This window comes from Bifidobacterium indicum, from assembly GCF_036987015.1.
In the GTDB taxonomy this organism is placed as follows: Bacteria; Actinomycetota; Actinomycetes; order Actinomycetales; family Bifidobacteriaceae; genus Bombiscardovia; species Bombiscardovia indica.
Window position 1 is genome coordinate 346,029 of the sequence record NZ_BTXM01000001.1, and the last position, 53,873, is coordinate 399,901.

73 protein-coding genes, 1 tRNA gene and 1 pseudogene (2 of these 75 cut by a window edge) are annotated in these 53,873 nt (G+C 60.8%); 62 read left to right on the forward strand and 13 right to left on the reverse strand.

Translation table 11 applies throughout. The features are described 5' to 3' along the window. From AACP59_RS01385 to AACP59_RS01495, 23 genes are all read left to right on the forward strand, one after another. A protein-coding gene (locus tag AACP59_RS01385; RefSeq protein WP_339349501.1) for a hypothetical protein crosses the window boundary here: on the forward strand, positions 1–317 show its 3' portion. 130 nt of this gene lie to the left of the window's left edge; only the last 317 of its 447 coding nucleotides appear in the window; its start codon lies beyond the left edge, outside the window; its stop codon occupies positions 315–317. Positions 318–333: 16 nt separating this feature from the next. Further along, entirely contained in the window at positions 334–513 is a 180-nt protein-coding gene (locus tag AACP59_RS01390) for a hypothetical protein (protein WP_339349503.1), read from the forward strand. Further along, positions 510–845 carry a WDGH domain-containing protein gene (locus tag AACP59_RS01395; protein WP_339349504.1) on the forward strand — a complete coding sequence of 112 codons (336 nt, stop codon included), beginning with the start codon at positions 510–512 and terminating at the stop codon, positions 843–845. Before AACP59_RS01390 ends, AACP59_RS01395 begins: the two co-directional genes overlap by 4 nt. Then, complete coding sequence (locus tag AACP59_RS01400; RefSeq protein ID WP_339349505.1) at positions 842–1,207, forward strand: PepSY domain-containing protein; 366 nt, start codon at positions 842–844, stop codon at positions 1,205–1,207. The genes AACP59_RS01395 and AACP59_RS01400 overlap by 4 nt, the downstream gene beginning before the upstream one ends. Beyond that, complete coding sequence (locus AACP59_RS01405; protein WP_267399488.1) at positions 1,204–1,464, forward strand: hypothetical protein; 261 nt, start codon at positions 1,204–1,206, stop codon at positions 1,462–1,464. Before AACP59_RS01400 ends, AACP59_RS01405 begins: the two co-directional genes overlap by 4 nt. Further along, positions 1,461–1,706 (forward strand): hypothetical protein, encoded by a 246-nt coding sequence (locus tag AACP59_RS01410; protein WP_339349507.1) that lies wholly within the window; start codon positions 1,461–1,463, stop codon positions 1,704–1,706. Before AACP59_RS01405 ends, AACP59_RS01410 begins: the two co-directional genes overlap by 4 nt. Beyond that, a complete protein-coding gene (locus AACP59_RS01415) occupies positions 1,703–1,966 on the forward strand; it encodes a hypothetical protein (RefSeq protein ID WP_339349509.1) in 264 nt (87 codons plus the stop codon). The genes AACP59_RS01410 and AACP59_RS01415 overlap by 4 nt, the downstream gene beginning before the upstream one ends. Next, the gene (locus tag AACP59_RS01420) at positions 1,963–2,139 is read left to right on the forward strand and encodes a hypothetical protein (RefSeq protein ID WP_339349511.1); all 177 of its coding nucleotides are present in this window, start codon (positions 1,963–1,965) and stop codon (positions 2,137–2,139) included. The genes AACP59_RS01415 and AACP59_RS01420 overlap by 4 nt, the downstream gene beginning before the upstream one ends. A 261-nt stretch (positions 2,140–2,400) precedes the next feature. Then, positions 2,401–2,586, forward strand: a complete 186-nt coding sequence (locus tag AACP59_RS01425) for a hypothetical protein (protein ID WP_339349512.1) — start codon at positions 2,401–2,403, stop codon at positions 2,584–2,586. Further along, positions 2,583–2,999: a hypothetical protein gene (locus AACP59_RS01430; protein ID WP_339349514.1), complete on the forward strand. Its 417-nt coding sequence runs from the start codon at positions 2,583–2,585 to the stop codon at positions 2,997–2,999. The genes AACP59_RS01425 and AACP59_RS01430 overlap by 4 nt, the downstream gene beginning before the upstream one ends. Next, on the forward strand, positions 2,996–3,157 hold the full coding sequence (locus AACP59_RS01435; protein WP_339349515.1) for a hypothetical protein: 162 nt from the start codon (positions 2,996–2,998) through the stop codon (positions 3,155–3,157). Before AACP59_RS01430 ends, AACP59_RS01435 begins: the two co-directional genes overlap by 4 nt. Next, the gene (locus AACP59_RS01440; RefSeq protein ID WP_339349516.1) at positions 3,154–3,984 is read left to right on the forward strand and encodes an exonuclease domain-containing protein; all 831 of its coding nucleotides are present in this window, start codon (positions 3,154–3,156) and stop codon (positions 3,982–3,984) included. Before AACP59_RS01435 ends, AACP59_RS01440 begins: the two co-directional genes overlap by 4 nt. Before the next feature lie 50 nt (positions 3,985–4,034). Continuing rightward, a complete protein-coding gene (locus tag AACP59_RS01445; protein ID WP_339349518.1) occupies positions 4,035–4,466 on the forward strand; it encodes a hypothetical protein in 432 nt (143 codons plus the stop codon). Further along, a complete protein-coding gene (locus AACP59_RS01450; protein ID WP_339349519.1) occupies positions 4,459–4,887 on the forward strand; it encodes an SLOG family protein in 429 nt (142 codons plus the stop codon). Before AACP59_RS01445 ends, AACP59_RS01450 begins: the two co-directional genes overlap by 8 nt. Positions 4,888–5,283: 396 nt before the next feature. Further along, the gene (locus AACP59_RS01455) at positions 5,284–5,793 is read left to right on the forward strand and encodes a hypothetical protein (protein WP_339349521.1); all 510 of its coding nucleotides are present in this window, start codon (positions 5,284–5,286) and stop codon (positions 5,791–5,793) included. Continuing rightward, a complete protein-coding gene (locus tag AACP59_RS01460) occupies positions 5,783–6,043 on the forward strand; it encodes a hypothetical protein (RefSeq protein WP_339349523.1) in 261 nt (86 codons plus the stop codon). The genes AACP59_RS01455 and AACP59_RS01460 overlap by 11 nt, the downstream gene beginning before the upstream one ends. 95 nt (positions 6,044–6,138) lie before the next feature. Next, a complete protein-coding gene (locus AACP59_RS01465; RefSeq protein ID WP_339349525.1) occupies positions 6,139–6,639 on the forward strand; it encodes a hypothetical protein in 501 nt (166 codons plus the stop codon). A gap of 12 nt (positions 6,640–6,651) precedes the next feature. Then, positions 6,652–7,224, forward strand: a complete 573-nt coding sequence (locus AACP59_RS01470) for a hypothetical protein (RefSeq protein WP_339351172.1) — start codon at positions 6,652–6,654, stop codon at positions 7,222–7,224. A 192-nt stretch (positions 7,225–7,416) separates the two neighbouring features. After that, on the forward strand, positions 7,417–8,187 hold the full coding sequence (locus AACP59_RS01475; protein WP_339349527.1) for a DNA-methyltransferase: 771 nt from the start codon (positions 7,417–7,419) through the stop codon (positions 8,185–8,187). Further along, positions 8,187–8,426 carry a Thoeris anti-defense Tad2 family protein gene (locus AACP59_RS01480; protein ID WP_339349528.1) on the forward strand — a complete coding sequence of 80 codons (240 nt, stop codon included), beginning with the start codon at positions 8,187–8,189 and terminating at the stop codon, positions 8,424–8,426. Before AACP59_RS01475 ends, AACP59_RS01480 begins: the two co-directional genes overlap by 1 nt. After that, the gene (locus tag AACP59_RS01485) at positions 8,420–8,713 is read left to right on the forward strand and encodes a hypothetical protein (RefSeq protein WP_339349529.1); all 294 of its coding nucleotides are present in this window, start codon (positions 8,420–8,422) and stop codon (positions 8,711–8,713) included. The genes AACP59_RS01480 and AACP59_RS01485 overlap by 7 nt, the downstream gene beginning before the upstream one ends. Before the next feature lie 35 nt (positions 8,714–8,748). Beyond that, positions 8,749–9,510, forward strand: a complete 762-nt coding sequence (locus AACP59_RS01490) for a hypothetical protein (RefSeq protein WP_339349531.1) — start codon at positions 8,749–8,751, stop codon at positions 9,508–9,510. Positions 9,511–9,667: 157 nt separating this feature from the next. Next, positions 9,668–10,042 carry a hypothetical protein gene (locus AACP59_RS01495; protein ID WP_339349533.1) on the forward strand — a complete coding sequence of 125 codons (375 nt, stop codon included), beginning with the start codon at positions 9,668–9,670 and terminating at the stop codon, positions 10,040–10,042. Between the two features lie 151 nt (positions 10,043–10,193). Here the strand turns inward: AACP59_RS01495 and AACP59_RS01500 are convergent, their stop codons facing one another. From AACP59_RS01500 to AACP59_RS01510, 3 genes are all read right to left on the reverse strand, one after another. Next, positions 10,194–10,616, reverse strand: a complete 423-nt coding sequence (locus tag AACP59_RS01500) for a hypothetical protein (RefSeq protein ID WP_339349535.1) — start codon at positions 10,614–10,616, stop codon at positions 10,194–10,196. 88 nt (positions 10,617–10,704) lie between these two features. Beyond that, the gene (locus AACP59_RS01505; RefSeq protein ID WP_339349537.1) at positions 10,705–11,028 is read right to left on the reverse strand and encodes a type II toxin-antitoxin system YafQ family toxin; all 324 of its coding nucleotides are present in this window, start codon (positions 11,026–11,028) and stop codon (positions 10,705–10,707) included. Beyond that, positions 11,009–11,305, reverse strand: coding sequence for a hypothetical protein (locus AACP59_RS01510; RefSeq protein ID WP_339349538.1), 297 nt, complete (start codon positions 11,303–11,305; stop codon positions 11,009–11,011). The genes AACP59_RS01505 and AACP59_RS01510 overlap by 20 nt, the downstream gene beginning before the upstream one ends. A gap of 54 nt (positions 11,306–11,359) precedes the next feature. Here AACP59_RS01510 and AACP59_RS01515 point away from each other — a divergent pair, with 54 nt between their 5' ends. The 5 genes and pseudogenes from AACP59_RS01515 to AACP59_RS09445 form a co-directional block, all read left to right on the forward strand. Then, on the forward strand, positions 11,360–12,199 hold the full coding sequence (locus AACP59_RS01515) for an ATP-binding cassette domain-containing protein (protein ID WP_339349539.1): 840 nt from the start codon (positions 11,360–11,362) through the stop codon (positions 12,197–12,199). A 427-nt stretch (positions 12,200–12,626) separates the two neighbouring features. Further along, on the forward strand, positions 12,627–12,959 hold the full coding sequence (locus AACP59_RS09605) for a class III lanthionine synthetase LanKC N-terminal domain-containing protein (RefSeq protein ID WP_479686261.1): 333 nt from the start codon (positions 12,627–12,629) through the stop codon (positions 12,957–12,959). A 51-nt stretch (positions 12,960–13,010) separates the two neighbouring features. Beyond that, on the forward strand, positions 13,011–13,709 hold the full coding sequence (locus AACP59_RS01520; protein WP_045924347.1) for an ABC transporter ATP-binding protein: 699 nt from the start codon (positions 13,011–13,013) through the stop codon (positions 13,707–13,709). A 47-nt stretch (positions 13,710–13,756) separates the two neighbouring features. Further along, a complete protein-coding gene (locus AACP59_RS01525) occupies positions 13,757–15,202 on the forward strand; it encodes an FtsX-like permease family protein (RefSeq protein ID WP_045924218.1) in 1,446 nt (481 codons plus the stop codon). Between the two features lie 101 nt (positions 15,203–15,303). After that, positions 15,304–16,035 (forward strand): annotated as a pseudogene (locus AACP59_RS09445) (ABC transporter transmembrane domain-containing protein); the annotation flags it as partial. 112 nt (positions 16,036–16,147) lie between these two features. On the opposite strand, the gene AACP59_RS01535 reads toward AACP59_RS09445, so the two are convergent. The 6 genes from AACP59_RS01535 to AACP59_RS01560 all read right to left on the reverse strand — a co-directional run bounded on the left by AACP59_RS01535 (position 16,148) and on the right by AACP59_RS01560 (position 18,493). Then, positions 16,148–16,504: a hypothetical protein gene (locus tag AACP59_RS01535; protein WP_339349542.1), complete on the reverse strand. Its 357-nt coding sequence runs from the start codon at positions 16,502–16,504 to the stop codon at positions 16,148–16,150. A gap of 22 nt (positions 16,505–16,526) precedes the next feature. Continuing rightward, positions 16,527–17,231, reverse strand: a complete 705-nt coding sequence (locus tag AACP59_RS01540; RefSeq protein WP_339349543.1) for a hypothetical protein — start codon at positions 17,229–17,231, stop codon at positions 16,527–16,529. 26 nt (positions 17,232–17,257) lie between these two features. Further along, the gene (locus tag AACP59_RS01545) at positions 17,258–17,575 is read right to left on the reverse strand and encodes a hypothetical protein (RefSeq protein WP_339349544.1); all 318 of its coding nucleotides are present in this window, start codon (positions 17,573–17,575) and stop codon (positions 17,258–17,260) included. A gap of 1 nt (position 17,576) precedes the next feature. Continuing rightward, positions 17,577–17,822, reverse strand: coding sequence for a hypothetical protein (locus tag AACP59_RS01550; protein ID WP_339349546.1), 246 nt, complete (start codon positions 17,820–17,822; stop codon positions 17,577–17,579). Between the two features lie 136 nt (positions 17,823–17,958). Beyond that, positions 17,959–18,180 (reverse strand): hypothetical protein, encoded by a 222-nt coding sequence (locus AACP59_RS01555; protein WP_339349548.1) that lies wholly within the window; start codon positions 18,178–18,180, stop codon positions 17,959–17,961. 118 nt (positions 18,181–18,298) lie between these two features. Further along, a complete protein-coding gene (locus tag AACP59_RS01560) occupies positions 18,299–18,493 on the reverse strand; it encodes a helix-turn-helix domain-containing protein (RefSeq protein WP_339349549.1) in 195 nt (64 codons plus the stop codon). Between the two features lie 731 nt (positions 18,494–19,224). Between AACP59_RS01560 and AACP59_RS01565 the strand changes: the two genes are divergently transcribed. The 22 genes from AACP59_RS01565 to AACP59_RS01670 all read left to right on the forward strand — a co-directional run bounded on the left by AACP59_RS01565 (position 19,225) and on the right by AACP59_RS01670 (position 40,169). Beyond that, complete coding sequence (locus tag AACP59_RS01565; RefSeq protein WP_339349551.1) at positions 19,225–19,545, forward strand: lysozyme family protein; 321 nt, start codon at positions 19,225–19,227, stop codon at positions 19,543–19,545. Further along, positions 19,542–19,886: an HNH endonuclease gene (locus AACP59_RS01570; RefSeq protein WP_339349553.1), complete on the forward strand. Its 345-nt coding sequence runs from the start codon at positions 19,542–19,544 to the stop codon at positions 19,884–19,886. The genes AACP59_RS01565 and AACP59_RS01570 overlap by 4 nt, the downstream gene beginning before the upstream one ends. Beyond that, positions 19,859–20,500, forward strand: coding sequence for a hypothetical protein (locus AACP59_RS01575; RefSeq protein ID WP_339349554.1), 642 nt, complete (start codon positions 19,859–19,861; stop codon positions 20,498–20,500). The genes AACP59_RS01570 and AACP59_RS01575 overlap by 28 nt, the downstream gene beginning before the upstream one ends. Beyond that, the gene (locus AACP59_RS01580; protein ID WP_339349556.1) at positions 20,433–20,870 is read left to right on the forward strand and encodes a phage terminase small subunit; all 438 of its coding nucleotides are present in this window, start codon (positions 20,433–20,435) and stop codon (positions 20,868–20,870) included. The genes AACP59_RS01575 and AACP59_RS01580 overlap by 68 nt, the downstream gene beginning before the upstream one ends. A 3-nt stretch (positions 20,871–20,873) precedes the next feature. Next, a complete protein-coding gene (locus tag AACP59_RS01585; protein ID WP_339349557.1) occupies positions 20,874–22,754 on the forward strand; it encodes a terminase large subunit domain-containing protein in 1,881 nt (626 codons plus the stop codon). Positions 22,755–22,770: 16 nt separating this feature from the next. Beyond that, positions 22,771–24,378: a phage portal protein gene (locus AACP59_RS01590; protein WP_339349558.1), complete on the forward strand. Its 1,608-nt coding sequence runs from the start codon at positions 22,771–22,773 to the stop codon at positions 24,376–24,378. Continuing rightward, positions 24,375–25,427 (forward strand): hypothetical protein, encoded by a 1,053-nt coding sequence (locus tag AACP59_RS01595; RefSeq protein WP_339349559.1) that lies wholly within the window; start codon positions 24,375–24,377, stop codon positions 25,425–25,427. Before AACP59_RS01590 ends, AACP59_RS01595 begins: the two co-directional genes overlap by 4 nt. Positions 25,428–25,457: 30 nt before the next feature. Continuing rightward, positions 25,458–26,084, forward strand: coding sequence for a hypothetical protein (locus AACP59_RS01600; RefSeq protein ID WP_339349560.1), 627 nt, complete (start codon positions 25,458–25,460; stop codon positions 26,082–26,084). Next, positions 26,081–26,542, forward strand: a complete 462-nt coding sequence (locus tag AACP59_RS01605; RefSeq protein WP_339349561.1) for a hypothetical protein — start codon at positions 26,081–26,083, stop codon at positions 26,540–26,542. Before AACP59_RS01600 ends, AACP59_RS01605 begins: the two co-directional genes overlap by 4 nt. Before the next feature lie 68 nt (positions 26,543–26,610). After that, positions 26,611–27,843, forward strand: a complete 1,233-nt coding sequence (locus AACP59_RS01610; protein ID WP_339349562.1) for a major capsid protein — start codon at positions 26,611–26,613, stop codon at positions 27,841–27,843. Further along, a complete protein-coding gene (locus AACP59_RS01615) occupies positions 27,843–28,280 on the forward strand; it encodes a hypothetical protein (protein WP_339349563.1) in 438 nt (145 codons plus the stop codon). Before AACP59_RS01610 ends, AACP59_RS01615 begins: the two co-directional genes overlap by 1 nt. Continuing rightward, a complete protein-coding gene (locus tag AACP59_RS01620; protein WP_339349565.1) occupies positions 28,268–28,759 on the forward strand; it encodes a hypothetical protein in 492 nt (163 codons plus the stop codon). The genes AACP59_RS01615 and AACP59_RS01620 overlap by 13 nt, the downstream gene beginning before the upstream one ends. Continuing rightward, a complete protein-coding gene (locus AACP59_RS01625) occupies positions 28,747–29,067 on the forward strand; it encodes a hypothetical protein (protein WP_339349566.1) in 321 nt (106 codons plus the stop codon). The genes AACP59_RS01620 and AACP59_RS01625 overlap by 13 nt, the downstream gene beginning before the upstream one ends. Before the next feature lie 2 nt (positions 29,068–29,069). Next, on the forward strand, positions 29,070–29,552 hold the full coding sequence (locus AACP59_RS01630) for a hypothetical protein (RefSeq protein WP_339349567.1): 483 nt from the start codon (positions 29,070–29,072) through the stop codon (positions 29,550–29,552). After that, the gene (locus AACP59_RS01635; RefSeq protein ID WP_339349568.1) at positions 29,549–30,253 is read left to right on the forward strand and encodes a phage tail tube protein; all 705 of its coding nucleotides are present in this window, start codon (positions 29,549–29,551) and stop codon (positions 30,251–30,253) included. Before AACP59_RS01630 ends, AACP59_RS01635 begins: the two co-directional genes overlap by 4 nt. A gap of 129 nt (positions 30,254–30,382) precedes the next feature. Continuing rightward, complete coding sequence (locus AACP59_RS01640; protein WP_339349569.1) at positions 30,383–30,922, forward strand: hypothetical protein; 540 nt, start codon at positions 30,383–30,385, stop codon at positions 30,920–30,922. Between the two features lie 26 nt (positions 30,923–30,948). Next, positions 30,949–31,314: a hypothetical protein gene (locus AACP59_RS01645; RefSeq protein WP_339349570.1), complete on the forward strand. Its 366-nt coding sequence runs from the start codon at positions 30,949–30,951 to the stop codon at positions 31,312–31,314. A 51-nt stretch (positions 31,315–31,365) separates the two neighbouring features. Then, positions 31,366–36,735: a hypothetical protein gene (locus tag AACP59_RS01650; protein ID WP_339352918.1), complete on the forward strand. Its 5,370-nt coding sequence runs from the start codon at positions 31,366–31,368 to the stop codon at positions 36,733–36,735. A gap of 15 nt (positions 36,736–36,750) precedes the next feature. Next, positions 36,751–37,596 (forward strand): hypothetical protein, encoded by an 846-nt coding sequence (locus AACP59_RS01655; RefSeq protein WP_339349572.1) that lies wholly within the window; start codon positions 36,751–36,753, stop codon positions 37,594–37,596. After that, a complete protein-coding gene (locus tag AACP59_RS01660) occupies positions 37,584–39,152 on the forward strand; it encodes a Gp37-like protein (RefSeq protein WP_339349574.1) in 1,569 nt (522 codons plus the stop codon). Before AACP59_RS01655 ends, AACP59_RS01660 begins: the two co-directional genes overlap by 13 nt. Then, positions 39,152–39,409: a hypothetical protein gene (locus AACP59_RS01665; protein WP_339349576.1), complete on the forward strand. Its 258-nt coding sequence runs from the start codon at positions 39,152–39,154 to the stop codon at positions 39,407–39,409. Before AACP59_RS01660 ends, AACP59_RS01665 begins: the two co-directional genes overlap by 1 nt. Beyond that, positions 39,399–40,169 carry a hypothetical protein gene (locus tag AACP59_RS01670; RefSeq protein WP_339349578.1) on the forward strand — a complete coding sequence of 257 codons (771 nt, stop codon included), beginning with the start codon at positions 39,399–39,401 and terminating at the stop codon, positions 40,167–40,169. The genes AACP59_RS01665 and AACP59_RS01670 overlap by 11 nt, the downstream gene beginning before the upstream one ends. A gap of 11 nt (positions 40,170–40,180) precedes the next feature. Here the strand turns inward: AACP59_RS01670 and AACP59_RS01675 are convergent, their stop codons facing one another. After that, positions 40,181–40,309 carry a hypothetical protein gene (locus AACP59_RS01675; protein ID WP_339349580.1) on the reverse strand — a complete coding sequence of 43 codons (129 nt, stop codon included), beginning with the start codon at positions 40,307–40,309 and terminating at the stop codon, positions 40,181–40,183. Between the two features lie 543 nt (positions 40,310–40,852). Continuing rightward, positions 40,853–41,731: a tyrosine-type recombinase/integrase gene (locus AACP59_RS01680; protein ID WP_339349582.1), complete on the reverse strand. Its 879-nt coding sequence runs from the start codon at positions 41,729–41,731 to the stop codon at positions 40,853–40,855. An 80-nt stretch (positions 41,732–41,811) separates the two neighbouring features. On the opposite strand from AACP59_RS01680, the gene AACP59_RS01685 reads away from it, so the two are divergent. From AACP59_RS01685 to AACP59_RS01710, 6 genes are all read left to right on the forward strand, one after another. After that, positions 41,812–42,210, forward strand: coding sequence for a hypothetical protein (locus tag AACP59_RS01685; RefSeq protein ID WP_339349584.1), 399 nt, complete (start codon positions 41,812–41,814; stop codon positions 42,208–42,210). Further along, entirely contained in the window at positions 42,207–42,356 is a 150-nt protein-coding gene (locus tag AACP59_RS01690) for a hypothetical protein (protein ID WP_339349586.1), read from the forward strand. The genes AACP59_RS01685 and AACP59_RS01690 overlap by 4 nt, the downstream gene beginning before the upstream one ends. 85 nt (positions 42,357–42,441) lie before the next feature. Then, a complete protein-coding gene (locus tag AACP59_RS01695; RefSeq protein WP_339349588.1) occupies positions 42,442–42,564 on the forward strand; it encodes a hypothetical protein in 123 nt (40 codons plus the stop codon). Continuing rightward, complete coding sequence (locus AACP59_RS01700; RefSeq protein WP_339349590.1) at positions 42,557–43,474, forward strand: endolysin-like domain-containing protein; 918 nt, start codon at positions 42,557–42,559, stop codon at positions 43,472–43,474. The genes AACP59_RS01695 and AACP59_RS01700 overlap by 8 nt, the downstream gene beginning before the upstream one ends. A gap of 10 nt (positions 43,475–43,484) precedes the next feature. Next, positions 43,485–43,724 carry a hypothetical protein gene (locus tag AACP59_RS01705; protein WP_339349592.1) on the forward strand — a complete coding sequence of 80 codons (240 nt, stop codon included), beginning with the start codon at positions 43,485–43,487 and terminating at the stop codon, positions 43,722–43,724. A 115-nt stretch (positions 43,725–43,839) separates the two neighbouring features. After that, positions 43,840–44,178 carry a hypothetical protein gene (locus tag AACP59_RS01710; protein ID WP_339349594.1) on the forward strand — a complete coding sequence of 113 codons (339 nt, stop codon included), beginning with the start codon at positions 43,840–43,842 and terminating at the stop codon, positions 44,176–44,178. A 578-nt stretch (positions 44,179–44,756) separates the two neighbouring features. On the opposite strand, the gene AACP59_RS01715 is transcribed toward AACP59_RS01710, so the two are convergent. Continuing rightward, positions 44,757–46,046, reverse strand: coding sequence for a tyrosine-type recombinase/integrase (locus tag AACP59_RS01715; RefSeq protein WP_339349596.1), 1,290 nt, complete (start codon positions 46,044–46,046; stop codon positions 44,757–44,759). A 149-nt stretch (positions 46,047–46,195) separates the two neighbouring features. Beyond that, positions 46,196–46,268 (reverse strand) — tRNA-Ala (locus tag AACP59_RS01720). A gap of 252 nt (positions 46,269–46,520) precedes the next feature. On the opposite strand from AACP59_RS01720, the gene AACP59_RS01725 reads away from it, so the two are divergent. From AACP59_RS01725 to AACP59_RS01750, 6 genes are all read left to right on the forward strand, one after another. Then, the gene (locus AACP59_RS01725) at positions 46,521–47,522 is read left to right on the forward strand and encodes a D-2-hydroxyacid dehydrogenase (protein ID WP_339349598.1); all 1,002 of its coding nucleotides are present in this window, start codon (positions 46,521–46,523) and stop codon (positions 47,520–47,522) included. Positions 47,523–47,584: 62 nt separating this feature from the next. Beyond that, on the forward strand, positions 47,585–48,349 hold the full coding sequence (locus tag AACP59_RS01730; RefSeq protein WP_339349600.1) for a DUF1287 domain-containing protein: 765 nt from the start codon (positions 47,585–47,587) through the stop codon (positions 48,347–48,349). Positions 48,350–48,546: 197 nt separating this feature from the next. Next, complete coding sequence (locus AACP59_RS01735; RefSeq protein WP_297316457.1) at positions 48,547–49,497, forward strand: magnesium transporter CorA family protein; 951 nt, start codon at positions 48,547–48,549, stop codon at positions 49,495–49,497. An 8-nt stretch (positions 49,498–49,505) separates the two neighbouring features. After that, entirely contained in the window at positions 49,506–50,351 is an 846-nt protein-coding gene (locus AACP59_RS01740) for a glutamate ABC transporter substrate-binding protein (RefSeq protein ID WP_297316458.1), read from the forward strand. A 145-nt stretch (positions 50,352–50,496) separates the two neighbouring features. Beyond that, positions 50,497–53,466 (forward strand): leucine--tRNA ligase, encoded by a 2,970-nt coding sequence (gene leuS, locus AACP59_RS01745; protein ID WP_339349601.1) that lies wholly within the window; start codon positions 50,497–50,499, stop codon positions 53,464–53,466. A gap of 318 nt (positions 53,467–53,784) precedes the next feature. Then, on the forward strand, positions 53,785–53,873 hold the start of the coding sequence (locus tag AACP59_RS01750) for a ComEA family DNA-binding protein (protein WP_339349603.1). Its footprint extends 544 nt past the window's final position; the window shows 89 of its 633 coding nt (coding positions 1–89); it begins with the start codon at positions 53,785–53,787; its stop codon lies off the right edge, out of view.

The window sequence follows — 53,873 nt, forward strand, 5'->3', positions numbered from 1 at the left end:
TGGAAGCCAGTTACACCAATATCACGAAGCGGCAAGCCCGGCAGATGGTCGACTTCATCAACCATGCGCTGAAGGGCGATCTCTCCGTGTTCCCCCACCACGCGAAGAGGATGTTCTCGGACGTGAGGGAGGCGATCGACGACAGGTACGGGACCGGTGGGGAGGATCTGGACAACCTCGCATATTGCTTGGGTCTGGACGACGCTCAGCCCATCAGGGACGCGACCTCCGACATCCAGGGATTCACCCATGCCGGGTTCGGGCTTGTCGTGAATCTGCTGGAATCACTGGATCTCGATATAGGCGTTTATGTCTGAGGAAGGCGGAAAGACCATGGGCGGTGAGGAGATCAGGAAAGCCCAGGAGAAAGCCTGGGACGAGGGAGCCATCCACGCTTTCAGACATAGCGGTGAAGGGTGGAACGGCGAGTACCCATTTGATGACGGCAAAGACCCCAGTTTCATACCCGAAGTCACCAAGAACAACCCATACAGGCAGGAGAAGGCAGCATGAGCGACACAGGACAGATTAGCGACGGATACCACACGTTTGACGAGTTGTACCGGTATCGGATGATCTACCACGCCTGGGCCGTAAGGGCATGGCAGCAGGCCGGTTACCCGGTCGTCAAGTCGCACCGGCATTCCGACGGGGAGTCCTGCTTCGGTGGCGGCTGGTTCATCGTCTCCGCGCAGCTTCCCACGGGCCAGGTGAGCAACCACTACCAGGACGAGTACTGGGACCTGTTCGACTGCCCGGAGGTAGAGAAGGCCCCTGAGTGGGACGGGCACACGCCACAGCAGGCGGCGGACAGGATCGAAACCGCACTGAAGGAAGCAGCATGAAGGCTATGACGATCATCACGGCGAAAATCAAGCCGAGCATCTACAAGCTCATCGAGCAGGGCAGGAAACTCTACGAGATTCGGGACGAGGGCTTCCACCAGGCTGACGCGATCCGGTACGTGGACGCCGAGACAGGGAAAGTGCTGGGAGTGTACTGGCTGGGACCGGAGGATGACTTCGACCGGACTCACGATCCGCTCATCCAGAGCCTGTCAGGAGTCGATGAGAGGACCTTCCACCGTCTGTTCCCCAAGACGGAAGAGCGCTTCGGGATCCTCACCAAAGGAGTGGATCGTCTTCACGTTGCGCCCATCCGGTCTCGCACCAGCCTGAATGACATCTTCCCGGAGGAGGCGGCATGAGTGACAGGTTGATGACATACCATCGGTTGGCCTGTGACTGGCCGGGCTGCAAGGAGACCGCCCAGAACGACCTGTACGACGGCAATGCCACTTACCAGGAGGCAGTAGGCCAGTGGGCTTATTTGCCAGAAGAGGAGTGTAACGAGTTCCTGGATAAGGACTTTCTGCATGATCCCGCCACGGGACTGGATTACTGTCCCGACCATTGGCATTGGGATGGCAGCCGCCGCGTGCCCGGGCCCAGGGGGCGGTCATGAGTGACATGACCTTTCCCGCGCATACGCTGGCATGCGACTGGTCAGGATGCGAGCAGACCGCCAGCGATGACATGTACAGCGCCTGGGAAAGCTACGACACCGCCGTAATCATGTTCGCCGACCCAGGCAACGACGGTGAATGGCTGCACACGGACGACGGAAAAGACTATTGCCCGAAGCACTGGCACTGGGACGACGAGCATGGACGAGTCCCAGGGCCAGAACCGGAGGATGAGACATGACCGGGTTTATAGGGCCGGAGGAATGGGCCGAATGGCCGCCCGAAGAGAAGCCAACCGAAGACAGGTACGATCTCAGCATCCGCGACGGGTATGGCTTGCCGGAAATGTCCCTGGTCGCAGTGGATGGCGGCATTCGCCTCACCCTCAGCGAGGGGCGTGACTTCGTGGGCAAAACCCTCACACCGGACATAGCGAGGAGAGTCGGGGCCTGGCTGCTTGACCAAGCTGGACGAGGACACAGGCAGGAGGAGGAAGCATGAGCAGCGCCAACATCACGATCTCGGAGGATGACATCTGCAAGACCATAACCTGCCATCCGACAATTGACTGCGGCGGCAGCTACGTGGATATCGCCATTTTCAAAGACGGGGAGACCAACATCCAAGTCAAGAACCCCACACAGCCGGACGATCAGGGCTGGCCGTGGACATGACCAAAGCAGAGTCAGCGGAGATGGCAGAGACCATCCTTGAAGCGATTAGGGAGGAGGGCTCATGAGCGAGGTGGTAATCCAAGCACGCATGCCGGTCTGCGACTGGCCTGGATGCCAGAGGCTGGGCGGCAGCCTTGAATGGCTGCACACGGAAGACGGACAGGACTACTGCCCGGAACACTGGCACTTGGAAGGAAACGACCCGACCCCCGGCCCGGGATCAGAGTCCGGGCACTTAGTGGGTAAAAGCGCGGAGGAAGCATGACTGCCAAGATCATCCTGCTGGCAGTCGCCGTGATCAGTGCGGGGGTGTTCACACTGGCAGCGGAGTGCGCCTTCAATGCCGATCGGTTCGGAGTCTCGGTCGTGCTCGGCATCACCGCGGGGCTCAGCATGATCAGTGCAGCCTCCATGTTCGCCGTAATCGCTATTGAGGTGTTCTCATGAGTCGTCTCAGCCAGTGGAACACAAGCCCAACACCGGGTGCATTGCAGTCAGTGGACCATATCCGAGACATGTTGCGGGAGATTGATGAGCGCCTTGAACAAGCCGGAGAGGATTGCCATCCAGGTGTTCGTGTTTGCCAGGGAGATGTGGCTTCTAAGGAAAGCTATGGGGTCACTGCGGAACAGTGGGATCGCATCATGGCGGATTATCCCGCTGGCGCGGAGGCGGTATTCGTCCTTGTTCTCAATCGGATCGTGACGGTTCAGGAAGCCAGCCAGGTCCCAGTCTCGGAATGGAAGGAGACCTATGGGGGGATGCTGTCAGAGCTTCCTCTTTCCTGGCAGCAGCTACAGGATTGTACATGTTTCATGCGGTGGGCCATAGGACAGAACAGCCGAGAGGACCTTTCATGAGACGTTCACGGAAGACCATGCAAGCCATAGAGGACATCCGTCACAAGGTCCCAGACGAGGTTGTGGCCAGCAGGTACGGCATGTTCCCATCCCAAATCAAGGAAATCAAGCAGCGCATTGACATGTATGGCGGATACGAGGAAGGACCTGACTTTTGAGTGAAGTCGAATCGTGGGTGCTGGCGTTCCTGCTGGTCTACCTGCCGATACTGCTCATAACAGTACCAGCCTGTCTGGTATACGACTGGGCGCACGAACCCGACCATTCACAAGGCTTCACCCGGTACGCCAAACAGTCCTTGCACCAGTCAGCCAACGAACTCGCACACAAGTTGAAGGACAGCGTAATAGCAGTAGGAAGAACCTGCCTGGACGCCCTGACCAACATCACTCGAACAACCCAACAAGCAAGAAGAAAGATCATGAAACCACAACAAGCCAAACCCCAACGCCTCCTCTGGATCGACATCGAAACCACAGGACTTAACCCCAACAAGGACAGCATCCTCGAAATAGAAACCAGAATCACCAACAAGGAAGCCAACCACACCTACGACAAACTCCACCTCATCATCAAACCCACCACCAACCCACTAACCCGCATGGACCCCAAAGTCCAACACATGCACACCACCAACAACCTCATAGAAGAAACCAAAACAGGCACACCACCACAAACAGCATGGCGCCTCCTCAACGCCCACCTCAAACACGCCAGCCACCAAGCCACACTCCACCCCACCGGCAGCAGCATCCACTTCGACATCGACTTCCTCAAACCCCACATCCCCAACCTCAACACCTACACCAACCACCAATGGAACGACCTCACCACCATCCGCAACATCCTCCAAGACACAAACCCCGAAGCGCTCGCGGCCATCGAGGAGGGATTGCCCAAGACCGATGACAGGACCGGGCACTGTCTGGACCGTGACATGGAGCAGTACCGGCGGATGATCGCCTGGTGCACGGATAGGGCCTAACGTAACCGAAACCAGTCAGGAACATCAGTCAGAAAAGAGAAAGGAAGAACATGTTATCAGCGAACGCCAATGAGGTCCGTGAGGCCTTGGAGACCGACCCTGCGGACCGTACCGTCAGGCAGAAGCTCATCATCCAGCGTATGCAGGGGAGGAGTCCGATACTGCAATTTGTAGATACCCCTCCAAAGGACAGCGAGGAGTTGGCACCCAGGGTGCGTGTCTCGCACCTGACGAGATCCAAGATCTTGAAGAGGAACCCCGGGAGATGGGCGCTTCTGATGACCTGCACCAATAGGAGACGAGCACGGGCCGTCTACGCGAATGTTAGGAACAACCGTTACAGGGACGCCTACCAGCCTTTGGCTGACTTCCACTTCCGCCTGCGCGTGAAGAAGGACGGGACCGCTGAACTCTACGGCATGTATGCCGCTAGCGCTGGTGACGGGTTTGGCAAGGGACGGAAGGAGGAACCGAATGACTGAACTCAGGATCATTGTGACCGGGGGGAGAAGCCGGAACAGGAGAGAGGACTATCGGACCCTGGAAGAGGACATCCGGCGCCTTGATGCCCAGCGGGGTGATGCCGCCGGTGTGACCATCATCCAGGGTGGATGCCCGGACGGTATAGATGCGATGGCCCGTAGCCTTGCGCGGGACTACGGTTTCCGAGTTGAGACCGTCCCTGCAGACTTCGACCTGCACCCTGATGATGCCGTTGAGGTCAGCAACCAGGAGATGGCGGACAGGGGAGCGCGGATCTGCATCGCCTTCCCCAATGAGAGCGGTCAATCCCTGGGAACGTGGGACATGGCCCATCGTGCCATAGCCGCGGGCATCAAAACCGTGATCTACCCACAGGGTAAGGCCAAGGAGGTGAATACGGGAGAGGAGAGTGAAGCATGAGCGTTCCCTCCCGAGAAACCTGCCGTCTGGTGGATATCCGCGACAGGCAGGAGTGCATCAGATGCGGCTCCCCTCTGTGGGGGGTCTCGGCCAGTCGCCATCACAGGCATAAGCGCAGCCACCCGTTCCCTGGGCTCCACCAGGCGTCGAACCTCGTCCTTCTGTGCGGTTCCGGTACAACGGGCTGTCATGGTTGGGTCCATGGTCATGAGAGGCAGTCACGTCGGATGGGGTGGATTGTCAGCGCGTATAACGACCATCCCGAGGGCGTTCCTATATGGACCAGACGCCACGGCTGGGTACGGCTCGACGATGCGGGCGCTTACATGGAGGTGACCCCTCCCACGGACCTTACGGATGATGAGTTGCAAGAGAACTTGAAGGGTGGTGGGTTCCGTGGCTGACGACAAGACCATGCCCGAGGATGAAACGACCACGGCAACGGGTCTGACTCGGCGGAGCCGTTCTGACTCTGCCGGCGTCGTCTCCAGAACCAATATCCAACTTGTGGACTCCTCGAATGACTGGCTGACCCCCGTTTCCGTGCTCGTATACCCCGATGGGGAGCTGATGCGGCATGAAACCATGAAGCTGCGCGAGAACGTCTCCTTCGACGATGCCCTGGCCGTCACTCAGTATGACCATCGCAGGGTGACCATTCGGTTCAATCGGCGTGACCTGTGCATGCGCGTGATCGTCCATGAGTGTCTCCATGCAGCCCTTATCCTGCACGACGTGATCGTTGATGACTGGCGGGATGAGGGCCTGTGCCACATCATGGACGACCTGTTCGTGCAGGTACTGGCCTGGCTCATTGACGATCTGCATATGGATGCCCTGGGCCTGGAACCAGAGGAAGAAGAGACAACAGAAAACAAGGACGAAGGGGCGGACCATGAACGCTGAAATGCCGACAAGCGATGACATCAGAACAGCCCTGGAGGGGATACTGCCGCCCGGCCAGCCTTGGGTGCTGGTCACGGACTGGACCAGTCTGCAGGAGCAGGTGGCCGACCAGCAGGAGGGGAGTTTCGCGGACAGAACCAGCACCACCACCCCTATGGCCCAGAGTTACCTGGTCACCAGAGGGCTGCTTGAGTACGGCAGGGACGGGCACCGTGTCATCAACGCTGTTCCTGCAGTGGAGGAGGACTGATGAAACGCTGCCCGGTTGACGATAAAGCGATGGAAGTCCCCTACGTGCTCTGTTCCGGGTGCAGGGAACTGCTGGGAAGGGAACTTGCTTGGCTGGTGAGTATCAAGCCGGACCTGTACGCGGTGGCCGCCAAGGAGACGAAACAGCAGACCGGGCCAGTGGCCCGCACCTGCCAGCCCGCAGGCGCCGCTCCGATCAGGTGGGACGCCATGGGGTACGTGCATGACCTTCAGTCGCTTCTGGATGCCCTGCACCTGGATGCGGCGGTGAAACATGATATGGACGTGGTGTGGCGTAAACCCGCCGCTGTGGAGTATGTGGGGCTGATCCAGGACCTGTATAGGGGCATAGGGCGTATCTTCGCCATGCGTAGACCGAGTCTGAAACAACTTGCTTGTTCCCGGGCGGAGGGCACATCCTCGCAGGTGGCGCATCTCCTCACTGGTCAGGGTGTCAAGGTCAGCGAGCGCGCTATCCGGGATTGGGGTGCTCGTGGGCTTGTTGGTCGTCGTCGTGGTTCTGATGGGCGGTTTGTGTATGAGGTCGGGGAGTGTACTTGCATGGTATTGGAGCGGGTTCGGGTTGGTCATTGCTAGGGTTGATTGTGTTTGGGTTGGGTGAAACTGTTTTGCGAAAGGTATGGTGATATTTTAGCCATGTGGGGTAATTTTTTAAGTGGATTTGGTGGCACCCTGCTCGGTGCTCTCGTTACCGTAGGTTGTTTTTTTGGCAGGTCGTGGCAGCAAGATCGCAGGGATCGGATGTCTTACAATCGGGATTCGGTTATTGATGTTGCTAGCGCGTATATGCATCATTGCGAAGATCTATTCAAAGCAGAAGGTATTCGTCTTACTGATTGGGTTAATTCCGAAATGTGGGGATATGAGGAAGGGCCATTTAATGCTAAGTTACAGGGGTTGTCAAATTCTGCTCGTAAGGCTGTCGACGAGGATCGCGACACATTGATATTGAGGTGTCCGAGAGCTGTTGAGGAGATTGAGGCTTTATACGATGCTGCGGGTGGGATGAGTGCTGAGAAGGATGTTGAACGCAGGGTAGCGGATGCTATGGGTGATGGGAGTATGGAACCGGATCCATGTTTAACTGACGCTGCAGTAAAAAGATATCAGGAAGCGAAAAGTGCCTTTAAAGAGAAAATTATGACGTTGTCGGGTTTGTAGGATTCGCTCCTGTCGTTTACTGTGCTGGTGTCCGTTTGACTTCACACGGTCTGCCGGTAGTCTTGTATACAGTTGGTTTATTGTATAGGCCGGGCATTGGTGTTCGGCCTTCTGCATATCTGATCCATGGTGTTGTTTGACCCGCGGGCTATCGGCCTGACGGGTTTTCTTGTATTGAGAGGAGTTGAACAAGTGAGCGAGTGCCTACCATTCCTGGAGGAGGACGATGTAGCCCTGTACGGGTGTGACATGATGCGGATGCTGGAGGTCCTGGAGCCGGTCAGTGTTGACGCCATCCTGACGGACCCTCCGTATTCGAGTGGGGGCCGTACCTCCGCCGAGAGATCGCAAAGCACAAAAGCGAAGTACATGCAGTCCGATAGCACGAAGAAGTACAAGGACTCCCTGTCCGACTTCGCCGGCGACAACAAGGATCAGCGCGGATACCTGAAATGGTCGGAGCTGTGGATCAGTGAAGCCATGAAGGCTCTGAAACCGGGCGGCATCATCGGCCTGTTCACGGACTGGAGGCAGCTACCCGTGACCACGGACGCCCTCCAGGCGGCAGGCGCCATCTGGAGGGGAGTGGTGCCCTGGCACAAGAGGAACGCCCGTCGCCAGCGCGGCAGGTACGCAAACAACTGCGAATACCTGGTATGGGGCACCAAAGGCGAGCGCGGTATGAAGGACTACCATTACGCGCTTGAGGGGTTCTTCGAGATTACAACGGTGAGTGCGGTCAAGCGTCGGCATGTGACGGAGAAGCCGGTTGAGTTGATGCGTGACCTGGTGCAGATCGTTCCCGAGGGGGGTACGGTTCTTGACCCGTTCATGGGTTCGGGTACGACCGGGGTCGCCTGTGTGGAGGAGGGTCGGCGGTTCATTGGCTGTGAGGTGCTGCCGGTGTATCAGCAGGTTGCTCGTGAACGGATCACGACCGCCCGGATCGGGAAGGCGGCGTGATGAGGTCCGAATTGGAGAACCGTGGGGTCGGTTTTGACCAGGCGTTGGCCCATCTGAAGGAGGGGCGAGGTGGTATCCGCCTTCCCCGGTGGAGTCCGGAGGTCCACGTGTACCTGCATCGTCCGGCGCTTGGTGAGCCGATGACTCACCCGTATCTGGCTGTGGAGAGCAGGTTCGGCCTGGTGCCCTGGATTCCCACGCAGGTTGAATTGTTGTCGGATGACTGGCTTCTATGCTGACAGGCTATGACGAGGCCCGAGCCAGCCACCCCGCAGGCCGCGAACGCAACGAACGGCCCGGGGGAGTGGAAAGCCAGGACCTTATCGAGGTGCGCGCCCCGGACGGTCATATCGCCCTCCACAAGTACTGCCGGGGATGGAAGCGCTCGCGGAGGGGCTTCCTTCGCATCATCGGACGGTCAGGCCGGCTCATGGCCGAGTATGCGCCTGGAGGGTGGATGGATGTCCACTGGCGCAGCCTCAAGTTCCTTAATGAAGACCCGCACGGGGAGGAGACACAGCAGTGACCAGTGGGGAAGAAACCAGCCGGGATGTTCAGCCTGTGAGTGAAGAGGAGTTCCGTTCCGATCTGCAAGCACTCGCCATCCTGATCAGCCAGCTACACGATATCGAGGATCCGGCCATCCACGTCACCTACGACCAGGCGGCCGGGCACCCCACCACCACGCCCGCAGGCAGCAGACTGGCCGCCACGGAGCTCCTGGACAAGGCGCACATCAACCTGGCGACCCTCGCCCGCATCCTCAACATCCCAGGACCCGAAGACCCGGACCATCAGAACCAGGCGACCTGGCACACCGACATCCACTACGCGCGCCAACTCGCCACCCACCCCGGCCTGGCCCTCACACCATGCGAAATGCAGCTTTTCGCCCAGGAAACACACTGGATCGTCACCCGCGCCCGCGAACTCACCAACCCACCACAACAACCCAGCATCATCATCGGCCCATGCCCCAACCCCCAATGCGGCCACACCCTACGCGGCAACCCCGGAGACCACACAACCACTTGCCCCCACTGCCACAACACCTGGCAGACCAACACCATCCGCAACCTCAACTACCACAAACTCCTCAACAACAAACACAGCCGCTCCTGCACAGCCACCCAAGGCGCCCGCATCCTCAAAGCCTGTGGCATCACCATCAGCCCAAGCACCATCCGCACATGGAAACAACAAGGCACCATCACGCCCAACGGCACCAACCAACAAGGACAACCAACCTACGCGCTCGCCGACATATTCCAGAGGGTAAGCGCCAAGCAGCCTGGTAGTGGGAACCGGCCTGGGGTCTCATGAGCGGGGGAGCGGGAGCCGGGGTGGTTCGGCGCGTACCATTGATGACATGCGTAAAGAGTGCCCCATTTGCGGTAAGGGGTTTGATGCCCCTCCCAGTGGCGCCAGGACCTGCTCCCGTGAGTGTGCGTGCAAGCTCAAGTCCAGGAGCCATACTGGGGTGCCCAAGGGGTCGTGGAACCAGGACCGGGCAGCGGTGGAACGGAATCTGCCCGGGCTCAGGCGGCATGCAGCCATGAACCGTGACCGGATCATGACCGACCCACGCAACCGTCGCGGGCCGCAGCATCACACGTCCGCGCTCTGGGTGTTGCGAGACCCCGCAGGGGCGGAGTGGCGGGTGAACAACCTCAAGGATTGGGCCCGCACCCACGCCCATCTGTTCGGGCAGGAGGATGGTGAGCCGGGGGCTGTCAGGGTGTGCTCGGGCATCCAGCAGGTCAAGCAATCCATGCTGGGCCGACGCCGTAACGCAGTGGCGTCCTACAAGGGTTGGACCTTGGTGTCCTGGTCGGGCAGAGCGGACCAGTCTTGAGCGTGGTACACTGATGCGTGTCGACGGCTTGCCGTTGATGTGTCTCCCCTCGCGGGGAGTGGATTGAAATCAGCTTTGTATTGTTGACAGCAGTGTTGACGACATGAGGGCCGGGATGAAACCCGGCCCTTTGTTTATCCATCGCCACCAGTCAGTCGTCAGCCTCCAGCCACTCCGTATCAGGGTTGCGGCGGCCAGCCTGGTAGGTGTCGTGCACAAGATCCACCACCTGGCCCGCCTGCTCCGGGGTGAGCGTGTCCAGGAGTCCCTGGGGGATTCGTCGCAGGCAGGTGGCGAAAGTCCCGCCAAAGGAACCGAACCGGCTGTATTGGCGTATCTGCTGCAGCCGCAACTCGTGCCGGCGTTCTTTCGCGTCCATGCTCTTCCACGCGCTTGGATTGAGTGCCTCATGCATGCGCAGACGCTTGTCAGGGCAGGTTTCCGTCTCGTCAATCATCCAGTCCCCGTCCTGCTTGTGGGCGGAGCGGAAACCACCCCGGTCAGCCGTAAGCCGGACAGTTTCCGGGTCAAGGGCGATGCGTTGTGCGTAGTCGTTCAAAGTAATCTCACTCATGGTGTCCTCTTAATGTTGTGACGTTGAGAAAAGGGGCCGTGCCCTCCAGTTGTGGAAAGGCACGGCCCTGGTTTGCAGTGATTCGTGGTCAGTCCGGCCAGTCTGGGCTGAATCTGCTCGTGGCGAGTTCGGCGTGTGTGCATATGCGCCTCATGGTCACAGAACGGGTTGGATTCGGGGGGCTGTAGAGCACCAGCACGTCCTCGCGCAGATGGAACTCCATACAGCCGTTATATGTGCCCCCTGGCTTGTTCAAGATGTGCGGGAAGTACTCTTCTGAGACAGTGCCTGATACCAGCAGCTCTTCGAGTAGCAGGTTCTCCAGTTCCCTCGCCAGTTTCGGGTGTTTCCTGGCTAACCGTCGTAAATCGGTTTGGAACTCGCGCGAGTATCTAGCTTCGAGAATGGGCAACGCCGGTCTCCTCGTCAATCAGGCGGTCGAGGAATCGTCTTGATTGGTCTAAGGTCCGGCAGACTACCGTCCCATCCGGCAGTACGGTCTCATTCGCCAGCTCGTGTGTGTACGCCCGTAGCATCTCTTTCAGCGACTTGCCCTGCTCACGGGCGGTTCGCTCTCCTTTGCGCACGTCCTCCGGGTCCAGGTCGACCTTAAGTGTGACTGTGCTTTTCTGCTTGACCATGGTCGCCCCTTTCGTGAGACTGTTGGTCAATTCTATCGCTTCGGTCATGATTCTCCTTTCGTTTTCGGGTGAATACTCAGGAGAATAGAAGACATTGAATCTTTGCGCGATAAAAGCGAAACCGTAAGTTCGAGCAATATGCTTTCCCCAGATGGGCATTCCTCGTTTGATACAGCCAACATTACGCTGGAGTTCAAAGATGTATGCTTTTCTTACAATACAGCGGACAAAGATGATGAACGAAATACCACTCTGCAGAACATTAGTTTTAGCGCAGTCCCACACCAAAGAACCGTCATCGTGGGCTCGTCGGGTTCAGGTAAAACTACGCTGCTTTCCCTATTGGAGGCTTTTTATAGGCCGGATTCGGGGCATATCCTATACAACAATGTTGACTCAACTGATTTAAATGCCAACGATATCAGGAAAGTAGTTAGCTATATTGAACAAGATGCTCCTATATTCTCCGGTAGTATTCGAGATAATCTAACGATGGGAACCATCGAAGCAAGCGATGAGACATGTTGGAATGCGCTCAAGCTCGTCAATCTTGATACAAAAGTTAGGAATCTCGAACAAGAGTTAAATACGCAGGTCGGTGAACAAGGCCACTTCCTGAGCGGCGGAGAACGTCAGAGACTTTCCATCGCCAGGATTTTGCTGCACAGAAAACCTGTCATTCTCTTAGACGAGCCTACGTCAAGCCTCGACTCAATCAACCAACAGAAGATAAATGCTCTACTACGCGAGATATTCTCCGAACAAACCGTCATTGAAGTAGTTCACAGAATGTCAACAATTGAGCCAGGTGATCAAATACTGGTCATGGAAAAGGGCAAAATCGTCGCATGCGGCACGCATGACGAACTTAAGATTTCCAGCCCAGCTTATAGGGAACTACTACAGATGCCGACCATTAGCCAGCAAACCACAGACAATTAAATGTGATGACTTTGTGAATTCTTGTATTTAAATGTAGATACACTAATCTCATAACGGTATATTTAATGATGTTAGAAGCCGCCACTGCCTCCATCATATTTATATGATGTGCACACTAGGGCGGCATTTTCTTTACCTAAAGGGGATGTACTTGACATCATTGGATGCAGCAATTGAAGGTCCATCTCTACTCAAAGGAAAGTTGCCATCTTAAAAGGCGACGTATGGGTACTTAGCTATCAAAGGCAATGAGCAAGTTATTAATATTCAAGAAGCGAGTTAAAACAGAAGTTGACACTGAACCGGGTTCTGATAATATTACTACAAAGCATAGTCCGCAACGATGGGAGACGCAATGATTGGGGAAGCTGTATACATGCGGGCGACGCACCCAGGATCTCCTTTCTTTGTCGATAGCCGTAGTCTCATGGCACATGCCGAAGAGTCATGGGATCCTGAACCTGACTGTCCGATAGGATGGGCTTCAAATAAATCCGTAGTATGGACATATATGCAGCCGACTGCTTGCATAATGAGGACCCACGGATGGAAAATTCATGTGACGGCTTCCCTTGACAATGCACAATCAGTTTTAGAAAAAGTTTCTAAAATCTGTATTTCAGAGCATGTTATGTTCAAATATCTCAGGGATAAACAACAGTACCGATCCTCCAATACCAAATATGCAGGACGCAGCTCTATAGGAATATCGCCCCATGACAGCGTTTATTTCAGTACTCGTTGTCGTGGGGCTTTATAATCGCATGAGGTCTGGCGATACTCTGATCTCAGTACCATGAAGGTTAATATTATGCGTGATGGTGTGGTAGTAGCTGAACAGCTAAGTAAGAATTTCGTCTCGGGTGACGGGACTCCCACTGTGGTGTTCAATGATCTTTCTTTTGTTGCTGCTGGTGGTGCCATGACCGCAATTACAGGGCCCTCTGGATGTGGTAAGAGCACCTTGCTATATTGCCTTTCTGGTCTTGAACAGCCATCTCAAGGAAATGTGTGGGTGCTGGGTGAGGAACTAACTAAGAAGAACCAGCGTAACTTGGCTTTGTTTCGCAGATCGCATATCGGGTTTGTGTTTCAGTCCTACAATCTTGTCCCGTCCATGACCGTTCGTGACAATATCCTGCTCCCCTTGACTCTCAGCCATCGCAAGGTCGATCAAGGAAGCATCGATGCCCTCATGGATAAGTTCCACTTGAGCGGGCACGACAATGACGCAGCTAGTTCGCTCTCAGGTGGTGAGCAGCAGCGGGTATCCTTGATTCGCACCTTGGTCGCGGATCCCGATGTTGTGTTCGCCGATGAGCCGACAGGTGCTCTTGACCAGAAGTCCGGACAGTTGGTTTTCTCGCAGTTGCGGGACTTCTCCCATCGACCCGGTAAATGCGTGGTCGTGGTCACACACGATCTCCGCCTGGCCCGGCAATGCGACGTCGTATACACCATGAGTGATGGCGGATTTGTCGCATCAGGGAATGTGGAAGAGCAAGCGTAGTTATTGCCCTGATTCTGTATGGCGATGCGGCGTGAAAGGTGTAAGTCATGAAGTGGGCGTTGAATGATCTGAAAGCCAATAGAGGAATCTGGGCCGGTGTGTTTCTTGTGCTTGTGGTCACGCAGACGATTCTGTGCGCCATGAGTGTATGCAAGGGAATCAATGATCTCAAACATGATTCCCCGGGGGAAGTGGGTGTGGTATCTCACCATCTCAGCACTAACGTGGACTCGGTCTACCAGATAGCAATGGTCCTGGGTTGCCTGGTCATTATGGTGACGATTCAGGCTTCCATAAGGCAGCGGCGGAAGGGACTTGCATTGTTGTCCCTGCTTGGTGCCACACCTAGGCAGGTGCTGACCCTCACCATGGTGCAGGTGTTCGTGCTGACTCTGATCTCCTCCATCGTTGGTATGGCGCTGGCGCCAATTCTTGCCCCACGGATTCTAAAGTTCCAGTTGGAGGCCGTGCTGTTACCGCCGCTTATCACTTTTACTTGGCAGGGTTTCTTAGACTTTGCTTTGAGGGGGCTTGCAGTCGGTTTCATTGTGGCTTTGTTGGGTGCTCTCTTTACTCTGCGTGCTTTGAGGAAAGTGCTTCCGGTTGAGCTGCTGAGAGGTTCAGGAACTGAGGAAGTCCACGTCACGAGAGCTGGGCGCGGTCTGAGGAGATTCCTTATTATCGGTGGTTTCATCGCCCTGCTGGCACCGGCTGTCGCTGCCGTCATCCTGGTGTTGAACGACCCCAAAACTCTGAGTAAGACCCAATTGGGCATCATCATGCAACCCATGTCATTAGGCCCGATCATCGCGATACTGCTGTTTCTGGTCGCTCTGGCCTATTCTGGAGGACCCATCATCCAATGGGCCACCAAAACATGGACGAATCTGGTTCCTGTGCAATCCGATGTCTGGAAGATCGCACGGGCACAAGCCATTGTGAGAAGTCGCGGGAAGGCATTCGGCTCCACCATCATCTCACTGACTGCTTGCCTGTTCCTGCTCGGTGGATTGTTAATCACAGGTCAAACCAGTACTGCTGCCATAAGTGGCTTTCCCCAGTTGAAAGACATGGGATCAGCCACACCGATAGAGCTTATGTCCAGCCTGTGGTCGGCCTTGCTCATTGCTGTAATCGGTGCGGTCGCCAGTTTCGCCATCTCTGCCAAGGAACGCAACCTTGATCTGGCCCTTATCTCCATCGCGGGCGCTGTGCCCGGACAGCTACTTGCCATATCGGCCTTGGATGGTTTCATCCTCGTGACCACCGGTATCCTTATCTCTGCGGGGGCCACCTTGCTCGTCGGAGTTTTCACCGCTGTGACATTCCTCCCTCTTTCCAAGAATCTCTTTGTAGTGGTCTTCCCCTGGAAGTTCTTCATTATCCTTGCTGTGCCCATTATCGCCGCGGGAACACTTTCCACATTTTTCTCTGCACGTTCTAGTTTGAAGCGATCGGCAATTGAAACCGTCCAAACAGCCATAGGCGAATAGCGGAAATCATGTCAACTATGCAAACTCAGCAACGTCAAAAAACCACAATTTTTAATGTATTCAGACTATTGAAACCGCACACAGCTATCACTGTTGTTGTGATGTCTGTGGGTATAGTGTCTTCAGGTCTGGCGTTACTACAACCTCTGTGTGTCAATTATCTTCTACACGCCATAGAACAGAGTCAGAAGTTGGTGAGACCAATTGCAGTCTTGGCGCTTTTGTTTGTAGCAGGCATCGTCCTGGATGGTTTGGGATCCAATATGGCAAACCGCCTTGCGGCGAAAATAGTTTTCGATAAACGTAGCAATCTCATTACCTGTATCCTCGGCCTGCCGGTACAAGAGTATGATAAGAGGGAGTCGGGTGACTATGTCTCAACTGTCATCTCAGATACTAATGAGTTACGCTCAGCCCTGTCATCAGACTTCTTTAAAGTGGCCGCGAATCTGTTAACAGCTTGCGGATCAGCTGTCGCTATGCTGTTCATTGATACCAGACTCTTTGCCGTGGCACTTATAACTTCGTGCACATCCATTCTGTTGATGATTGCTGCTTCTTCTCGTCTGCAGGCCTATACCGAACTGGTACAAGCTAAGACAGCAAGACTGTCTAATGCCATACTGCGATCATTAGCTGGAATTCGCACAATTAAGGCCTTTATGGCAACAGTGCCTGAAACGAAAAGAGTAGTCGGTACCGCAGAAGAAGTGTATCGGGCAACAGTAAAAGTGGCCAACAAGGAAACAATCATTCGGTCCATTGTGAACTGCGCCATACAGCTGACCTTACTAATCGTTTTTTCCTTTGGCGGCGCGGAAATAGCGAAAGGGGATCTTGATATTTCTAATTTCATCTCCTTTTCAATGTATTTGACTATGGTTGTTTCTTCGCTAAGCTCCTTTTCCTCATCTATAACCACGGCTTTCAAAGCTTTAGGACCACTCAGCAGTCGCCGTTCCCGTCGGCTTGGGTCCAGTAGACCCATTCAAGGGGAGAGCTATCGCACAGCCGCTCCAGTTCGGGTTGCCAGCGTTCTACCGGGATGGCGGACACCTGTTCGGCTGTCGCGTCCTGGTTGGCGATAAGCAGGTAGGCGGTTTTGAAACCCGCCGGGGCCTGGTCCCCTTTGAAGACGGCATCCCAGTCGGCTTCACGGATCGACCCGTCCTCACCCAGCCTGTAGACGCCTTCCCCCGGGCTGAACCTGTCGGGTTGTGGTACTGCCAGCAGGTCCCGGTCGATTCGCTCGTACAGTGCCTGTACCTGGTCGCTTGTCCAATATTGTGTGTTCTGTGTCATCGTCTTTCTTCCTTGTCTCGTGTCAGGCGGCTTCTGCCAGGCTCTTCGCGTACTGCAGGGCCAACGTCTCGACTTCCGGCTGTGAGCCCCTCGCGTAGCCCTGTTTCCAGGCGACGACCACGCGGGTTCCGGCTTTGGCGACGTATGCGACCCTGTGGTGCAGACGGCCGAACCGTCGCGGTTTGCCGGCCCCTTGCAGTGCGGGGCAGGTGTTGGACCCGACCGGGACCATGGCCTCCATGATGTCCGGTTTGGTATCCGGCTGGTCGGGGCTCATCTCCTCCAGGACGTCATCCACTTCGCGGGGGTCACAGCCCAGGAAAGCGGCCATGACTTCATCCCCGTCCTCCTCCGTCTCGGGTTCCGGCCGGCGCGGGTACTGGTACTCGTCATCGACCTTGGTGATTCCGTGCTCCCGGTCGGCGTCGGTCAGGTCATCCAGCCCTTGGGTCATGGCATCAGGGAGCCAGCCACCTATCTGTTCGATGGCCGACTCGTAGATTCGCTCGTCTTCGGGTCTCAGCCGTTCGCCGCCCTCGTGTCTTAGGACGGCTGCCCGCTCCCTGACCTTTGAGGCCTTGTGGTCCATGGGTCTCCAGTAGGTCCCGTACCTGCTGTGGGTCAGCTTCCAGCTTTTCGCCTGTTTGAGGTCCAGCCACCACCAGCCGGCTTCGTCCGGTTCGTTGGTGTCCTTGGTGCTCCATAATCCCGTTGTCAGTCTTCCCATGATGTCGCTCCCTATCCTCGCTCTTGTCAGTTCCGCCAGCTTGCTATCTTGGCCCCGTACACCAGCAGGTAGGCGGGTGACCCGTCGTGCTTGTCCCAGTAGCACACATGCTCCCAGCCGGACGCTCCCTTGTGGCCGTCCCAGGTCGGGCATGCGGGCACGCCTTCCAAAGTGACGGGTGTGGATACGTGTACATGTGTGCGGGGGTCCAGGTCCCAAGGCTCCGGCTGTATGGTTCCCGTTGTGTCGGTCTCTTCCTGGTTGGTGCTGCTGCCGCAGGCGGCAAACCCCAAGGTCAGCGCCAGGGTCAATGTCACGGCTATGATGCGGTTCCTTGTGCTCATGTCACTCGCCCCGCTTTTCCGCGCTCCACACGACTTTGTCAAGGCCGTCCGGGCTGATGCTGGTGTGGGTTTTCGGGGTGCTAATCTCCTGGCCGCCGAGTGTCCTCATCCAGGCGGCCCCTTTCTTCACGTTCCGCATGAAGTCGATGCACTCCCCGCCTTGCGCTACAACTTCACGACGTGTCTCCTGCCATGCTTCTGTTCCAGAGGTCCGCGTGTAATAGGTCTTGATGATGATGTCCTGCATGATTCCTCGCTTCCTTGCGGGGGTGCTAGGATATAGCACGCCCCGCATTTTGATGGTTTGGTAGCTTGATATTTGTAGGGTGTAACCGTGGCGATTGCCCTCGCCACGGTTTTCCTTTTGCTTGGGTGAGCCCGATTCAGTCACCCTTTCCCGCTGCTTGCAGCAGGTCGATCCAATCGTCCGAGTCTATGTCGTCGTATTCCACATGATGGGTTTCCATGTAGTCGTCGACACTGTCGACCAGCTCATCCATCCTGAAGTTCTCGTCGGCCCATGCGTCGATGTCGTCCACTCCTGTGGTCACGTCGCAATTGATGAAGTAGTCGACGATTTTGGCCTTGATGTCGGTCTTGCTCATGTTCCCTCGCTTCCTTGCGGGGCTGTAGACTAGTACAGCCCCGCATTTTGATTGATTGATGAAGTTGATTGGTTACTTGAGGGGGAGAGGTCTGACAGTGACGGCTGTCAGGCCTCGCTTACTTTTCCGCTGGGATGTTGTCGGTCACTTCTTCAAGTGTCCCGCCGAGCACGTGTGCGAACTTCTTGGCTCTAGAGGCGACCATGTCCTGGCCGTGCTCGTACTCGCTGACGCGCTGTTGCGGGATAGACATGGCATCCGCAAGGCGGGTCTGTGACCAGCCTTTGCGTTCCCTCAACTGTCTTATGCTCATGGTCCTGCCTTTCGGTCAAGACCAGTCTACACGACTAAGCGTGTACCTCGCTTATGGTTCCACTCTTCAGTTATCAAGCGTCCCGGCTGTACCGCGTTCGGGCTAGGTCTCGCGGGGTATCGGGTTGGTGTCCCTTGCCGACTTTCCGCGTGCCGCTCGCCCTACTGACTGCCGATGAAGTTGTCCAAGCTGTTGTGTTCCTTGCTTGTGACTACCACTATACACGTTTAACCGTGTAACGCAAGACACGGCGTGTCGCCTTTGTTTCCAACGTTTCCGAGGTTCGACCTTGACAAGCCCGAGCCCTCGACGCACCATAGATGTACATTCAGATAATTGTCAGGAAACGTACAGACAACGTTCAGGAAGAGCCCGGCCGGTAGCCGGGCTCTTTGCGTATCCGTCCCCGCACCACCCGCACCCTGACCCGTGTACCGGCATGCGTGCGCGTGTGCGCGTGCGTGAGCGTGCGCGTGTGTGTGCGCGTGCGTGTGTGTGCGCGTGCGTGCGTGAGCGCGCGGGCCCGTGTGGGTCTGTGGGGTCGGTCTCTGCCGGCTGTCCTGATAGGGGGGGTGGGGGAGTGTCCCCCCGCCCCATAAATACGGCCGCAGGGTGTCGAGTAAAAAACCCGAATGGGTCCCCGGACCCTTTTGCGTTTACCGTGACAAGGCTCGGAAAGGGCATCACGGTGCGGATTGGTCGGGGTTGTTGATCATTGAAGGAGGGCCGACATGGCCAACAGGAATGAACAGGGCGCCGCTGCATCGGTCAAGGTGAATCTGGACACCGCTCAGGTCAGGGCCGACGTGGCCAATCTGTGTGATGCCGCTGCCCAGGCGATCCTTGCGGGCTGCTTAGGGAAGAAGGGGGTGCCCGCCTTGGTTCGTCGTGAGATGGCGGCCTGCCTCATCGACGCCGCCGAGGCGCTCACCGAAGGCCCGGGAAGCGTGGATGAAGAGGACGGCCCCGAGGATGGGGTGTCCGAGACGGGGGAGCCGGACATGGAGCAGGAGGATCGCACAGAGGAGCACCCCGCAAGGAGCTGGCTGTGAGCGCCAGCCGGTGGAACACGTCCCGCCGCCGAGAGCGGTTCAACCCCGGTTGGTCCCGTCGGCGTCTGGAGATCCTCGACAGGGACGGGCACATGTGCCAGTGGCCGATCCTCGACGCCGCGACCGGTGAGAGACGGCTGTGCGGGATGCCGGCCCGGCAGGTGGACCATCGACGACGGGCCAAGGACGGCAGGCCCGATGACGACAGTTGGACGAACCTGTGGAGCCTGTGCGACACCCATCACCAGTACAAGACGGAGCAGGAGGCTGCGGAGGCCCGTCGGGCCAAACAGCGCAGACGGGAGGAGAACCGATGGTACTCCCATCCGGCGTTCCGGTGACCTCGGACTGCTTGATCGCCGGCTGCCGTGAGGAGCCGGTGGCCGAGGGGCTCTGCCGGATGCACTACGACAGGATGCGCAGGACCGGGAACCCGGTCAAGCAGCGCCGCAGCCGGGCCTGCCTGGTGTGCGGGCGGTACTTCGAGGCCGAACGCAGCACGAAGAAGGTGTGCGGGCCCACCTGCAGGAAACGTTGGCAGAGGATGCGCGAAGCCAGCGGCTTCCGGCTCGACCCGACCCCCAACCCGTTGAAGAGCGTGGACTGGGAGCATCCCCGCGAAAAGGAACCCGAGCCTGTCATGGCCGAGGTGTTCACAGTGGGGGACGTGTGGCATGCCAGCAGGGGAGCCTGCCTGGTGTGCGGCGGCATCGTGAGAAGGACGGCAGGTCCCCGCGATCCCGCCTATGGGATATCCGTCTGGCGTGTGCCACCCGACAAGGGCGGCCAGCCCCGCCTGGCGAACAAGGCCATTGTGCATCCAGCCTGCGAACGACGGGACAAGAACGGGATACTGAGGACCTGCCATGGAAGGAAGGGTGCATCCCATGGCGGGAAACGGACGAAAGGCACACAAGGACGCAGGCGGAACCAACCCCGTCCTGCGCAAGCCTGACGGGATGGTCGGACCGGACCTGCCCGAGGGCCTCCTGTCCAAGAACAGGTCCTGGAACCCGCATGTGGTGGACTGGTACGACCAGTTCCGCATGTCCCCGCAAGCCTCACTGATCCGCAGCGACCCCATGTGGATGGCCCTGCAGGTGGCGTTCATCGAGCTCGACGAGATGATCTACACCGGCAGGTACGGGTCCATGGGCCCGGAGGTGAGGCAGATGTTCGCCCAGTTCGGGTGGACCCCGGCCAGCCTGCGGGCCATGAGGTTCGACGTTCCCGAGGCCGACGACCTGTCCGCCAGCGAGAACGGCGAGACCGGCGCCATGATCGACTTCGAGGACTTCAGACGACGCCAGGGCGCGGTGGGCTGACCCATGCACACCATGATCCCCGATCTGAGCGCCGAGGATCGCCGCCGGTCCCTGGGCTGGCTGGCCATCTGGTGGATCGAGACATTCACCGTGATCGGCAGGGGCGCCGCCGTAGGGCAGACGATCCGCCACTCGCCCGAGTACATGCAGTTCATCGCCAACTGCTACGCGCTGAACGCGAACGGCAGACGACGCTTCAACCGGGCCAGCCTGTGGCGGCCCAAGGGCTGCAACAAGAGCGGCCTGGGCGCCGAGATCGCCATGTTCGAGGCTCTGGGACCCTGCAGGTTCGACCACTGGGCCGAACCGGGGGAGACCTACACGTTCCTGGGCTGCACCTACTACTACATGGAGGGCGAACCCGTGGGCCGGCCCGTCCAGCAGCCTTCCGTGCTGTGCATCGCCACGGCCGAGGACCAGTCCAGCAACGTGTTCGACTCGATCTACTACAACTGCACACAAGGGCCCCTCAGCCAACTGTCCGGCATGGGACTGGACGCCGGCAGGACCAGGATCGAACTGCCCGAGGGCGGCATCATCAGCCCCTCCACATCCGGGGCCAGCAGCAAGGACGGCGGCCTGCAGACCTTCATCGACTTCGACGAGACCCACCTGTTCAACACCCCCGCCCTGCGGCGCGTCTTCAAGACCCTGCAGCGCAACCTGCCCAAACGAAGCCTGACCGACGAACCCTGGCTGCTGGAGATGACCACCTTCTTCCGGCCAGGGGAGAACAGCGTGGCCGAGGACAGCTACAAGTACGCCGAGGACATCCTCCAGGGGCGCATCAAGCACTACGCCGGCCTGTACTTCGACCACCGGTACGCCAACCTGCCCATCGAGGAGTTCGGCGACGAGAAGAAACTGATCGGCGCACTGCACGAATCCTACGGGTCGGCCGCCATCTCAGAAGACGGCAAGGACCACATCATCCTGCCAGACGGCCGCATGCAGACCGTCGGGCAGGACGGGCGCAGCGAGGACGGCTGGTCACTCAAGGACCCCGGCGTGGAACCGGGACCATCCAAGGACGGCTGGGTGGACGTGCACGACATCGCCGGACAGATCTACCAACCGGACTCCGACCCCAACGACTCCATCCGCTACTACCTGAACTCCAGGGCCAGCAGCGAGGACGCCTGGCTGACCGAAAGCCAGATCGAACGCCACCTGGTCCACCGCGAGGAGATGGAACAGGCCGCCAACAGCCACGAACTCGACGGCGCCTGGAAACGCTGGATCGACCCGGACGAGGAGATCACCCTCGGATTCGACGGCTCCGTGTCCAACGACTCCACAGCCCTCGTCGGCTGCCGGGTACGCGACGGCATGATCTTCCTCATCCGGCTCGCCCAGGCCCCGGAGGGGGCGGCCGCGGCCGGATGGCACGTGGACAGGGACGCCTTCGACGCGACCGCCAGGACCATGTTCGACAACTACAACGTGGTCGGCTGCTACGCCGACGCCGCCTACTTCGAGAGCATCATCCAAGGATGGGAACGTGACTACGGCGACGGGATGAGCGTCTACGCACGCGGCAACTCCTACCAGATGCGCTTCTACACCAACAACTGGAGCCGGGAGATGTACCGCAACCTGGAGAACGCGCACACCAGCTTCAGCTACGAACCCATCGACGACCCCGACGAGGAACCGGACGCCGGCCAGATACGGCTCCTCGCCGACCCGAGACTGGTCGACCACTTCCGCAACGCACGCCGACGCGACCGGTCCTTCGGCTACCTGATCTTCAAGGACACCCCCAAATCACCCCACAAGATCGACGCCTGCATGGCCGGCCTGCTCGCCTACTCCGCACGAGAGGCCTACATCGCACAGCCCACCGAAGAGCAAACCAGCTTCGTGCCCATACGGATCGGATAACCGGAAAGGAGACACCATGGCCGAAACGACCCTGATCACGACCCCAGGAGACGACCCGGACGGGGACGCGACGGTCCTGGACCGGCTGGCGCAGGCGCTCGCCGCCCGCAACAGGGAACTATGCACCCTCAAGACCTTCTACGACGGACAGGAGAAGGTGCCCACCGAGAGCCTGCCACCGAACACGGGGGTGGAGGGCTCCCACATGTACCGGCACTACGTGGAGCTCGCCCGGCTCGACCTCGCCAGGCCCATAGCCGACGCGGTCAGCCAACGCCAGAAACCCAACGGGTTCCGTCTGGTGGGCGACAAGACCAAGCGCAGCACCGAGGCCGACGACATGTGGAAAAGGGCCCGCATGCCTCTGACCGCCACCGACATGTTCCGCGACGTGTCCAAGTACGGGGCCTCTTACGCGCTGGTCACCGCCACCGGGCAGCCTTCGCGGGTGACCAGGCTCAGCCCCTGGGTGTGCATCACCTCCGACGACGAGCAGTCCGCCCTGGTCTACACATACGACGAGACCGAATCCAAGGAGCACCTGGTCCTGTACCGGCTGATCCGCGCCGAGGACGGCTCCGTGGACCGCGTCTACTCGCGCGTCGCCACCAAGGACGCCCAAGAGCGCAGCCTGATAGCCGAGGAGGACAAGGAGAGCGTCTACCGTCAGGCCAACGAAAGCGCATCGCACGCTCCCGCGTTCGAACCCGGATTCGCCTGGGAGGGCGAGAAGAGCCAGGACGGCTACGAGTTCGCCAAGACCTGCGGGACGCTGCCCGTGGTCAGGATGGCCAGCCACGACGGGGCCGGCCAGTTCGAACCGCACCTGAGCACCCTGCGCCGCATCGACCAGGAGCTCTTCCAGCGGCTGTGCATAGCCAGCCTCCAGGCCTTCCGGCAGCGCGCCATCAAGAACCTGCCCAGCGCCTACGGCAAGGACGACCCGCTCGTCAAGGCCGGCAAGCACAAGGCCGGCGACCCGATCGACTACACGGAGATCTTCTCCCAAGGGCCCAACACCCTGTGGCTGCTTCCCAAGGAAGCGGAGATCTGGGAGTCGCAGATCACCGACATCCAGCCCTTCCTGTCCAGCGTGAAGGACGACGTCAAGTACCTGGCCGCATCCAGCAACACCCCGCTCGACATCCTCAGCCCCGACGTGCAGGGCAGCGCCGAGGGGGCCAGCCTCAAACGGGAGGGCCTGGTCGCCAAGGTCGAGGAGAACAACACCCGCGCCAACGACTCCTTCGTGCGCATCATGCGCCTGGCCCTGACCGCCGCCGGCAACCGGCAGGCCGTCGACCAGCAGTTCGAGACCGTCTGGCTGCCCATCAACCCGCCCAACGTGCTCGAACAGGCGCAGGCCGCCAGCTACGCCAGGAACAGCCTGCCCGTCAAGACCCAATGGCGTCTCATCTGGGGCATGAGCGAAGCCGAGATGGCCGAAGCGGAGACCGACATGACCGACATGGCCTTCCAACAGGCCTGGGCCCGGAACCTGCAGGCCATGGACGGCCAGCTCATCCAGGACCAGGACGCCACGGACGGCCTGGACCACGGCGCACAGCCCGAACCTATGCCCGATACGGAACCCGCAGGCGATGAGGAAGGCCCCCGCCCATGAGCAGCGCCAGCCTTGCGACCGCTACGGCATCGCTTGAGACGATGCGCCGCGCGGCGGTCGAAACCTACCTGAAGACCGCGCGCACCTTGTGGCGGGGCCTGCTGCCAGCCGACTGGTGGAACGACGCGGTGACCGTGGCAACGGCCGCCCGGCTGACCCTGATCGAGCTGGAGATGATCGCCCAGGTGCGCAGGGCCGCCGTCAGCTACGCCGACGCGAGCCTGCGCCTGGCCGGGTACACGCCCAAGGGCCAGAACGACAGGCTGGTCTACCCGAGGGACAACACCGACCCCTGGACCGTGCAGCAGCGCCCGGCGGACACATACCGGCACAAGGCCGCCGGGCACCCGTCCATCCGGCCTGAACGGTGGCCGGACAAGGACGACGATTACTACCGGACCGTGCAGCAGTGGATCAAGGACTCGTTCGACCGTCTCCAGGCGGTGGCCGAGATGGACGCCACGGCGGCCATGAACCAGGCCGTCTCCGACCGGTTCCTGTCCAGCGGCGTCAAACAGTACCGGCGGGTCATCCACCCGGAACTGTCCAGGACCGGCACCTGCGGGCTGTGCGTGGCCGCATCCACCCGCGTCTACCGGATGAGGGACCTGCTGCCCCTGCACGGTGGCTGCAACTGCACGATCAGCCCCATAGGAGCCAAGGACCCCGGACTCGACCTGACGGCCGATGACCTGCGCGCCCTGTACAGGAAAGCCGGGGGGACCAGCGCGGCGAGGCTGCGCCGGACCAGATACCGGGTCGAACGGCACGGCGAACTGGGGCCGACCCTCGTTCCCGCCGATTCCACACCATCGCGGGCCGCCCCCACCTACCACAGGCCAGACGCGGCGACCACCCGCAGACAGACGCAACGCATGCTCGACCACGCCGACACGTTCGCCGCCGCATACCGGCAGGTGGCCCGCACCGGCGAGGAGTACGCCTTCCGTCTGGACGGCAAGAGCTACCGGTTCAAACCAACCCCGAAGCTGAAGCAGGCCCAGGCATGGCAGGAGAGCTTGGCCCGACAGCTCCGCACCAGACTGTGACACACAAACCGAACACAAGGAGAAGGCGACATGCCAACCAACACACAGCAAGACCCCGGAACCGACAAGGGTACAGGGCCCGGACCCGACCAGGCGTCCCAGGAAGGCGAACCCCGCAAGGAGGAGGCAGCCGGACAGGGATACCCGCCGGACACCCCCGTAGCGGAAATGACCCTGGAACAGCAGGTCGCCTACTGGAAGCAGTACTCACGTAAGCACGAGTCGGAATCCAAGGAGACCCAGACCAGGCTGGAGAAGGCCGACAAGCAGCTCCAGGAGGCCAACAAGCAGCTCCAGGAGTCCAACAGGCGCGCCGACCTGGCCGGCCTGCGCCTCCGCCATCCGCACCTGAGCGACGACATCATGCAGTACGCCCCGGCGGAAAGCGACAAGCTGGAGGAATTCGCCCAAGCTGTCGAGGCGCTGGCGCAGCCGGACAAGGAACCCGAACCCGCCGACCCCAAGCCCGCCGACCCCAAGCAGGCGACGGGAAGCGAGGGGAGCGGCGGCAGCCCGACATCCGCGAAGGCCGACGCCCTGGCCGCGTCAAGCATGAGCCACCAGGGCGGGTACACGCCGGCAACCACCTACGAGGAGACCCTCAAGAAACAGACACAGGCGCTGATGAACCAGCGCCAGGAAAGGAACAACGCATGAGCGAAGTGAGCATGGTCCACGACACGGGCAGCACCGCCGTCCGGGACGACAAGTCATGGCTGGTCAACAGCCGAAGCGGAGGCGTCAAGAGCGTCACCCTCGACCTGGACACCTTCAAGGGCAAGGCCGAGTACGTGACCGGCGCGTCGGGGGAGGCCTCCCAGTTCTACCTGCGCAGCGGCATCCCGCTGGCGCGGGAGGACAGCGGCCTGTATGGACCCTACGACCCGGACGCGAGCGACGGCAGGCAGAAGCGGGTCGCCGGCTTCCTGGAATCCAACGTGGAGGTCAAGGCGACCCTGAACGGGTGGAAGATGGACGACCCCAACGTCGGCATGCGCTACCGGGCCGACATCCGCAAGGAGAACCTGCCCGTGACCCTGGCCGACAGCACGAGTTTCGCCGGGGACATCTACCAGGTCCCCGAGGACGGGGACGTCACCAGGCTCAGCGCCTGACCGCCAACCAGCAAAGCAACCAGGGGCCGCCAAGGGGCGGCCCCATCCATATGTGAAAGGAACAACAGATGGCTCAAGGCAATCTGAACAAGGAGATCATCGCCCCGGCGGAGGCCTCCGGCATCGCGCAGGCCGCGTTCGACGTGGCCGAGCAGGCCCTGCCCATGACCGCGGTCATGCCGGACAGGTCCAACGGCGGCAAAACCGAAGCGACCTGGACGCCCAACCTGACCCCCATGGAGGCCGATACGCTCGGCTTCCGCGCATGGGACTCGGAGACCGCGTACACCCACACCGAGGACCTCAACCAGGAGATGACCGCCCCGCTTCTGCCGCTGACCGGGCGCATGCCAATCAGCGAACGCGACGTGATCGGCAAGCTCTCCAACACCACTTGGATGAAGGACCGGGCCTCGCAGATCCTCACCACCCTGGGCACCCGTGCGGCCCTGCGCATGGAGATCGCCCGCGTCAACGCGCTGGTGGACGCCAGGTTCTCCATCAACGACAACGGCATCCACGGCGTCTGGGACTTCAAGCGGGCATCCAGCCTAAACGTCACCGCCGCCAAGTCCTGGTCCGATCCGACCGCCGACCCGGTCAAGGACATCCAGGACTGGGCCAAGCTCGTCCGCGCGGAGAACGGAGGCGTCCCCCGCGCAGCCATGACCACGTCGGCCATCATCGACGCCCTGGCCGTCAACCCCTCGGTCATCGCCCTGTACACCGCCAGGTCGAAGGACAACCCGGCCCGCATCCCCAGGGACGGCGTCTTCCAGGTCCTCTCCCAGTACGCCGGCCTGAGCGACGTGCGCATGGCCGACCTCCTGTACCAGGACGTGTGCGAGAAGAACGGCTTCCTGCTGCCCGGCGGCGGCACCTCGCTCTTCCCGGAGAACACGTTCGTGCTCCTGTCCTCCTTCAACGACCAGAGCCTGGGCTACACGCTCTCCGGCCCGACCGCCGAGGCCGTGTCGGACGACTACGAGATCGGCAAGAGCGAGAACAGCGGCCTGATCGGCGCCCTGTTCTGCTCAGGTCAGCCCGTCCGCTACGACGTGTACGTCAACGGTTCGGGCCTGCCCGTCCTGGTGCACGCCAACAGCACCCTGAAGGCGGCCCTGCCCGCGCCCAGCTCCCGTGAGGCCATCGACGCGAGGTCCATCGACCCCGAACCCGAGAACGACCCAGTGCAGGAAGACAAGAAAGGGAACAAGGACGAGGGCAAGCCGGACACCAAGGACGAGGGTAAGTCCACCGCCAGGCCGGACGCCAAGCCCGGCAAGGGCAAGGACGACTGATGCCCTCCGATCCCATAGAGGGCATCGACTGGATTCAGCAGATGCGCCTGTGGGGTGAGGAGTCGCCCGAGTCGTTCTCCGAGCGGCTGCCCCAGAACTGGATCAAAGCCCAGTGCAGGGTGGCCGCCCGGCTGGCCCTGGCGAGCGTCCCCTCCGCGAAGGACGACCTGGCCGACGGGAAGCTCCAGGAGGAGACGTTCAGCTACGTCGTGTGTCAGATGGTTCTCCGCAAGGCACGCTACCAGGCCATGAAAAGCGAGAACGACGGCTCCTACCAGTACACCAACGTCGGCCCCCAACAGGCCGACGGCGGATACAGCCCGTCGCCTAACCTGTACATATCCAAGACGGAACGCACCCTCCTGGCCGGACAGGACGGCGACCGCACGCCCCTGGGGTCCGTCAGCATGGAGGCCGAACGCATATGGACGGGATGAACGGCCCCTACCTGTACGACGAGGAACCCGCAGGAGGCGAAGGCTACCTCTTCCAGGGCAGACACCCCCGCCAGCTCTTCGACAAGGACCAGGTCATCGTCCAACCACGCAAACCCGTCAGGACAGCACACGGCAACAAGTACGAAAACGACGGCGAACCCGTCAGGGTTGTGTGCAGCGTGGAGGGACGGGCCCAGCAGGCCGGCATGTTCTCCATCTCCGGAGCGGAGGACAAGACGCCACAGAACCAGGGCGGCCTGACAGAGGTCACCCCCATCCAGATCCTCGCCAGGGAATGGCCCGGAGACATCCACAGCCTCATCTGGTGGAAAGGCGACTGGTACGACGCCGACGGCAGCCCCGTCACCAGGGACGCCGGCACACCCGAATCCAGACACGTCGAGATACGGGCCCGCCGCACAGCCATCAACATCCCCGAACCACACATCCAGGAAGGAGCGCACACATGGGGTACGTGAGAATCGACCCCCACATCGGCACCAAGGTCGCCGACCGGTTCGGCCCACGCATCACCCGCGACCACGCCAACCGCATCCAGGCCAGGGCCAAGGCGCTCGCCGACGCCCGCGCCAAGCACAGCAGCGTCGCGGACCGGATCGACCTGAGCGTCCACCACCATGGCACCGACCACCGCGTCGTGCTGAGCGTGCGGGGCCGTGACGGCAGCCAGATCGCCAGCTTCCTGGAGTGGGGCTACCACAACGTGCGGGCCGACCGGGACATGCCGGGCCTGCACATCATGCGCGACGCCGCATTCGGGGGCTGACGATGGGAACCGGCATCTTCGAGGCCACCGACCCCGCGCTGGGTGCGCAGATCGACGCCGAAACCCTCCTGCACGACCTCCTGGATGGGGCGCTGCAAGACCCGGCATGGGCCGGCACGGCCCTGACCGGTGAGATGGACGTCCAGGTCGCATCGGACGCCACACGGGGCCAGGTCGTCCTGTACCAGTGCGGACAGCCGGTCCACGTCGGCTTCGACGTGTGGCGTTTCACGGCCACCATCTCGGTCCTGGCCAACGACCCCGTCACGGCCTGGCGCCTGGCCAGCCACCTGTCATCAGCCGTCCCCTCCTGGACCTACGGGAAGGGGCCGGTCTGCTCCTCGCGTCTGACCGCCGGCTTCCACCGGTCGGCGGACATCAAGGAGAACATGCCCAAGGCAAGCAAGGAATACACCGCAGACATCCTCGTGGAGGCCAGAGCCGCCAGGGGGGACACCAACAGAAAGGAAACACCATGCCCATGAAGAAGAACGAAGGGTCTGACACCAAAGCCATCGAGGAGGAGGGGATCGAGGCCGCCGAGGCGGGGATCGAGACCCGCGACGACCCCGCACCCGCAGGGTTCGGTCTGGGGACCAACAGCAAGGCCCTGTTCCAGCCGAAGCGGGGCACCGTGTTCGTGGCGCCCAAGGATACCGAGCTGCCCACCGACCTGTCCAAGCTGCTCATCTCCTGCGAGGGGACGGGCGCATGGTCCAACCTGGGGCACACGTCGGCCGACAACCTGCCATCCTGGGACTCGGACGGCGGGGACGCCACCAGCAAGGACTCCTGGAAGACGCCGGGCGCCCGCACCACCTACGACGCCAAGACCGTCAGCGTCTCGGTGAAGTCCATCCAGGCCGACGCCAAGACCCTGAAGTTCATCTACAACGGGTGGGAGCAGGCCGACCCCGCCAAGCCCAAGGGCGTCGTCATGAGCCTGGACCCCGCGCCGCGCGACATCGCCATGGTCGTGGTCTCCTACGATCCGGGGACCGACTCCAACTTCGGCATGTACATGCCCAGCGCCTCCATGAAGGCCGACGGCATGCCCGACCTGAGCAGCGACTTCGTGGAGTTCGGCTTCAAGGCCAACGCGCAGTCCAGCAACGTCCTGCCCGCAGGACCGAACGGCCAGGAGGGAGCGTTCATGCTCCTGACGCCCGAGTACTTCACCGTCTGACACCGACACTTGCGCCCGCCCCCTCAACTCTCTCCGCCGGGGCGGGCGCAACCCCACCCCCCGCAAGGGGACAGAGCGGAGAGCAACGGCCCGGCCGCGCCGGATACGGCCCCAACGAAAGGCGGAGAGATGCCCGACAACGAAGAAGACACCCAGAACATGAACGCAACCATCCCGGAGGAGACCCCCGTCGAGCCGGAACAGCAGCCGCGGCACGCGGCCGAAGGGACGGGCACGGACCCCGGCCAGGCCCAGGCCGACGCGCAGCCCGAGACCCTGGACGAGCTCAAGGAGCGTTTCCCCGAGTTCGCCGACCTGCCGGACCTGACGCCCGCGCAGGAGCTCGACCCCGTCACCGCCGCGAAGGTCATGACCTGCCACGCGCAGATCCTGGAAGGCATGGTCTCCATGACCAAAAGGACCGAGGACGGGGACCCCTCGAAGCTGGACCAGCTCGACTGGGCCGTGTACAGCGAGTACATCATCGAGACCGCCGACCCGGTCCTGACCACCATCGCCGTGGACGACCAGGCCTGGAAGAAGTGGTGCAAGGGCCGCAACCCCTACCGGCTCGTGGACCTGTTCTTCATGCTGGTCAACCTGTACGCGGGTCAACTGGGAAAATCCGACGGCTCCGCAGCCTCTACGGACGCTGCCCCGTCCAACTGACCTGCGACTTCCGCCGCTACTACGGCATGGACCTGCCCGAAGCGTACCGGCATGAGGACCCCTCCCTGATGGACCGGTTGACGGCAGGACTGGAACTGGTCGACGAGAGCCTGTACCGCCAGTGGGTCATGGAACACGCCGAGCAGGGCGGCCGGGCAGGCAGGGACGGGGACGAGGAGCCGCGCCTGGAATTCCACTCCTGGAGGCAGGAGACGGCCCTGCTGCTGGACCTGCGCAACTACGCGGCCATGCTCGTCAACTCGCGGCTGGAGGACAAGGCCAAGCCCATGCCCATGATCCGGTATCCGGGGACCCCGCAGGAGGGGAGAGGGGACACCGGCAAGCACGCCACCACCCTGCAGGGACTGAAGAACCTGGTGGCCGGAGTTTGACAGGACGCCGGCCACCAGGGCCGGCGTCACCACCACGGAAGGAGCCTCGCCATGGCCGACATGTTCATTGGCGGCAAGATCGGCATCGACGTCAAGCCCGACACCACGGGGTTCGGGGCGGAACTGGATGCCAAGCTGCGCCGCTACGCCGCCAAGGACATCAGCGTCCCCGTCCGGTTCGACCCCGACGCGGCCCGCTACCGGAGCGTCGCGGACGGCATCGACGGAAGCCGGCTGAACGTGCGCGCCGAGATACGCGGCGACGACAAGGCCCTGCGCGCCCTGACGGACAAGTGGGACGCCGAACGCATCGACATCACGGCCAGGCTCGATCCGAAGATGGACGACAAGCGGCTGGCCGAACAGCTCGCCCACGCGCAGAACCGGATCGGCAACGCCTTCGCCAAGTCCGCCTCCAGCCGCAACGACACCATCCTCGACGGGATGGACAGCAGACTCAAGAAGAGCCTGGACAACAACATCCGGGCCCTGCACGAGCAGGAGAAGGCCGCACGCCACACCCTGCCCGTCATCGACGACATGACCATGAGCAGCGCCGGCCTGAAGGCCAACAGCAGCGACGCCAGCCGGTCCTTCACCCGGATGCGCCGCGACGCCTCCGGCACCATCGGCCGCCTCCAGGAGATGAGCGGTCACCTCAAGAGCATGCAGGACGCGCTCCTGCGCAGCCGCCCCATGGGGGCGGACCGTTCCATCAACGACCAGGCCAACCGGCTGCGCCGCGAGTACCAGTGGTCCATCGACCAGCTCAAGAAAAACCCCGGAGCCAAGATCAAGGTCGATGTGGACGGCTACACACAGGCCGAAACCAAGCTCCACAAGCTGGTCCAGGACACCGAGCGCCTCTCCCGTAAGGAAGCCCGTATCCGCATCTACACGGAAGGCGCTGACCGGCTCCAGGACCAGCTCGACTCCCTGCGCCACCGGTACATGAACCTGCCCGCAGAGACCAGCCGCAGCATCCAGCACACCATCGACAGGATGCGCCACGCCGCCCTCAAGGTCGGCGACAACGAGGACAGCAGATACACCATCAACCTCGACGCCGACACCACCGAGGCCCGCCACAAGATCAACGAGTTCCAACGCAAGAACGACAAACTCCAGATGGACCTCGACCTGCAGACCGCACTGGCAAGCGTCCACATGGCCGAGTTCACCCGGCCCCGGAGCGTCACCGTATGGGCCAACTTCAAGGGCACCAACCTCGGCAAGATCCTGAACGGCATGACCATGGGCGCCACCGGCCTGCAGGGCGTGTCCAACGAGTTCGACCGCCTCGTCAACCTCTTCGACACCCTGGACCGCAAAGTCCCCAAGGTCACCCTCCTCGGCACAGCCCTCGCGGGACTCGCCTCCGGGACCCTCAACGTCGCCGGAACCATAGGCGGACTGGGCACCAGCATCATCTCCATGAGTAAGGCCGCCCTCGCCGCCCCAGCAGCACTCGGAGGGCTTGGAGCCGCCGGGTACGGGATCTACGCAGCATACAAGCAGGCCTCCGACGCCTTCGACATCACCACCACCAAACTCGACGGGCTCCTCACCAGGGTCGGCAACACCTTTTGGGACCAGGCCCGCGACCCCCTGCGCGACCTCGCCAACGACATCGCCCCCACCCTCGCCGACGGGCTCGGCAACGTCGCCATCCAGGAAGGCCACATGGCCGCAGGCATGGCCGAAGTGGTCCGCCAGGCCAACCAGCAGGGACAGATCAGCCACATCCTCGACAACACCACACGGGCCGTGGGCCGTCTCACCCCGGGCATGCAGGACCTCCTCAAGACAGTCCTCACCCTCGGCGACCGCACCAGCGACTACCTGCCCCGCATGGCAGGCTGGATCAGCAACCTCACCGCCCGCACCGCCGAATGGGTCGACGTGGCCGACAAGACCGGCAAAATCGACCAGGCCATCTTCGACGCCACTACCCAGGCCGGCTTCCTCAAGGACTCATTCCACAGCCTCTCCGGCATCCTCTCCGGCACCTTCGGCACCATAGCCGAAAGCCAGAACGGCATCGAAGGCCTGAGCAAAGCACTCCACAACGCCGACCAGGCCGTCAACTCCGTCAGGTTCCAAGCCACCCTCCGTGAATGGACAGCCGGCGCGAAACAAGCCAAGGACGAAGTACGCGGCAGCTTTACCACCATCGGCGACACCGCCTACAGCCTGCGCGACACCACCCGGGCCGTATTCCAGGACTCCGGCAAGATCATCAGCGCTTCCATCCAAGGAGCCAGCAGAATCCTCACCGCCTCCGCCCCCGGCATCCGCTCCTTCGCCGACGGCGCCACCAGCGGCATCACCAAACTCTCCAAAGCCGCAGGCGACACCGCACCGATGTTCAACAACCTCCTCAGCATGACCGGCCGCCTCGCCGACACCTTCGGAGGCACCCTCGGCAACAGCCTCAAAGCCGCCTCACCACTCATCCAGGCGCTCGCGGCCGGCACCGAGGCCGTGTCCTCCGCGTTCGCCAAGCTGCCGGCACCCGTGCAGGCCGCCATCGGCATGTGGATGACGTTCGGACGGGCGGGGAAGGGCGCCCTGGACACGGTCAAGTCCAGCATGATGCAGCAGATCCTCCAGCAGGCGCAGCTCAACGCCAGCCTGCAGCGTCTCGGCATGACCGGCGCCAACGTTGACACCAGTTTCAAGAGCGTGGCCGGCACCTGGGCCAAGATGAAGATCGGGGACCTGGGAGGCCAAGCCAAGTCCGTCGCCGAAGGCATCGAATCAGTGGGGGCTGCCTCCGGCAGGGCCACCGGGCACTTCTCACGCCTCAAGGAAGGCGCATCAGGCCTCTTCCAGGCCATGGGCGGGATCAAGGCCCTGGGGACCGACGTGGCAATAGGGGCCGTCACTCTGGCGGTCAGCGCCTACAGTATGCACGTCGCCAACGCCCAGGCAAGGCAGCAGTCCTTCAACAGCGCCCTGAGCGCCGCCGGAGATGCAGCCGAGACCGCGAAGAACGGGATGAGCAAGGCGGGCCAGGCCATCCGTGACGCCTTCAAGGACAACAACATGACCGGCTGGCACATGTGGGACAACTGGCAGACCGGCGCCAACGGGGCCGAGGACGCCATGAAGAAGCTCGGTCTGTCCAGCAGCAGCGTGTTCGACTCCATCGAGAAGGGCGGCCCGGCATACGACAGCCTGATCAAGTCACTGGACAGGATGGTCGCCTCCGGGTCCACCGTCACCCAGGGCCTGACCGGGCAGACCACGAGCATGACACAGCAGGCCCAGACCGCCAGCAAGCTCTCCGAAGTGGTCAGGCAGCTCCGCGAAAACTATGTGGAGGCGGCGGCCTCACTGGGCAAGGCTAACGGGTACGGCGAGGACTACTCCCGCAACCTCGCCAACCAGGTGCACAACACCGACGAGCTGAACAAGCTGCTGGCCTCCGACACGGAACGCCAGAACATGCTCAACGAGGCCCGGCAGAAGAGCACCAGCATCCTTGAGGAGCAGCAGAACGCCCACATCCGTGCCGCCTCCGCCGCCAGTGAGTACGGCAAGACCGTGGACACCATGGGGCAGCAGATCAGCCGTGTGCAGGAGCTCGCCGCCGCGGGGCAGCAGGTCTGGGACGCGAACAAGAACAGCTTCGACTACATGAGTGAAGCCGGCCGCACCGCGTCGGACAGCCTCACCAAACTCGCCTCGGATTCGAACGACTACCTCAAGGCCATGGTCGCCAACGGGGCGGGCGCGGACGAGGTGCGCGGCAAGCAGGCCGAGATGGCCAACCAGTTCCTCCAGACAGCCGAGAGCATGGGCGTGCCCGAGGAGGCCGCCCGGCAGCTCAGCGAACAGTACCTGATGACCCCGCAGACCATAGAGACCGAGTTCAAGGTCAAGGCCGAACAGGCCAAGGGTCAGCTCATGCAGATCGCAAGCGACCTCCTGGCTCTCTTCCCCAAGGACAAGGGCCTCCAGGCGGACCAGGCGTACCGGTTCGTCATCAACGCCATCACCAACGGGCAGATGGACGTCAACCAGCTCTCCGACACCATGACCAAGCTCTCCACCGGCAAGTATGTGGTCGTCATGACCGCCGACAACCAGCAGGTCATGCTGTCCAAGGAACAGGCGGAGGCCGGCCTGGCCCAGTTCGACGGGAAGGAGTGGAAGACCAAACTGACCGCCGAGGACTTCGCCTCCGGCAAGGCCGAGAACCTGCTGAAGACCTTGCAATCCTCGGGACTGGACGGCAAGACCATCCGTCTGCTCCTGGATGCCGACGACAAGGCGTCAGGCAAGATCAAGGATGTGCAGGGTCTGGCCCACACGCTGGGTCTGTCGGACGACGACATCAAGCTGATTCTGGAGTGCCAGGACAACGCCAGCCCCAAGCTGGAAGCCGTGAGGCAGAAGCTCAGGAGCCAGGGGCTCAGCGACAAGCAGATCGAGTTCATCCTGGACCTGATCGACAACGCCAGCTCCAAGCTCGATGGGGTCGAGAACAAGAAGAAGAAAGCCGTGAAGGGAGCCTCGTTCACGCTTGATGCCGACGACAGCCCGTTCCAGGGCAAGGTCCGCAACATCGATGCCATGGCCCTGCCCGACAAGACCCTGAACATCCAGGGAAACGACGGGCCAGCCATCACCCGCTACAACGGGCTCAGCTCCCTGCCGGACCTGTTCAAGAGGATGTTCCTGAACGGGGACAATACGAACGCGAACAACAGCTACGCCATGGTCGGATGGCTGCCCAACCTGCTCAAGTGGATGTTCCTCAACGGGAACAACAACGACGCGAACGGCCGTTACAACGCCATCCAAGCGCTCGCCAACATCCTGAAATGGCTGATCATCAACGGCAATGCTGATGACGCCAACAACAAGATGAACAGCATCCGTAGCTACCAAGGTGTCACCCTGGCGACCGCCTATGCGGCCATCAACGGGAACAGGGGAGCCTTCGACGCCATGGCCAGATCCATCAACGGGTCGGTTATAGCGACGGCCTACGTTCGCGTGGAAAAGCAAGGTGGCGCGATCCAAGCCGCAACAGGAGGACGAATCTACGGCCCTGGAACCAAGACCAGCGACAGCGTCCCCGTCCAAGCCTCCCGCGGCGAAATGATGCTGAAGGCCGCAACCGTAGACCGACTCGACCGCATGTACGGGCGAGGGTTCCTCAACACGCTCAACGCAACCGGCTACATCCCTGGGACCTACGCCGCGAAAGCCATGAAGACCACATCCAAACTCGCCAACGTCGCAGGAATGGCCAACGGACTCAACATCCAGGTGCAAGTCAACCCCAAGGTGGACATGCAGCCCGTCGTCAACGAACTCCAGAGCCTGCACGAGGAACTCGGACCAATCATCGCAACATCGGCCCCTGCCCCTCCCGGCAGCAGGGACCTAAGACGCATGCTGCACTAGAAGGAAGGAGACACCATGAAGGAACTCAACTACCGGTCGGGTGTCACCGGCCGGAACCTGGACCTGGAATCCACCGACGTATGGTTAGGCCCCGCACGCTCCTTCAGAAACCGCGTCTGGTCCTACAAACTCGGAGGACGAGGAGCCGAACAGATAACCAGAGACGCCAGAGAAGCCAAACTGACAGTCGAATACGGATCACGAGAAGCCATGGACAAGGCCGAAGAACAATTCGAAGCCGACCTGACCGCAGGCCGACCAGGAGTCATATCCGCCTACACCATGAACGACAAGGAATGGACCCAAAACGCCTACATCCCACTCTCCGAATCCACCGACGACCGACACGGCCTCACCTGCGACCTGACCATCCTCCTCCTCGACGGAGTATGGAGACACCAACTACCACCAACCGACTTCAACACCAGCATCGACATCACCTCCGGCATCTACCTCGACCTGCCAACAGACGTCCCATACGACCTCAAACCCGGCAGCATCAGCCAGAAGATAACCAACCCATCACTCACCCCAATGCCATGGATCAGCCACATCTACGGCCCCTGCACCGACCCCTACTTCCGCATCAGAGGCAACCTCTACCAAGTCAACTGCGAAGTACCACCCGACGGATACCTGACAATCACAGCGCTCGCGGGACAGAAGAGCGTCATCCTCACCGATGCCGTCGGAGGCCGGACCGACGTGTTCGCCAAGGCACGGCGAGGCAGGGGGCTCAATGGCGGGGAGTACATCTTCCAGCCCATCCCCGCGGGCACCAATGAGGTCACCTGGCCCAACACGTTCGGCTTCGACATCGCCATCGTGCAGGAGAGGAGCACCCCACCATGGTCGATCTGATCGTAGCCAGCGGTGCGAGCAGGTACAACATCGAGAGTTGGGACATCGACCTTGCCTACGGCACCCAGGACGGGGAGAACGACTTCTGCCTGACCCTGCACCGGAACCTGCTCATCGACAAGAACAGCATCATCCGAGTGGACGGCTCCGACATAGGCGGGATCGTGGACGAAAGGACCACCAAGAAGGAGACGTCAACAGGCGGGTCCGTCAGCTACAAGGGCCGAACCTGGAGCGGCATGCTGGCCAACAAGATTCTCTCACCCGACGCAGGCCAGGACCACCTCAAGGTCTCCGGCGCCACCACACAGGTCCTGCGCAATCTGATCAGCCGCATAGGACTGGCGGGCGTCTTCATGGTGGACCCGTCGCCTGGCTCGGTCAACTACCGGTTCGACAGGTACACCGATGCCTACACCGGCATAACCAAGATGCTAGCGTCGAGCGGCATGCGGCTGAAGTTCCAGAGCCGCCAGGACCAGACCTTCATCAGTGCCGCCGCCATAGTGGACAACACCGATGTAATCGACTCTGACCTGATCGACTTCACGTCCACGAAGACCTACCGGCGGGTGAACCATCTCATAGGGATGGGGGAGGGAGAGCTGAAGAACAGGGTCATCGTCCACTACTACGCGAACGAGAAGGGCGAGGTCAGTCAGAAGCAGACCCTATTCGGCATCGACGAGATCACCCAGACCTACGACTACAGCAACGCGAAAGCCGACGAGCTCAACGAGAAGACCAAGGAGAAGCTCAAGGAACTCCAAGGGGAGGGCAGCATCGAGGTCACCGTGCTGGATGGCGCCACATACGAGGTCGGAGACCTGGTTACAGGCAGGGACAACAGGACCGGGGTCACCGTAAAAGCGCCGATAGTGAAGAAGATCATCAAAGCCGACCACGGTCTGGTCAGCGTCGAGTACCAGGCCGGCGACGACGGCAAGCATGGAGCGGGGAGCCTCTCCGGCAACGCCGAATTCGGCTCGCCCTCCACAATCATCCAGGCCGGCAACGGTTTGACCCTGATTGGCAACACCCTGAACGCCGACGTCACTTCCGCCGACCTGCTTGCAGTCAGCAAGAAAGCGGACGACGCGGCAAAGACGGCATCGGACTTCGGGGAACAGATAGGCCAGGCCCAGCAAGCCGCCAAGGCGGCCATACAGGAGGTCGCCGGAACAGCACCCATCAAAACAACCAAGACCGGAGCCAAGGTCACCGTCTCCTTGGGAGAGGTAACGCAGGCGGAGTCCGGCTCCATGAGTCCCGCCGACAAGAAGAAACTCGATGGGATCGACGACAAGGCCAACAACTACAGCCTTCCCGTCGCATCCGACAAGGCACTGGGCGGAGTACGACCCGACGGAACCAGCATCACCATAAGCGCCCAGGGGGTCATCTCGGCCCACGCCACAGGTCCCGGCAACGCATCCAGCTACCCGGTGGGCAGTGTCATCACCAACACGAACGGAGCCAACCCGGCATCCGTTTACGGAGGAACCTGGCGGCAACTGCCCTCGCTCGGCGCCTTCACATGGGAAAGGACAAAGTAATGGCAAAACAGAAAGGCATCACGCGGTTCACCTGCGACCGGTGCAACACCGTGGAATACCTGCCCGAGGGGGACCCGCACATCGACGAATGGCGCGAGATCCAGCACATCACGGCCGACGGCACCCAGAACACCAGACTCCTGTGCAAGAGCTGCCACCCGACCTGGCACACCTTCGCAATCCAACAGGACAACGAATTCAACCAATTCATGCTTCAGAAAGACCGGGACAAGGAGGACAAGACCAATGACCGTTGAACTCGTACACGGATTCGCAGGAACCCCCCATATCGACGCGAACGACATCGCATCGTTCAACACGGGCATAGTGGGCGGGGGAGATTACGTGCTCAACACCAAGGAGATGCTCAAGGCAAACATGAGCAACGCCAACACGTTCGTGCTCGCAAGCGGCGACCTGCTCATGCAGGGACGCCATGTGACCTTCACCTCCTCAACCTCGGCGACTGTCGTTTCCGGCGCCCAGGGGGTGAAGAGGAACGACCTGGCCGTTTGCCGATACTCAAGAGCGTCCAACGGCGTCGAGACGGCGGAGCTGAAGATCATCCAGGGAGCCGCCACGCAGGGCACACCAGCCGACCCCGGATATCAGAAGGGCCGCATAATCGAAGGCGCAACCGTCGCGGACATGCCCCTGTACCGCATCCCGATCTCCGGCATCACCCCCGGCACTCCCATCCCTCTCTACAACCGCATACCCAGCATGTGGGATTCCGTAACCCACATGCGGACCGGCAGGAAGACGTTGACTTCTGAAGGGACCGATTCCTTAAGGTTGTTCGACCAGCCTCAGTTCACTGCGATCGCCGGCAGGTCATTCGACCCGGCCCGGGATTTTGTGGCAGTCATGCTGTCGAATCGGGCAGACTCCTCGACAACATCCGCAATCGCTTGCGACTACGTGCCGGGAGTGAAGTGGCTGACCGTCAGGATGAACAAGCCCACTAACAAGGGTGCTCTCATTGACATTTCTTATTTGATCGTACTGGGACGGTAGAGCTGGCCTGTTCAGATGAGCCATGTCGCGTGGATGAAGAGGTCGGCGAAGGCGGCCCCTGTGAGGGTGTCGTTCGCCACTCCGAGAGTCCCGTCCGGGTCGGCGTAGAGGTGACTGACGTTCCGTCTGCTTGAGGTCATCCAGACCCGTGCGGACGGACGATAGCCGGCCGGTATGGTGGCAACCACCCAGCCGCTTTTCCAGCCGCCGGGACGGCCGATCACGCCCCGGAGCTCCACCAGGTTCCCCCATTTTGCGACGCAGAGGTGGGGGTCATCCGTCTGTCCCCACTGCCACCCTCCGCTAGGTGTGACCTGTGTCCACCCCGTGCGGGTTACGGAATGCTAGTCGGACAACCAGGAGCCCTGCAGAGAGAAGTAATAGCCCACTGCCCCAGATCCACTTATGTACATGATCCCGTCGGAACCGATTCGCAGATTGAATGACTGTGAGTTGTTGCCCATGAACAGGACCGTCGCGGACGTGTTCCTGGCAGGACGGTACTGGGCTGGCAATGCAGGTTCGTTGGCTTTGATATTGGTCAGGTTAGAGAAGGTGGAGGATAGGTTGATCTGTCCCGTGGCTTGGACCAGCCGACCGAACTTGACCAGTTGCATCTTTTGAGACGAGAAAGGAACAGGAGAGGTCGTACTTTCCAGTGAATGGGTTACGGAATCCCCTTTCTACTTGCTCATGATCGTGTTGGCCCATTGTTTCTGTGCCTCTTTGAGGACATCGAGGTCGGGTCTGAGGTAGTAGCGTGCGGTGGTTTCGATGCTGGAATGGCCCAGGGCGCGGCTGACGACGGCCACGTCGACGCCGGCGGCGAGGGCCGTGGTCGCCCATGAGTGGCGCAGGTTGCGTCTGGGCACGCAGGGCAGGCTGTGTTGGCGGCACCATGCGCGGTAGCGTCTGTCGACCTGGTTCGGGTTGAGGTCCCCGATGAGACGGCCTTTGCCTTTGATCTGGCGTAGTCGCATGACGGCGAACCGGGGGAGGACCACGGTGCGTCTGCTCAGTTCGGTCTTGGGTTCGACGGTCAGTTCGTGTCCGGCGACCCATTGCAGGCCGCGACGGATGTGGACGTGTCCCGTGGTCAGGTTGATGTCGCCCCATTCCAGCCCCAGGGCCTCCTCGGTTCTGAGGCCCAGTGTCGCCGAGCAGATGAGCCAGGCCTCCAAAGGGTGGCCGTAGAAGCCCTGGAGGAGTTGGCGGATCTGTCCGGCGTCGAGGACCTCCGGCTGGTAGTCGGTTCGTTTGAGGGGCCTGACCTGGATGGTGGGGTCGCGTTCGAGCAGTCCCCAGCGCATGGCTTTGCGCAGGATGGAGCGGAACACGGCCCAGGCTTTCCGGGCTGCGCCTTCGCTCGGCATGCCGGCCATCCACAGTTCTATCCGCTCGGCGCTGACCTCGTCGAGCTCGACGTCTCCGAACTCCGGCAGGATGTGCCGGTCGAGGGCGCTCCTGTAACCGATCAGCGTGCATTCGCGCAGCCCCCGGCAGGAGGGCATCCACTGGTCATTGACGAACTCCCGGACAAGCATCTCTTGTTTCCAATCCAACTAAAACCCACACGGGGAATCGTCCTTCCGGGCGTGAATGCCGTGTGGGTTTCCTACAGGTACGAAAGGCAGTATCGCATATGCTCGACTCGTTGACGGGTGGCCTTATCTCCGACGCGGTGGTGATCGCCCTGCTTGGCCTGATCGTGAAGATCTGGCCGAGAGGGCTCAGCGCCCTGGCCACTTGGCTCTATTCACACGTCGACCCGGGCCATCTCCCTTACGACTCCGACATGAACCGGCACTGGCGTCAGACCAGCGAACTGCGCAGGCAGACCGAGCAGGTGCAGGACCAGCTCAGGGAGATCCGCAAGGACACCATCAAGAACACCCTGGTCAACCTCATGGAACAGCCCGGCGACCAAAGCTCTAAGGTCCGTTACGAACTGTCGAAACTCGAATCCCTGGACGCCCACTGCTGGGTCATGCAGGAAGCCGAGGACTACCTGGCCCAACACCACAGGAAGGGGCGGTCATGAACAGACGAACCGTGCTGACCATCCTGGGCATCGTCGCCTGCCTGTGCCTGGCATCCGCAGCCGTCTTCGGACTGGCCCTCCTGCTCGGGTCGGCACTTCGGAACCTGCTGAGAGTCCTGGTCCTCTTCCTGCTGGCGGCAGCCTGAGCACCTTCCACCACTTTTATCCACGGCCATCCTCAACCGAGGGTGGCCTTTTCTATGCCCGGAGACGGGCGGAAAGGGGGCCGTCATGGCCGACCACCAAGTGCACGAACACCAACCGCAGGGGGAGACCCTGCCACCCGACGACATACCGGTCATCTCTGCCGAGGAAGCCGCCCAGGCTCTGGAAGGGGGGCGGGACAATGGCTGATCTGAACGTCCTGATCGACCGTATGCGCTACTGGTGCGACATCGCCGACCTCGGCTATTCGCAGTCGGACCGGTGGAACATCCGCAACGGCGGCAACGCCGACTGCTCCAGCCTGGTGATCTGGTGCCTGCGGGAGGCGGGCTTCGACACCGGGTCGGCGACCTACACCGGGAACCTGAGCCGGGAGCTGACCGCCAGGGGGTGGGTGCGGCTGCCCAACAACGGCAACCCCCTGCCCGGGGACATCCTGCTGAACGACCTGGACCATGTGGCCGTCTACCTCGGCGGCGGGCGTCTGGCCCAGGCCAGCATCAGCGAGAACGGCACCGCCTGGGGTGCCGGCGGCGACCAGACCGGCGGGGAGACCAACACCAACCCCTACTATGACTACCCATGGGACTGCTACCTGCGCTTCTCCGGACAGCAGACCCCTGTCGCGCCGGTCTCCCTGGCCACGCACGTCCACTACGGTGCCCATGTGCTCGCAGGCTCCTGGCAGACGGAGGTCACCGACTTCGGGGAAGGGGACGACGGGTTCGCCGGCGTCCCGTTCGCCTCGCATGACCTGATCTACATGCGTGCGGACGAGGGGGACCTGCGCTATCAGGTCCACACCATCGAGGACGGCTGGCTGGACTGGGTCAACCAAGGCAACCCGGCAGACACCGTCAACGGGTGCGCCGGCATCGTCGGCCACACCATCGACGGCATCAGGATCTACTACACGACACCGGCCGGCAAGACCCTCTCCCAGGCCTGGTACAGGAGCCAGACAACCGCCCGGGAGGGATGGCTCGACGTCGTATGCGACGACGGCACCAGCAACGGCGGGGACGATTACGCGGGCATGTACGGCGAGCCCCTCGACCGTCTCCAGATCGCCATCTGCGACCAGAACCCCTATAGATAAGGAGTCAATCATGACAGACAACCTCATGCCCGAGCACGCAGCACCCAGACACGGAGACGACTACACGCCCGTCTTCAGCGACCAGGTGCGCACCTGGGTCTACGTGTTCGGCCTGATCGCCTCGGTGGTCGGCCTGGGCTTCATGTGCTTCGGCCACCCCGAGATCGGCGGTTTCATCTCGACAGCCGCAGGAGCCATCGCAGCCGGCTTCGGCGTCGCCTACAACCCCGTACGACTGTCAGGCAAGTAGCACTTTATAGGACTTGTAGGCAAAAAGTGCTCGTTTGCAAGAAAAGTGCAGTATCGCCCCTGCTCCGGGAGACCGGATCGGGGGCGATCGTCGTATATACGGATATGCTTATAACATGGATAATTCTCAAAATCTGTACAAGCAAGAAGTCGTCCGCGATGTGAGGAAATGGTGGCCGTTGCTGACTCCTGAAGAGCAGCAGACCATCAAGGATCTGTATCCAATGGGTCGACACTCGGAAGACATTCCGGCACCGCTTCCGGTCAGGTTGGCTGAGAAAATAGACCGGTACCGGCGGTCAACGAGTTTCGGGACGATTGATATGGAAGAACCATGGCAGACCGGCCCTGTTGAGCCGAACCACCCATTTGAGCCTGCACTATTGGATTGTGAAGTGGAAGAGCTACACAAACTATGGAAAGAAGAAGAGAATAAAACTACACCTCAAAAGTGAGGTTGATTTATCTCACCCTTGAAGGAAACAGGCTATCCCTGCTGGTCATTATCGTCTCTGCGTTATTCCACGTCGTTCCACCGCCCTGCCTCTCGCTGAAGATCAATCGGCGGGGCCTTTGTAAATTCAGGGTGTCATTTTGAAATAAAGTAGTTACTCTCTTTCGTTTTGACACCCATTTTTTACACTGCTCTATCTTTGCAGGTCGCACTCCTATACGCTGGCCTTATCGTGCCATGCGGGTTTCCCCCGATTGCCGTATGGCACGTTTCACTGCCGGATAACCAGCGTCGGTTGTCCTATCATCCACTTATGCCCTACATCCCCGACGACATAAGCCAAATACCAGATAACCACCCCGATCTCCTTCCGGCGCCCCAAGATTGCAAAGAGAGACTCACCATCTTACTGCATAAACAACTCGACCAGATCATAGACCAGGAACACCAACCAGGGCACAACAAAGAAGAACAACAACAACTCAAAGCACTACACCAACAAATACGTCAGGACCTCACCGCCATACGATACAGCGCCAGAGAAGCAGACATCATCCAACTCGAACGCAAATACCACACTCACAACTCCTGAAGCCGGGCCACCAGATCCGCACGCTGCCTCTCCAAACCGGCAATATCCTCATCAATCCTCCCAATCCGCGCTCGCAGGAATTCCGGCGTCTCATCCGGCAGGAGATTTGCACCCAACTTCTCGGCCAGGATGTCCTTACGTTTGTCGATGGAGTGCTGGTAGCGCATTGCAGTGTCCACATCAGCGTGGCCTGCAGCATCCATAAGCTCCTTAACTGTCGCGCCTTCTGCAGCGAGCCAGGTCAGCCCGGTATGGCGGAGATCATGGAAGCGCAGATCTGGTCTACCTGCTTTGATCCTGGCCTTACTGTACCAGGAACGTAGGGAGTTGGGATGGACAGGTTTGGTGCTATCGGTCAATTCGGGGAAGAGCCATGACTTTTCACCGCGCGGTACTTGTTCCGAGAGGAACTGCTGGAGTAGGGGCAGCAGTTGAGGGGGGATACGTTCATCTCTGATGCTCCTTTCCGTTTTCGGGGTATCTGTCAGCTTTTCCGAGTCCATTGTTACCCTGCCACGGCGGATATGCAGTGTTCTCGTTTTAAGATCGACATCCCGGCGCTGGAGGGCACAGACTTCACCTATACGCAGACCATCGCCGAACACTGCCAGGTAAATGCTCATTCGGTATCGCATCGGCATAGCATCGTAGATGGCCTTGACCTCTTCTGGTGTGGCTGGGACGGTCTGCGTTTTCCTTCCTGGATGAGAAAGGGGCTTTGTGCACGGGAATACGGGTATGAGTGGAGGCTCCCCGTGGGCTCCAGGTTGGCTCGCGGTCCTCAGCATGGCCTTTAGTGCCTTGTAAGCGTTCACCTTCATCGACGCCTGGTCTGATGGCATGGATGCCAGCCACTGGTCGATGTCAGCCTGGGTTATGTCGATTAGTCTGGTTGTGCCGAACCACGGGAGGACGTGGTTCTCGATGTCCTTACGCAGGTGGTATTTGCTCCCGGCCTTGAGCGGTTTCCCTTTATATGTTCGATGTTCTAGCCATGATTGATAGTAGTCGTTTACGGTTAGACGTTGCGAGGCGGTTTGCCGTTTCTTGACGATGGCTGGTTCCCAGACTCCGGCTTCGATTTGCTTGCGTGCCTTACTCAGCCAGGCTCTCGCGTCATCCTCCATATCTGGTTTGAAGGTCTTGCTTTGTCTGGCCGCAAGGTTGGGCCATTGTTCGAAGGCCTCCAAAGGCGTGGGGAACGAGGCAACTATCCTGGTAGGATTTGCTTTGTTTGGTTTGTAGAGGATGCTGCCGAATGCCCTGGTTCTTCCCATGCCTTGTCCTATTAGTTGTCCTATTAGAAACCGATTAAAACGGTCCGAAACCGCCTAAAACCCAGTATATGGTGAGAGCGGGAAATGCCCCAAAACAATGGGATTGCAACAAAAAAGCCGCCCGAGTGAATCGAGCGACTAATTTCTTGTGGAGCTAGGGGGATTCGAACCCCCGACCTTCTCCATGCCATGGAGACGCGCTACCAGCTGCGCCATAGCCCCGTGCTTCTTGAGCCTTGCTTATAGTACACCAAGGTTCAAGAGAGGGGCAAATCAGTGTGTCGCCTTGATTTTGCAAGGGTTGGCAGGGTTGTGCATGTGAAGCGGGTGGGTCTGGGCTCAATGAGACCTCTGCCGGTCTTCCTGCGATAGCATGATAGACAGTGCACACGCCCTGACTGGTTGATGTCTGGTGTACGGGATACTTGGGCATGACACGTTGATGAGGTGTGAGGAAAGGCAGGGTCGATGGTCATGGAAGACGAAACTCAGACCAGAGGCAGGGAATCCGAACAGGTGATTGTGAACTGCCTGCCACTCTCCCAGGAGGAGCGCAACCGGTTCGTTGAGGCGGCTGACGGCATGCGGCAGGAGTTCATCGTGGATCCGGCCATGCGCAACCAGATGCAGTGGCCTATGGGCGTGCCTGAGATGAACAGGTCCGAGGCGACGATCATCTTCGGCAACCCGCCCGCCGACCAGGTGGCCCAGTGCAGGAACCTGGCCTGGTTGCAGACCTCAAGTGCGGGAGTGGACGCTTATCTCAAACCCGGTATCCTGCCTGAAGGGGCCGCTCTGACCAGCGCCTCGGGCGTGTATGGACAGTCTGTGTCCGAGGAGATGTTCGCTATGATGTGGGCCCTTCTGAAGGACCTGCCCGCTTACCGGGACAATCAGGACAAGGGGCTATGGCAGCCCCGCGGGGCCGTGTACTCACCCAGGGGAGCCAAGACCCTTGTTCTGGGAACCGGGGACCTGGGAGCCAGCTTCGCCCGCCTGGTCAAGGCCGTGGGCGGTGCGACATACGGTATCCGCCGTCATCCCGAGAAGCCGGTCGAGGGGTTCGACCACCTGGCCGGATTCGACCGGGTAGACCAGCTCCTGCCCGACATGGACATCGTGGCCATGGCCCTCCCATCGACACCGGCCACCCACCACATCATCAACAAGGACCGTCTGGCCCTGATGAAGCCGACAGCGGTCCTGATCAATGCCGGCAGGGGGGATGCCGTGGATTGCCAGGCCCTGGCCGAGGGCCTGGAGGCGGGACGGATCCTGGGTGCCGGACTCGATGTGACCGAACCCGAACCCCTGCCGGTGGGCCATCCCCTCTGGTCCCAGCCGCGGTGTCTGATTACCCCGCATGTGGCCGGCGGGGCCCATCTGGCTTCGAATGTCGATAAGATCATTGAGATCTGCCTGGATAACCTGCGTCGCTTCCGGGCCGGTCAACCACTTCGCAACCAAATGAGGTGAACGTGCGCTCAACCCCGGGAACAGACCGATCCATGCATCGAAAGCACCACCCGGCGGTTTGGGTGGCAGCCATTGTGGTCCTCGCCTTGATCGGAGCCGGTCTGCTATGGGGTCTGCCCGCCCTCCGTACTCGGGCTCGGGGCCGGTTAAGCAACCAGTCCACGGAACAATCCAGCCAGGCCGGGGCGTCCGAACAGGAGGGGAAGGACGTTCCGGGCTTTTCTCCCAAGCAGACCGCCGCCTACCCCAAGTTGAAGTCCGGCATTGATTACGATCATGACGGGGTGGATGACTACACCGACCTGGTCCGAGGTGCCCACGAGGGTGCCGAACGGCATCGCAGGTATGACACCGGCTATTACCAGGGCGGATATCCCCCTGATGATCGGGGAGCCTGCACCGACGAGATCTGGCGTGACTTCAGCCATGCGGGTTATGACCTCAAGGCCATGGTGGACGCGGATACCGCCGCGAATCCGTCCGCCTATGCGGGTGCCATATCCAGGCCGGATCCCAACATCGACTTCAGAAGGACCAACGTGCTCGGGGTCTTCCTGGGAAGGTACGCCCAGTCTCTGACCACCGACACAGCCGCCCATGACCAGTGGCAGCAAGGCGACATCGTCATTTTCGACACCTCATGGCATATCGGCATGGTCTCCGACAGGCGTGATGGGCGGGGCGTGCCTCTCCTCCTGCACAACATGGGCCAGAAAGATCGCGAGAATGACTACCTGGGGTCCGCCTCGCACCGTCCCATCACCGGACACTACAGATTTGACGCCTCCAGGATCCCGCAATCCGTTCTGAAACCGTGGAGGCAATAGAAAACCCCCGGAAGGGAATTCGGTCCTGCGGCCGCCGGTACATCCCCGGGAAGACCCTCCCGGAACCCCTGATGGGGGTGGTTGCGACTATTCTGCAAGAATTGGGATCGGTACCGATGAACGGCTTTGTTGGTATCGGGTTCTGCGGATAAGCGTGGCAACAGTTGCCCGGTCTTGAGCGAGAGGCGGTGACGGCGATGATGAGGGTATTCAGCACCATGAACGGTCAGATCGAGCAGATCAAACAGGGGGAAAAGGGATCCTGGATATGCCTTTCCGCCCCCACCGACGTGGAACTGGCCAACGTGGCCCAAAGTACCGGCATCGACCTGGCCGATCTGCGCGCCCCCCTGGATGACGAGGAGCGCTCGCGTGTGGACGTCGAGGATGACTACACGATGATCATCGTCGACATTCCCCGGGCCGAGGAGCGTGACGGGCGCGACTACTACGAGACCATCCCTCTCTCCATCATCGTCACCGAGAACCTGATCGTAACGGTCTGCATGCAGGATACCGTCCTACTCCATCCTTTTATGGAGGGCACCATCCGGGGGTTCAACACCTTCATGAAGTCGCGGTTCATCCTGCAGATCCTGTATAGGAACGCCACTATGTACCTGCGCTACCTGCGCATCATCGACAGGGAATCCGACAAGCTGGAACTCAAGCTCCGCCATTCCATGCAGAACCGGGAGATCCTGATGCTCCTGGAACTGAACAAGACCCTGGTCTACTTCGCCACGAGCCTCAAATCGAACGAAATCGTCCTGGAGAAGCTGACCAGCCTGGAGCGGATCAAGCAGTACCCGGATGATGAAGACCTCCTGGGTGATGTCATCACGGAGAACAAGCAGGCCATCGAGATGGCCAACATTTACTCGAGCGTGCTTTCGGGCATGACCGACGCCTTCGCCTCGATTGTGTCCAACAACGTGAACAATGTCATGAGGATCTTCACGATCATCTCCATCAGCATGTCGGTGCCCACCCTGATCTTCTCCATGTACGGCATGAACTTCAATGACGGCATGTTCGGTATGCCCTTCACGGACAAGCCCTGGGGGTTCGCGGTGGTGGTGATCGCCTCCATGCTGATCACCGGCCTCGTTACCTGGTTCCTCACCCGGTCCAAGATGTTCAAGTAGGAGGACCCATGAAAGCGCGCAAGCTGGTGGCATCCCTGACCGCCCTGATGCTGTCCCTGCCCCTGGCCGGGTGCGGGCAGTCCGCGGCCCAGTACGACGTCAGCTCGATCGGCCCCAAGATTCACGTGGGCATCTCCTTTGACCAGCCCGGACTGGGCTTCGTGCAATCGAGGAATTACCAGGGGTTCGAAGTGGATGTGGCCAAGTATGTGGTCCATGAACTGGGGTATTCCCACAGCCAGATCGTATGGCAGCAGGTCCAGCCCGGTGACCGCGAGCGCATGATCACCGAGGGCAAGGTCGACATGGTCCTTGCCGGCTATTCCATCACCCGGGCCAGGCAGGAGCTGGTGGATTTTGCGGGGCCTTACTTCCTTGCCGGGCAGGATCTTCTGGTCCGTCGCGGCCAGGAGGAGATCAGCGGTATCAACACACTGGATTCGAAGCGGGTCTGTGTGGCCAGGGGTTCCTCCTCGTCCGAGGTGGTCAGACGGCGGGCGCCCCGGGCCCTGGTGCAGGAGCGTGACCAGTTCACCGAGTGTGTCACCGCCCTCCTGAGCGGGGATGCCGATGCGGCCAGTGGTGATGACTTTGCCCTGGCGGGTCTGGCCAAGGTGCGCGGGGGCGAACAGCTGCGCCTGGTTGGTGCCCCCTTCACCCAGGAGCATTACGGCATTGCCGTTTCCAAGGACGACCCGGAGCTGGTCGCCACGATCAATGCGGCACTGAGGCGGATGTTCAAGGATGGATCCTGGGAACGGGCCCTGCTGCATGCCTCCCGGTCCATAGGGTTCAAGACCGAGCCAGCTGCCCGTCAGCCTGTGCGTCTGGACGGGGCCCCCTCGCAGGAATAGCCGGAGTCGGACGGCCCGTCTGATCCGGCAGGGGTGCCGGGTCGGTCCTGGCATGGGGCAGGGCAGGCTGTCCTCATCCGACCGCCTGATTCGCCAAGTGGACCTCGGGTGGCCCGTGTCCATGTGAATGGCGATAATTCAGCTTATGAACGCGAATGAGAACAGGGGCCAGAATCGGTCCCAGGAACCAGATCAGCCCAGGTACCGCTACGATGCGCAGATGGCCCAGACCATAGAGGAGCACTGGCAGAAGGAATGGGACCAGGAGGGCGCCTTCTGGGCGGCGAACGTTGCGGGTGACCTGAAGGATTCCAAGGGCAGGAACGCCGAGGGTCGCAGCCCGTACTTCGTCATCGACATGTTCCCCTACCCCTCGGGCAAGGGCCTCCACGTGGGCCACCCCCTGGGATACATCGCCACCGATGTGGTCAGCCGCTACCACAGGATGAAGGGGGAGAACGTCCTCCACGCCATGGGGTACGATGCCTTCGGGCTGCCGGCTGAGCAGTACGCCGTCCAGACGGGGCAGCATCCCAGGGTGACCACCGAGCAGAACATCGCCAACATGCGTTGGCAGCTCCACCGGCTGGGATTGAGCTTCGATGACCGTCGTTCCTTCGCCACGATCGACAGCGATTACGTACGGTGGACCCAGTGGATCTTCTCGCGCATCTATGAGTCCTGGTACGACACCGAATACCGGCGCAGGGATGGGGGTGTCGGTTCCGCCCGCCCCATCAGCGAGCTGGAGGAATCCTTCAGGTCGGGTTCCCGGGCGATTCCGGGCTATCCCGACCGGACCTGGGATGATCTGGACCAGGCCGAGCGTTCGGATGTCCTCAACGATTACCGACTGGCATACATCTCCAAGTCGCCTGTCAACTGGTGCCCCGGTCTGGGCACGGTCCTGGCCAACGAGGAGGTGACCGCCGAGGGGCGCTCCGAGCGTGGCAACTACCCGGTCTACCAGCGTGAGCTCAAGCAGTGGTCCATGAGGATCACCGCCTACGGCCACCGCCTGGTCGAGGATCTGGACATCCTGGACTGGCCGGAGAAGGTCAAGCTCATGCAGCGCAACTGGATCGGGGAGTCGCATGGTGCCTCGGTCCTCTTCAAGGTGCCCGCCAAGGATGGCGAGAGGACCATGGAGGTCTACACCACCAGGCCAGACACCCTATTCGGGGCCACTTTCGCCGTGGTTTCGCCCGAACATGATCTTCTCAGGCATGTACCCGATCAGTGGCCGGAGGGGGTTCCCGAGGACTGGAAGGGCGGCTATCCCGATCCGTCGGCAGCCGTCAGGGCCTACCGTCTGGCCGCCGAGGCCAAGACGGCCAGGGACAGGGTGGATGAGGCCGGCGAGAAGACCGGGCTCTTCACCGGGCTCTATGCCGTCAATCCCATCACCGGGGCCAGGCTTCCGGTCTTCACGGCCGACTACGTCCTGATGGACTACGGGACGGGTGCCATCATGGCCGTCCCCGGTGGGGATCAGCGTGACTACGATTTCGCCACCAAGTACGGACTGCCGGTCATCTATACGGTCAAGCCACTGCCTGATTCAGGTCAGGACCTGGCTGATTTCGAAGGGAAGGCCCCCTTCGTCTCGCATGACGGCATCGTCATCAACTCGTCCATCGAGGCCACCGAGGAGGCTGGTGATGCCCTCAGTCTGGACGGTCTGCGCGTGGACCAGGCCATGGAACGGGTGACCTCCTGGCTGGAATCGGCGGGAGTGGGCAGGGGAACGGTCTCCTACCGGCTGCGCGACTGGCTCTTCTCACGTCAGCGCTACTGGGGTGAGCCCTTTCCGATCGTCTATGACGACCAGGGTCTGCCCCACCTGATTCCCGACGACCAGCTGCCGGTGGCCCTTCCCGATGTGCCGGACTATTCGCCCAAGACCTTCGACCCGGAGGATTCCGAGTCCAATCCGGAGGCTCCGCTCAGCCGCAACCAGGACTGGGTGGATGTGACCCTGGACCTGGGCGATGGCCCCAAGGTCTACCATCGTGACACCAACACCATGCCCAACTGGGCCGGGTCCTGCTGGTACTACATGCGGTACATCGATCCTCACGACACCAAGCACATGGTGGAACCCCGGGAGTTCGACTACTGGCTGGGTCCCAACCATAACGCAACGGCCGGTGAGTCCGGTGGTGTAGACCTCTACGTGGGCGGGGTCGAGCACGCCGTCCTCCACCTGCTCTACGCCCGGTTCTGGCACAAGGTGCTCTACGACCTGGGATTCGTCTCCTCCAAGGAGCCCTTCCACAGGCTCTTCAACCAGGGCATGATCCAGGCCTACGCCTACACCGACAAGCGCGGGCAGTACGTACCCGCCGCCGAGGTTGAGGAGAGCGAGGAGGACGGCAAGACCATCTACACCTGGCAGGGGGAGCGGGTCAACCGTGAGTTCGGCAAGATGGGCAAGAGCCTGAAGAACATCATCACCCCGGATGACATGTACCGCACCTACGGGGCCGACACCTTCCGGCTCTATGAGATGAGCATGGGCCCCCTGGACGAGTCCCGCCCCTGGAACACCCGCAACGTGGTGGGCGGTATGAGGTTCCTGCAGAGGCTCTGGCGCAACGTCGTCGACGAGTCCACCGGTCAGGTGGTGGTCGATGAGGGTGAGTTGGACGAGAAGACCCTGAAGCTGCTCAACCAGACCATCCATGACGTGACCGCCGAGATGGAGGGGATGCGGCCCAACACGGCCATCTCCAAGCTGATTGTGCTCAACAACCGCCTGACTTCGCTGAAGGTTACCCCGCGTGCAGCCGTTGAGCCCCTGATCCTCATGCTGTCGCCCATAGCACCCCACATCTGCGAGGAGCTCTGGAACAAGCTCGGCCACCAGGAGTCCATGGCCCACGCCGACTGGCCCACCTGGGATGAGCGGTACCTTGGGCAGGATACGGTCACGGCTGTCGTCCAGGTCAAAGGGAAGGTCCGCGGCAAGCTGGAGGTCGGTCCTGACATCTCCGCCGAGGAGCTGCAGGCCAAGGCCCTGGCCCTGCCCGCCATCCAGGAGCGACTGGGCGGCAAGGAGCCACGCAAGGTCATCGTCAAGGCGCCGAAGATCGTCTCCATTGTTCCAGCCTGATCGACTGTGCGCCCGCCACCGGTGCATACGGTTCGATGCATGATGGATCGGGGTGCCTGCACTGATGGACATCGGTCGCCTCTGCCGTGACGTATTCCACCTTTGACCACATTCCCCTTCCCGATACCGGGGAGGGGTTTTTCATGCCAGTCTGAGCCAATGAGTGCAGATTCCCCATATGGCGGCCACGAGGATGAAAGCTGGACCGCCTTCCTGGACCCTCCAGCCCCTCGTGCCGAACCAGGGGAGGGGGAAGCGGGCGCCGTTCCGGCACCGTGTTCGCCTCCGCCTCCCGGACCGCCCCTTATCGGTCGGGCCATGACCGCCCTTCCGGAGGTGGGGGCGACAGGCGTCGTCAGGGATAAGCCCCGCCTGATCTTCAAACCCGCCCATGCCCTGGCTGCCAT

Bases quoted from the DNA above. Each gene is read 5' to 3' on its own strand.
- AACP59_RS01390 (WP_339349503.1), top strand. From the start codon at position 334: ATGGGCGGTGAGGAGATCAGGAAAGCCCAGGAGAAAGCCTGGGACGAG.
- AACP59_RS01395 (WP_339349504.1), top strand. From the start codon at position 510: ATGAGCGACACAGGACAGATTAGCGACGGATACCACACGTTTGACGAG.
- AACP59_RS01400 (WP_339349505.1), top strand. From the start codon at position 842: ATGAAGGCTATGACGATCATCACGGCGAAAATCAAGCCGAGCATCTAC.
- AACP59_RS01405 (WP_267399488.1), top strand. From the start codon at position 1,204: ATGAGTGACAGGTTGATGACATACCATCGGTTGGCCTGTGACTGGCCG.
- AACP59_RS01410 (WP_339349507.1), top strand. From the start codon at position 1,461: ATGAGTGACATGACCTTTCCCGCGCATACGCTGGCATGCGACTGGTCA.
- AACP59_RS01415 (WP_339349509.1), top strand. From the start codon at position 1,703: ATGACCGGGTTTATAGGGCCGGAGGAATGGGCCGAATGGCCGCCCGAA.
- AACP59_RS01420 (WP_339349511.1), top strand. From the start codon at position 1,963: ATGAGCAGCGCCAACATCACGATCTCGGAGGATGACATCTGCAAGACC.
- AACP59_RS01425 (WP_339349512.1), top strand. From the start codon at position 2,401: ATGACTGCCAAGATCATCCTGCTGGCAGTCGCCGTGATCAGTGCGGGG.
- AACP59_RS01430 (WP_339349514.1), top strand. From the start codon at position 2,583: ATGAGTCGTCTCAGCCAGTGGAACACAAGCCCAACACCGGGTGCATTG.
- AACP59_RS01435 (WP_339349515.1), top strand. From the start codon at position 2,996: ATGAGACGTTCACGGAAGACCATGCAAGCCATAGAGGACATCCGTCAC.
- AACP59_RS01445 (WP_339349518.1), top strand. From the start codon at position 4,035: ATGTTATCAGCGAACGCCAATGAGGTCCGTGAGGCCTTGGAGACCGAC.
- AACP59_RS01450 (WP_339349519.1), top strand. From the start codon at position 4,459: ATGACTGAACTCAGGATCATTGTGACCGGGGGGAGAAGCCGGAACAGG.
- AACP59_RS01460 (WP_339349523.1), top strand. From the start codon at position 5,783: ATGAACGCTGAAATGCCGACAAGCGATGACATCAGAACAGCCCTGGAG.
- AACP59_RS01480 (WP_339349528.1), top strand. From the start codon at position 8,187: ATGAGGTCCGAATTGGAGAACCGTGGGGTCGGTTTTGACCAGGCGTTG.
- AACP59_RS01485 (WP_339349529.1), top strand. From the start codon at position 8,420: ATGCTGACAGGCTATGACGAGGCCCGAGCCAGCCACCCCGCAGGCCGC.
- AACP59_RS01500 (WP_339349535.1), bottom strand. From the start codon at position 10,616: ATGAGTGAGATTACTTTGAACGACTACGCACAACGCATCGCCCTTGAC.
- AACP59_RS01510 (WP_339349538.1), bottom strand. From the start codon at position 11,305: ATGACCGAAGCGATAGAATTGACCAACAGTCTCACGAAAGGGGCGACC.
- AACP59_RS09605 (WP_479686261.1), top strand. From the start codon at position 12,627: ATGGCACATGCCGAAGAGTCATGGGATCCTGAACCTGACTGTCCGATA.
- AACP59_RS01520 (WP_045924347.1), top strand. From the start codon at position 13,011: ATGCGTGATGGTGTGGTAGTAGCTGAACAGCTAAGTAAGAATTTCGTC.
- AACP59_RS01525 (WP_045924218.1), top strand. From the start codon at position 13,757: ATGAAGTGGGCGTTGAATGATCTGAAAGCCAATAGAGGAATCTGGGCC.
- AACP59_RS01535 (WP_339349542.1), bottom strand. From the start codon at position 16,504: ATGACACAGAACACACAATATTGGACAAGCGACCAGGTACAGGCACTG.
- AACP59_RS01540 (WP_339349543.1), bottom strand. From the start codon at position 17,231: ATGGGAAGACTGACAACGGGATTATGGAGCACCAAGGACACCAACGAA.
- AACP59_RS01545 (WP_339349544.1), bottom strand. From the start codon at position 17,575: ATGAGCACAAGGAACCGCATCATAGCCGTGACATTGACCCTGGCGCTG.
- AACP59_RS01550 (WP_339349546.1), bottom strand. From the start codon at position 17,822: ATGCAGGACATCATCATCAAGACCTATTACACGCGGACCTCTGGAACA.
- AACP59_RS01555 (WP_339349548.1), bottom strand. From the start codon at position 18,180: ATGAGCAAGACCGACATCAAGGCCAAAATCGTCGACTACTTCATCAAT.
- AACP59_RS01560 (WP_339349549.1), bottom strand. From the start codon at position 18,493: ATGAGCATAAGACAGTTGAGGGAACGCAAAGGCTGGTCACAGACCCGC.
- AACP59_RS01565 (WP_339349551.1), top strand. From the start codon at position 19,225: ATGGCCAACAGGAATGAACAGGGCGCCGCTGCATCGGTCAAGGTGAAT.
- AACP59_RS01575 (WP_339349554.1), top strand. From the start codon at position 19,859: ATGGTACTCCCATCCGGCGTTCCGGTGACCTCGGACTGCTTGATCGCC.
- AACP59_RS01580 (WP_339349556.1), top strand. From the start codon at position 20,433: ATGGCGGGAAACGGACGAAAGGCACACAAGGACGCAGGCGGAACCAAC.
- AACP59_RS01585 (WP_339349557.1), top strand. From the start codon at position 20,874: ATGCACACCATGATCCCCGATCTGAGCGCCGAGGATCGCCGCCGGTCC.
- AACP59_RS01590 (WP_339349558.1), top strand. From the start codon at position 22,771: ATGGCCGAAACGACCCTGATCACGACCCCAGGAGACGACCCGGACGGG.
- AACP59_RS01595 (WP_339349559.1), top strand. From the start codon at position 24,375: ATGAGCAGCGCCAGCCTTGCGACCGCTACGGCATCGCTTGAGACGATG.
- AACP59_RS01600 (WP_339349560.1), top strand. From the start codon at position 25,458: ATGCCAACCAACACACAGCAAGACCCCGGAACCGACAAGGGTACAGGG.
- AACP59_RS01605 (WP_339349561.1), top strand. From the start codon at position 26,081: ATGAGCGAAGTGAGCATGGTCCACGACACGGGCAGCACCGCCGTCCGG.
- AACP59_RS01610 (WP_339349562.1), top strand. From the start codon at position 26,611: ATGGCTCAAGGCAATCTGAACAAGGAGATCATCGCCCCGGCGGAGGCC.
- AACP59_RS01615 (WP_339349563.1), top strand. From the start codon at position 27,843: ATGCCCTCCGATCCCATAGAGGGCATCGACTGGATTCAGCAGATGCGC.
- AACP59_RS01620 (WP_339349565.1), top strand. From the start codon at position 28,268: ATGGACGGGATGAACGGCCCCTACCTGTACGACGAGGAACCCGCAGGA.
- AACP59_RS01625 (WP_339349566.1), top strand. From the start codon at position 28,747: ATGGGGTACGTGAGAATCGACCCCCACATCGGCACCAAGGTCGCCGAC.
- AACP59_RS01630 (WP_339349567.1), top strand. From the start codon at position 29,070: ATGGGAACCGGCATCTTCGAGGCCACCGACCCCGCGCTGGGTGCGCAG.
- AACP59_RS01635 (WP_339349568.1), top strand. From the start codon at position 29,549: ATGAAGAAGAACGAAGGGTCTGACACCAAAGCCATCGAGGAGGAGGGG.
- AACP59_RS01640 (WP_339349569.1), top strand. From the start codon at position 30,383: ATGCCCGACAACGAAGAAGACACCCAGAACATGAACGCAACCATCCCG.
- AACP59_RS01645 (WP_339349570.1), top strand. From the start codon at position 30,949: ATGGACCTGCCCGAAGCGTACCGGCATGAGGACCCCTCCCTGATGGAC.
- AACP59_RS01650 (WP_339352918.1), top strand. From the start codon at position 31,366: ATGGCCGACATGTTCATTGGCGGCAAGATCGGCATCGACGTCAAGCCC.
- AACP59_RS01655 (WP_339349572.1), top strand. From the start codon at position 36,751: ATGAAGGAACTCAACTACCGGTCGGGTGTCACCGGCCGGAACCTGGAC.
- AACP59_RS01660 (WP_339349574.1), top strand. From the start codon at position 37,584: ATGGTCGATCTGATCGTAGCCAGCGGTGCGAGCAGGTACAACATCGAG.
- AACP59_RS01665 (WP_339349576.1), top strand. From the start codon at position 39,152: ATGGCAAAACAGAAAGGCATCACGCGGTTCACCTGCGACCGGTGCAAC.
- AACP59_RS01670 (WP_339349578.1), top strand. From the start codon at position 39,399: ATGACCGTTGAACTCGTACACGGATTCGCAGGAACCCCCCATATCGAC.
- AACP59_RS01675 (WP_339349580.1), bottom strand. From the start codon at position 40,309: ATGACCTCAAGCAGACGGAACGTCAGTCACCTCTACGCCGACCCGGAC.
- AACP59_RS01685 (WP_339349584.1), top strand. From the start codon at position 41,812: ATGCTCGACTCGTTGACGGGTGGCCTTATCTCCGACGCGGTGGTGATC.
- AACP59_RS01690 (WP_339349586.1), top strand. From the start codon at position 42,207: ATGAACAGACGAACCGTGCTGACCATCCTGGGCATCGTCGCCTGCCTG.
- AACP59_RS01695 (WP_339349588.1), top strand. From the start codon at position 42,442: ATGGCCGACCACCAAGTGCACGAACACCAACCGCAGGGGGAGACCCTG.
- AACP59_RS01700 (WP_339349590.1), top strand. From the start codon at position 42,557: ATGGCTGATCTGAACGTCCTGATCGACCGTATGCGCTACTGGTGCGAC.
- AACP59_RS01705 (WP_339349592.1), top strand. From the start codon at position 43,485: ATGACAGACAACCTCATGCCCGAGCACGCAGCACCCAGACACGGAGAC.
- AACP59_RS01710 (WP_339349594.1), top strand. From the start codon at position 43,840: ATGGATAATTCTCAAAATCTGTACAAGCAAGAAGTCGTCCGCGATGTG.
- AACP59_RS01715 (WP_339349596.1), bottom strand. From the start codon at position 46,046: ATGGGAAGAACCAGGGCATTCGGCAGCATCCTCTACAAACCAAACAAA.
- AACP59_RS01725 (WP_339349598.1), top strand. From the start codon at position 46,521: ATGGAAGACGAAACTCAGACCAGAGGCAGGGAATCCGAACAGGTGATT.
- AACP59_RS01735 (WP_297316457.1), top strand. From the start codon at position 48,547: ATGATGAGGGTATTCAGCACCATGAACGGTCAGATCGAGCAGATCAAA.
- AACP59_RS01740 (WP_297316458.1), top strand. From the start codon at position 49,506: ATGAAAGCGCGCAAGCTGGTGGCATCCCTGACCGCCCTGATGCTGTCC.
- leuS (WP_339349601.1), top strand. From the start codon at position 50,497: ATGAACGCGAATGAGAACAGGGGCCAGAATCGGTCCCAGGAACCAGAT.